Annotated in this window: 63 protein-coding genes (1 of these 63 only partly in view); 42 read left to right on the top strand and 21 right to left on the bottom strand. The window is 64.7% G+C overall.

Features of this window, described 5'->3' with window-relative positions; translation table 11 throughout:
* Positions 1 to 14 precede the first annotated feature (14 nt).
* From KQI12_RS10640 to KQI12_RS10580, 13 genes are all read left to right on the top strand, one after another.
* Positions 15 to 953: a DUF2156 domain-containing protein gene (locus tag KQI12_RS10640; RefSeq protein ID WP_216573218.1), complete on the top strand. Its 939-nt coding sequence runs from the start codon at positions 15 to 17 to the stop codon at positions 951 to 953.
* A 274-nt stretch (positions 954 to 1,227) separates the two neighbouring features.
* Entirely contained in the window at positions 1,228 to 2,184 is a 957-nt protein-coding gene (locus KQI12_RS10635; RefSeq protein ID WP_216573216.1) for an ABC transporter permease, read from the top strand.
* 3 nt (positions 2,185 to 2,187) lie between these two features.
* Positions 2,188 to 3,510 carry an ABC transporter permease gene (locus tag KQI12_RS10630; protein ID WP_216573215.1) on the top strand — a complete coding sequence of 441 codons (1,323 nt, stop codon included), beginning with the start codon at positions 2,188 to 2,190 and terminating at the stop codon, positions 3,508 to 3,510.
* A 15-nt stretch (positions 3,511 to 3,525) separates the two neighbouring features.
* Positions 3,526 to 4,581: an ABC transporter ATP-binding protein gene (locus tag KQI12_RS10625; RefSeq protein WP_253291008.1), complete on the top strand. Its 1,056-nt coding sequence runs from the start codon at positions 3,526 to 3,528 to the stop codon at positions 4,579 to 4,581.
* A complete protein-coding gene (locus KQI12_RS10620; protein WP_216573213.1) occupies positions 4,574 to 5,608 on the top strand; it encodes an ABC transporter ATP-binding protein in 1,035 nt (344 codons plus the stop codon). Before KQI12_RS10625 ends, KQI12_RS10620 begins: the two co-directional genes overlap by 8 nt.
* A 328-nt stretch (positions 5,609 to 5,936) precedes the next feature.
* On the top strand, positions 5,937 to 7,655 hold the full coding sequence (locus KQI12_RS10615) for a peptide ABC transporter substrate-binding protein (protein WP_216573211.1): 1,719 nt from the start codon (positions 5,937 to 5,939) through the stop codon (positions 7,653 to 7,655).
* Between the two features lie 252 nt (positions 7,656 to 7,907).
* The gene (locus KQI12_RS10610; RefSeq protein WP_305849805.1) at positions 7,908 to 8,765 is read left to right on the top strand and encodes a transporter substrate-binding domain-containing protein; all 858 of its coding nucleotides are present in this window, start codon (positions 7,908 to 7,910) and stop codon (positions 8,763 to 8,765) included.
* Positions 8,766 to 8,877: 112 nt separating this feature from the next.
* Complete coding sequence (locus tag KQI12_RS10605; protein ID WP_216573208.1) at positions 8,878 to 9,573, top strand: amino acid ABC transporter permease; 696 nt, start codon at positions 8,878 to 8,880, stop codon at positions 9,571 to 9,573.
* Positions 9,560 to 10,282 carry an amino acid ABC transporter ATP-binding protein gene (locus KQI12_RS10600; protein WP_216573207.1) on the top strand — a complete coding sequence of 241 codons (723 nt, stop codon included), beginning with the start codon at positions 9,560 to 9,562 and terminating at the stop codon, positions 10,280 to 10,282. The genes KQI12_RS10605 and KQI12_RS10600 overlap by 14 nt, the downstream gene beginning before the upstream one ends.
* Positions 10,283 to 10,670: 388 nt before the next feature.
* Positions 10,671 to 12,740, top strand: coding sequence for a single-stranded-DNA-specific exonuclease RecJ (recJ, locus tag KQI12_RS10595; protein ID WP_216573205.1), 2,070 nt, complete (start codon positions 10,671 to 10,673; stop codon positions 12,738 to 12,740).
* A 73-nt stretch (positions 12,741 to 12,813) separates the two neighbouring features.
* Entirely contained in the window at positions 12,814 to 15,066 is a 2,253-nt protein-coding gene (locus tag KQI12_RS10590) for a bifunctional (p)ppGpp synthetase/guanosine-3',5'-bis(diphosphate) 3'-pyrophosphohydrolase (RefSeq protein WP_216573203.1), read from the top strand.
* 83 nt (positions 15,067 to 15,149) lie between these two features.
* Positions 15,150 to 16,361, top strand: a complete 1,212-nt coding sequence (locus KQI12_RS10585) for an ATP-grasp domain-containing protein (protein WP_216573201.1) — start codon at positions 15,150 to 15,152, stop codon at positions 16,359 to 16,361.
* On the top strand, positions 16,358 to 17,089 hold the full coding sequence (locus KQI12_RS10580) for an aspartate/glutamate racemase family protein (RefSeq protein WP_216573199.1): 732 nt from the start codon (positions 16,358 to 16,360) through the stop codon (positions 17,087 to 17,089). The genes KQI12_RS10585 and KQI12_RS10580 overlap by 4 nt, the downstream gene beginning before the upstream one ends.
* Before the next feature lie 61 nt (positions 17,090 to 17,150).
* Here the strand turns inward: KQI12_RS10580 and KQI12_RS10575 are convergent, their stop codons facing one another.
* Positions 17,151 to 17,654, bottom strand: a complete 504-nt coding sequence (locus KQI12_RS10575) for a transcription elongation factor GreA (RefSeq protein ID WP_216573197.1) — start codon at positions 17,652 to 17,654, stop codon at positions 17,151 to 17,153.
* 83 nt (positions 17,655 to 17,737) lie between these two features.
* Positions 17,738 to 17,923 carry a hypothetical protein gene (locus KQI12_RS10570; protein WP_216573195.1) on the bottom strand — a complete coding sequence of 62 codons (186 nt, stop codon included), beginning with the start codon at positions 17,921 to 17,923 and terminating at the stop codon, positions 17,738 to 17,740.
* A gap of 182 nt (positions 17,924 to 18,105) precedes the next feature.
* On the opposite strand from KQI12_RS10570, the gene KQI12_RS10565 reads away from it, so the two are divergent.
* Both KQI12_RS10565 and KQI12_RS10560 read left to right on the top strand, forming a co-directional pair.
* Positions 18,106 to 18,456 (top strand): Asp23/Gls24 family envelope stress response protein, encoded by a 351-nt coding sequence (locus tag KQI12_RS10565; RefSeq protein WP_216573193.1) that lies wholly within the window; start codon positions 18,106 to 18,108, stop codon positions 18,454 to 18,456.
* Between the two features lie 34 nt (positions 18,457 to 18,490).
* A complete protein-coding gene (locus KQI12_RS10560; RefSeq protein WP_216573191.1) occupies positions 18,491 to 20,182 on the top strand; it encodes a DAK2 domain-containing protein in 1,692 nt (563 codons plus the stop codon).
* A 69-nt stretch (positions 20,183 to 20,251) separates the two neighbouring features.
* Here KQI12_RS10560 and KQI12_RS10555 read toward each other — a convergent pair whose 3' ends face one another.
* The 10 genes from KQI12_RS10555 to KQI12_RS10510 form a co-directional block, all read right to left on the bottom strand.
* Positions 20,252 to 21,391: a sodium ion-translocating decarboxylase subunit beta gene (locus KQI12_RS10555; protein ID WP_216573189.1), complete on the bottom strand. Its 1,140-nt coding sequence runs from the start codon at positions 21,389 to 21,391 to the stop codon at positions 20,252 to 20,254.
* Between the two features lie 14 nt (positions 21,392 to 21,405).
* Positions 21,406 to 21,789, bottom strand: coding sequence for an acetyl-CoA carboxylase biotin carboxyl carrier protein subunit (locus tag KQI12_RS10550; protein WP_216573187.1), 384 nt, complete (start codon positions 21,787 to 21,789; stop codon positions 21,406 to 21,408).
* A 22-nt stretch (positions 21,790 to 21,811) separates the two neighbouring features.
* Positions 21,812 to 22,156, bottom strand: coding sequence for an OadG family transporter subunit (locus KQI12_RS10545; RefSeq protein WP_216573185.1), 345 nt, complete (start codon positions 22,154 to 22,156; stop codon positions 21,812 to 21,814).
* Position 22,157: 1 nt separating this feature from the next.
* Positions 22,158 to 23,540 (bottom strand): pyruvate carboxylase subunit B, encoded by a 1,383-nt coding sequence (locus KQI12_RS10540; protein ID WP_216573183.1) that lies wholly within the window; start codon positions 23,538 to 23,540, stop codon positions 22,158 to 22,160.
* Positions 23,541 to 23,577: 37 nt separating this feature from the next.
* Positions 23,578 to 24,210, bottom strand: coding sequence for a L(+)-tartrate dehydratase subunit beta (ttdB, locus tag KQI12_RS10535; protein ID WP_216573181.1), 633 nt, complete (start codon positions 24,208 to 24,210; stop codon positions 23,578 to 23,580).
* Positions 24,210 to 25,109 carry a L(+)-tartrate dehydratase subunit alpha gene (ttdA, locus tag KQI12_RS10530; RefSeq protein WP_216573179.1) on the bottom strand — a complete coding sequence of 300 codons (900 nt, stop codon included), beginning with the start codon at positions 25,107 to 25,109 and terminating at the stop codon, positions 24,210 to 24,212. The genes ttdB and ttdA overlap by 1 nt, the downstream gene beginning before the upstream one ends.
* 314 nt (positions 25,110 to 25,423) lie before the next feature.
* A complete protein-coding gene (locus KQI12_RS10525) occupies positions 25,424 to 26,080 on the bottom strand; it encodes a GntR family transcriptional regulator (protein ID WP_216573177.1) in 657 nt (218 codons plus the stop codon).
* Positions 26,077 to 26,652 carry a GntR family transcriptional regulator gene (locus tag KQI12_RS10520; RefSeq protein ID WP_216573176.1) on the bottom strand — a complete coding sequence of 192 codons (576 nt, stop codon included), beginning with the start codon at positions 26,650 to 26,652 and terminating at the stop codon, positions 26,077 to 26,079. Before KQI12_RS10520 ends, KQI12_RS10525 begins: the two co-directional genes overlap by 4 nt.
* Positions 26,653 to 27,053: 401 nt before the next feature.
* The gene (locus tag KQI12_RS10515; RefSeq protein ID WP_216573174.1) at positions 27,054 to 27,623 is read right to left on the bottom strand and encodes a hypothetical protein; all 570 of its coding nucleotides are present in this window, start codon (positions 27,621 to 27,623) and stop codon (positions 27,054 to 27,056) included.
* A gap of 134 nt (positions 27,624 to 27,757) precedes the next feature.
* Positions 27,758 to 28,528: a helix-turn-helix transcriptional regulator gene (locus KQI12_RS10510; RefSeq protein WP_216573172.1), complete on the bottom strand. Its 771-nt coding sequence runs from the start codon at positions 28,526 to 28,528 to the stop codon at positions 27,758 to 27,760.
* 319 nt (positions 28,529 to 28,847) lie between these two features.
* Here KQI12_RS10510 and KQI12_RS10505 point away from each other — a divergent pair, with 319 nt between their 5' ends.
* The 22 genes from KQI12_RS10505 to KQI12_RS10400 are packed head-to-tail and all read left to right on the top strand — an operon-like array spanning position 28,848 to position 42,863.
* Positions 28,848 to 29,153 (top strand): XRE family transcriptional regulator, encoded by a 306-nt coding sequence (locus tag KQI12_RS10505; RefSeq protein WP_216573170.1) that lies wholly within the window; start codon positions 28,848 to 28,850, stop codon positions 29,151 to 29,153.
* Entirely contained in the window at positions 29,150 to 30,406 is a 1,257-nt protein-coding gene (locus tag KQI12_RS10500; RefSeq protein WP_216573168.1) for a PBSX family phage terminase large subunit, read from the top strand. Before KQI12_RS10505 ends, KQI12_RS10500 begins: the two co-directional genes overlap by 4 nt.
* A gap of 16 nt (positions 30,407 to 30,422) precedes the next feature.
* A complete protein-coding gene (locus KQI12_RS10495) occupies positions 30,423 to 31,589 on the top strand; it encodes a phage portal protein (RefSeq protein WP_216573167.1) in 1,167 nt (388 codons plus the stop codon).
* 12 nt (positions 31,590 to 31,601) lie between these two features.
* Complete coding sequence (locus KQI12_RS10490) at positions 31,602 to 32,537, top strand: hypothetical protein (protein WP_216573165.1); 936 nt, start codon at positions 31,602 to 31,604, stop codon at positions 32,535 to 32,537.
* Between the two features lie 23 nt (positions 32,538 to 32,560).
* Entirely contained in the window at positions 32,561 to 32,902 is a 342-nt protein-coding gene (locus tag KQI12_RS10485; protein WP_216573163.1) for a hypothetical protein, read from the top strand.
* 25 nt (positions 32,903 to 32,927) lie between these two features.
* Positions 32,928 to 33,956 (top strand): phage major capsid protein, encoded by a 1,029-nt coding sequence (locus KQI12_RS10480; RefSeq protein ID WP_216573162.1) that lies wholly within the window; start codon positions 32,928 to 32,930, stop codon positions 33,954 to 33,956.
* Between the two features lie 16 nt (positions 33,957 to 33,972).
* Complete coding sequence (locus KQI12_RS10475) at positions 33,973 to 34,323, top strand: hypothetical protein (protein ID WP_253291006.1); 351 nt, start codon at positions 33,973 to 33,975, stop codon at positions 34,321 to 34,323.
* On the top strand, positions 34,320 to 34,631 hold the full coding sequence (locus tag KQI12_RS10470; RefSeq protein WP_216573160.1) for a hypothetical protein: 312 nt from the start codon (positions 34,320 to 34,322) through the stop codon (positions 34,629 to 34,631). The genes KQI12_RS10475 and KQI12_RS10470 overlap by 4 nt, the downstream gene beginning before the upstream one ends.
* 2 nt (positions 34,632 to 34,633) lie before the next feature.
* Positions 34,634 to 35,140, top strand: coding sequence for a hypothetical protein (locus KQI12_RS10465; RefSeq protein WP_216573158.1), 507 nt, complete (start codon positions 34,634 to 34,636; stop codon positions 35,138 to 35,140).
* Entirely contained in the window at positions 35,137 to 36,174 is a 1,038-nt protein-coding gene (locus KQI12_RS10460; protein ID WP_253291004.1) for a phage tail sheath subtilisin-like domain-containing protein, read from the top strand. The genes KQI12_RS10465 and KQI12_RS10460 overlap by 4 nt, the downstream gene beginning before the upstream one ends.
* Before the next feature lie 16 nt (positions 36,175 to 36,190).
* A complete protein-coding gene (locus KQI12_RS10455; protein WP_216573154.1) occupies positions 36,191 to 36,580 on the top strand; it encodes a hypothetical protein in 390 nt (129 codons plus the stop codon).
* The gene (locus KQI12_RS10450) at positions 36,577 to 36,909 is read left to right on the top strand and encodes a hypothetical protein (protein WP_253291003.1); all 333 of its coding nucleotides are present in this window, start codon (positions 36,577 to 36,579) and stop codon (positions 36,907 to 36,909) included. Before KQI12_RS10455 ends, KQI12_RS10450 begins: the two co-directional genes overlap by 4 nt.
* Complete coding sequence (locus KQI12_RS10445) at positions 36,903 to 37,160, top strand: molybdopterin oxidoreductase (protein ID WP_371818017.1); 258 nt, start codon at positions 36,903 to 36,905, stop codon at positions 37,158 to 37,160. The genes KQI12_RS10450 and KQI12_RS10445 overlap by 7 nt, the downstream gene beginning before the upstream one ends.
* Positions 37,157 to 37,804 carry a hypothetical protein gene (locus KQI12_RS10440; protein ID WP_216573153.1) on the top strand — a complete coding sequence of 216 codons (648 nt, stop codon included), beginning with the start codon at positions 37,157 to 37,159 and terminating at the stop codon, positions 37,802 to 37,804. Before KQI12_RS10445 ends, KQI12_RS10440 begins: the two co-directional genes overlap by 4 nt.
* 38 nt (positions 37,805 to 37,842) lie before the next feature.
* Positions 37,843 to 38,418, top strand: a complete 576-nt coding sequence (locus KQI12_RS10435) for a LysM peptidoglycan-binding domain-containing protein (RefSeq protein WP_216573151.1) — start codon at positions 37,843 to 37,845, stop codon at positions 38,416 to 38,418.
* A complete protein-coding gene (locus tag KQI12_RS10430; protein ID WP_253291001.1) occupies positions 38,415 to 39,362 on the top strand; it encodes a hypothetical protein in 948 nt (315 codons plus the stop codon). Before KQI12_RS10435 ends, KQI12_RS10430 begins: the two co-directional genes overlap by 4 nt.
* 4 nt (positions 39,363 to 39,366) lie before the next feature.
* Positions 39,367 to 39,744: a hypothetical protein gene (locus KQI12_RS10425; protein ID WP_216573149.1), complete on the top strand. Its 378-nt coding sequence runs from the start codon at positions 39,367 to 39,369 to the stop codon at positions 39,742 to 39,744.
* Positions 39,741 to 40,103: a hypothetical protein gene (locus KQI12_RS10420; RefSeq protein ID WP_216573147.1), complete on the top strand. Its 363-nt coding sequence runs from the start codon at positions 39,741 to 39,743 to the stop codon at positions 40,101 to 40,103. Before KQI12_RS10425 ends, KQI12_RS10420 begins: the two co-directional genes overlap by 4 nt.
* Position 40,104: 1 nt before the next feature.
* Positions 40,105 to 41,160: a baseplate J/gp47 family protein gene (locus KQI12_RS10415; protein ID WP_216573145.1), complete on the top strand. Its 1,056-nt coding sequence runs from the start codon at positions 40,105 to 40,107 to the stop codon at positions 41,158 to 41,160.
* A complete protein-coding gene (locus KQI12_RS10410; RefSeq protein WP_216573143.1) occupies positions 41,157 to 41,726 on the top strand; it encodes a DUF2313 domain-containing protein in 570 nt (189 codons plus the stop codon). The genes KQI12_RS10415 and KQI12_RS10410 overlap by 4 nt, the downstream gene beginning before the upstream one ends.
* A gap of 21 nt (positions 41,727 to 41,747) precedes the next feature.
* Positions 41,748 to 42,224, top strand: coding sequence for a hypothetical protein (locus tag KQI12_RS10405; RefSeq protein ID WP_216573141.1), 477 nt, complete (start codon positions 41,748 to 41,750; stop codon positions 42,222 to 42,224).
* A 54-nt stretch (positions 42,225 to 42,278) separates the two neighbouring features.
* Positions 42,279 to 42,863, top strand: a complete 585-nt coding sequence (locus KQI12_RS10400; RefSeq protein ID WP_216573139.1) for a helix-turn-helix domain-containing protein — start codon at positions 42,279 to 42,281, stop codon at positions 42,861 to 42,863.
* Between the two features lie 62 nt (positions 42,864 to 42,925).
* Here the strand turns inward: KQI12_RS10400 and KQI12_RS10395 are convergent, their stop codons facing one another.
* The 3 genes from KQI12_RS10395 to KQI12_RS10385 are packed head-to-tail and all read right to left on the bottom strand — an operon-like array spanning position 42,926 to position 44,554.
* Entirely contained in the window at positions 42,926 to 43,477 is a 552-nt protein-coding gene (locus KQI12_RS10395; RefSeq protein ID WP_216573137.1) for a hypothetical protein, read from the bottom strand.
* A complete protein-coding gene (locus KQI12_RS10390; protein ID WP_216573136.1) occupies positions 43,470 to 44,189 on the bottom strand; it encodes a permease prefix domain 1-containing protein in 720 nt (239 codons plus the stop codon). The genes KQI12_RS10395 and KQI12_RS10390 overlap by 8 nt, the downstream gene beginning before the upstream one ends.
* 14 nt (positions 44,190 to 44,203) lie before the next feature.
* A complete protein-coding gene (locus KQI12_RS10385; RefSeq protein WP_216573134.1) occupies positions 44,204 to 44,554 on the bottom strand; it encodes a PadR family transcriptional regulator in 351 nt (116 codons plus the stop codon).
* 156 nt (positions 44,555 to 44,710) lie between these two features.
* Here KQI12_RS10385 and KQI12_RS10380 point away from each other — a divergent pair, with 156 nt between their 5' ends.
* The 5 genes from KQI12_RS10380 to KQI12_RS10360 all read left to right on the top strand — a co-directional run bounded on the left by KQI12_RS10380 (position 44,711) and on the right by KQI12_RS10360 (position 47,613).
* Positions 44,711 to 45,001 carry a NifU family protein gene (locus tag KQI12_RS10380; RefSeq protein WP_216573132.1) on the top strand — a complete coding sequence of 97 codons (291 nt, stop codon included), beginning with the start codon at positions 44,711 to 44,713 and terminating at the stop codon, positions 44,999 to 45,001.
* A gap of 338 nt (positions 45,002 to 45,339) precedes the next feature.
* Positions 45,340 to 45,903 (top strand): hypothetical protein, encoded by a 564-nt coding sequence (locus KQI12_RS10375; protein WP_216573130.1) that lies wholly within the window; start codon positions 45,340 to 45,342, stop codon positions 45,901 to 45,903.
* Between the two features lie 17 nt (positions 45,904 to 45,920).
* Positions 45,921 to 46,472, top strand: a complete 552-nt coding sequence (locus KQI12_RS10370) for a hypothetical protein (protein ID WP_216573129.1) — start codon at positions 45,921 to 45,923, stop codon at positions 46,470 to 46,472.
* A gap of 17 nt (positions 46,473 to 46,489) precedes the next feature.
* Positions 46,490 to 47,041 (top strand): hypothetical protein, encoded by a 552-nt coding sequence (locus tag KQI12_RS10365; protein ID WP_216573127.1) that lies wholly within the window; start codon positions 46,490 to 46,492, stop codon positions 47,039 to 47,041.
* 17 nt (positions 47,042 to 47,058) lie between these two features.
* A complete protein-coding gene (locus tag KQI12_RS10360) occupies positions 47,059 to 47,613 on the top strand; it encodes a hypothetical protein (protein ID WP_216573125.1) in 555 nt (184 codons plus the stop codon).
* Between the two features lie 59 nt (positions 47,614 to 47,672).
* Here KQI12_RS10360 and KQI12_RS10355 read toward each other — a convergent pair whose 3' ends face one another.
* The 6 genes from KQI12_RS10355 to KQI12_RS10330 all read right to left on the bottom strand — a co-directional run.
* Positions 47,673 to 48,059, bottom strand: a complete 387-nt coding sequence (locus tag KQI12_RS10355; protein ID WP_216573123.1) for a C-GCAxxG-C-C family protein — start codon at positions 48,057 to 48,059, stop codon at positions 47,673 to 47,675.
* A gap of 70 nt (positions 48,060 to 48,129) precedes the next feature.
* The gene (locus tag KQI12_RS10350; RefSeq protein ID WP_216573122.1) at positions 48,130 to 48,588 is read right to left on the bottom strand and encodes a GNAT family N-acetyltransferase; all 459 of its coding nucleotides are present in this window, start codon (positions 48,586 to 48,588) and stop codon (positions 48,130 to 48,132) included.
* Between the two features lie 24 nt (positions 48,589 to 48,612).
* Positions 48,613 to 50,712: an ATP-dependent DNA helicase RecG gene (gene recG / locus KQI12_RS10345; protein ID WP_216573120.1), complete on the bottom strand. Its 2,100-nt coding sequence runs from the start codon at positions 50,710 to 50,712 to the stop codon at positions 48,613 to 48,615.
* 37 nt (positions 50,713 to 50,749) lie between these two features.
* The gene (locus KQI12_RS10340; RefSeq protein ID WP_216573118.1) at positions 50,750 to 51,706 is read right to left on the bottom strand and encodes a D-2-hydroxyacid dehydrogenase; all 957 of its coding nucleotides are present in this window, start codon (positions 51,704 to 51,706) and stop codon (positions 50,750 to 50,752) included.
* Positions 51,707 to 51,755: 49 nt separating this feature from the next.
* Positions 51,756 to 52,709, bottom strand: coding sequence for a D-2-hydroxyacid dehydrogenase (locus KQI12_RS10335; RefSeq protein ID WP_216573117.1), 954 nt, complete (start codon positions 52,707 to 52,709; stop codon positions 51,756 to 51,758).
* A 162-nt stretch (positions 52,710 to 52,871) separates the two neighbouring features.
* Positions 52,872 to 53,827, bottom strand: the end of a protein-coding gene (locus tag KQI12_RS10330) for a pyruvate carboxylase (RefSeq protein WP_216573115.1). It continues 2,479 nt past the right edge of the window; 956 of the gene's 3,435 nt are visible here — the last part of the coding sequence; the start codon falls outside the window, past its right edge; its stop codon occupies positions 52,872 to 52,874.

Here is a 53,827-nt window from a genome sequence, read left to right as displayed (position 1 = left end):
GGGATCTTGATATTATGATCGAATTTCACACGATCGGCTTGCGGGACAAGCCCTGGATGGATGCCGCCCTGACGCGGGGCGAGGACCATCGGGGCTGTGAGTACGGCTTCTCCAGCCTCTATCTGTGGCGGAAGGCCTATCAGCACGAGGTGGGGGAGGCCGACGGCTTCCTGGTGGTCCGCCTCCGGGGACCGCTGGGCCACGCCTATCTGTACCCCACCGGCGGCACGGACCGGACGGTCCTCCTCCGGGACCTGAGCCTGGATGCGGCAGAGCGGGGGGAGCGCTTCCGACTGACCGGCATGGACGCGGATCAGGCCGCGGAGCTGGAGCGGCGCTATCCCGGCCGCTTCGTCATCACCGCGGAGCGGGACAGCTATGACTACCTCTACGATATCGACCGGCTGGCCGATTTGCCCGGCAAGAAGCTCCACAACAAGCGCAACCACATCAGCTACTTCACCAAGACCTGGGAGGACTGGCGCTTCGAGCCCCTGTGCCGGGACAACCTGGACGAGTGCCTGGCTATGGACCGGGACTGGTATCTCCAGAGCCGGGAGCGGGAGGGCGACGAGGAGGCTCAGGACCTGAGCTATGAGAACGGCGCCATCCGGGACGCGGTGGACCACTTCGAGGAGCTGGGCATGGAGGGCGGCCTCATCCGGGTCGAGGGGAAGGTCGTGGCCTTCACCATGGGCGACCCGCTGGGGAAGGACTGCTATGACGTCCATTTCGAGAAGGCCTATGGCGATATGCGGGGGGCCTACCCGATCATCAACCAGGAGTTCGCACGCTATGTCCGGGAGAAGCACCCGGAGGTCCGCTGGCTGAACCGGGAGGACGACATGGGTGTCCCTGGCCTGCGGAAGGCCAAGGAGTCTTACTATCCGGACCTGATGGTGGAGAAATATAGCGCAGTCCTGCCGGAAGCCGGTGAAACTTTAACGAAGTGACACAAAAAAGCAATGAAGTGGCTGGGAATATCTGGTCTTGCGTCTAACAAATGTCTCTTGACTGTGGACATGATCTACGTTAAAATAGACAGACCGCATAATAGCGTTCGGCAAGAAGCGGCCGCGATCACTAAAAAAGAACGAAAAACGAAGCGATGAGAACGGAGGGGCAGACCCACGGAAGCGAATGGTCTGTCCCTCCGTGTCCTGTCTGCGGTCGTTTTCGCCGCGGGCGCTCGGAGAAAAGTACATTGTATTGTAAGGAAGTGAAGGAATGGCAAAGTATATCCTGAAGCGGATCGTCATGGCGATCGTGACGGTCCTGGTCGTATCCTGTGTCACCTTCCTGCTGATGATGTCGGTGCCCGGCAGTCCGTTTGCCTCGGAAAGAGCCCTGACGCCTCAGCAGGAGGCCACACTGAACGCGAAATACGGCCTGGACCAGCCTCTGCCGGTGCAGATGGTGAATTATCTGAACAAAGCCCTCCACGGTGATCTGGGCGAGTCTCTGAAGATGCAGAAGGGCCGCGCCGTCACGGACATCATCAAGGAGATGTTCCCTGTCTCCGCCAAGATCGGCGCTATGGCGCTGGTCTGGGCCGTGGCGGTGGGCATCCTGCTGGGCTGTCTGGCGGCCTATCACCGGGGGAAATGGATCGACAGCCTCCTGCGGGTGGTCTGTACCTTGGGCATCTCCATGCCCAGCTTCGTGGTGGCATCGTTCCTGCTGATCCTCTTCTGTTCGCCCATCGCGCCCCAGCTGCTGAAGAGCGCCCAGCTCACCGCGATCTTCGACGCCGGACTGGGCCTCAAGGCCTACTTCATGCCCTGCTTTGCCCTGGGCCTCTATCCCATGTGCTATACCGCACGGCTGACCCGGTCCTCCATGCTGGACGCGATCGGTCAGGAGTACATCAAGACCGCCCGGGCCAAGGGCCTCAAGAGCGGCAAGATCATCTTCAAGCATGCCCTGCGCAACGCCCTCATCCCCGTCATCACCTATCTGGGGCCTCTGGTGGCCTTCACCCTGTGCGGCGGCTTCGTGGTGGAGAGCGTGTTCTCCATCCCTGGACTGGGCCGCTACCTGGTCCAGTCCATCACCAACCGGGACTACTTCATCATCATGGGCGTGACCATCTTCCTGGCCGCCTTCGTGGTGATCATGAACCTGGTGGTGGACGTGGTCTATAAGCTGGTGGATCCCCGGATCGACATCACGAAAGGAGAGTGACCTATGGCGGACAAGCAGAAAAAGCCGGTCATCGGCTCTCTCCAGCCGGACGTGGACGCCATGCTGGACTGGGACCGCCTGACGCCGGACGACTTCGCCCCCGCGGAGCCGGAGGAGAAGGAGAACTTCATCCAGGCCCGCAGGAGCGTCTCCTACTGGTCCGACGCCTGGCGGCGCCTGCGGAAGAACGGGGTGGCCATGGTGGCCCTGGGCGTGATCGTCCTGCTGGTGCTCTTCGCCTTCGTGGGCCCCATGCTGGTGCCCTACGGCTATGACGAGCGGAACATCGGCGCGGAGAACCTCTTCCCCTACCACTACACGCTGGAGGAGCAGGCCCAGTATCAGGAGGCCGCCAGCGCCGCCGACCCGGAGACCGCCGTGGCCAACGCCCGGGCGGAGGCCGAGGCCAAAGGCGAGACCCTCACCCGCAAGGAGGAGGCCCTCATCCGGGCCAAGGCCAAGAGCGGCGGCGAGTACGCCGGCATGAGCGAGGCGGAGGTCTACGCCGCCCTGGGCATCCACAAGCACGCCTTCGGCTACTCCAACAAGGAGCTCCAGCGGATGGCCGACGGGGAGAAGGTGTTCCCCCATATGTTCGGCACCGACAAGCTGGGCCGCGACATCATGGTCCGCACCATGTACGGCACCCGGGTGTCCATGATCATCGGCCTGGCCGCCGCCTTCATCGTGCTGGTGATCGGCGCTCTGTACGGCTCCATCTCCGGCTACTGCGGCGGCAAGGTGGACGCGGTGATGCAGCGCATCGTGGACGTGATCTACTCCGTGCCTGAGGTGCTGGTCATCCTGCTGATCTCCACCAGTCTCCAACCCCACATCACCCAGTTCATCACCGACCATCAGGGCAACGGCCTGGCTGAGTCCATGCGGACCCTGGGCCCCAATCTGATCGCCATGTTCATCTCCTTCGGTCTGCTGTACTGGGTGAGCATGAGCCGCATCATCCGCGGCCAGATCCTCCAGCTCAAGCAGCAGGAGTATGTCACCGCCGCCCGGGCCCTGGGCGCCTCCGGCGGGCGGATCATCCGCCGGCATCTGCTGCCCAACTGCATCGGCCAGATCGTGGTGACCACCTGCCTCCAGATCCCCTCCGCGATCTTCCTGGAGTCCTTCATGTCCTATCTGGGCGTGGGCGTCTCCGCCCCGCTGACCAGCCTGGGCTCCATGTGCCGCGACGCTCTGAGCGGCTTCACCAGCTATACCTACCGCCTGGTCATCCCGGCGGCCATCATCAGCGTGATGATCCTGGCCTTCAACCTGTTCGGCGACGGCCTGCGCGACGCGCTGGATCCCCGCCTGAAGAAGTAAGGGAGGAGGAACGAAATGGATCGGAATATGACAGGAAAGACCGTCCAGAGCGCGCCCGGGGGCAAGCTGCTGGAGGTGAAGGACCTGCGGGTCTCCTTCTTCACGCCCGCCGGCGAGGTCAAGGCCGTGGGCGGCATCAGCTACGACCTGGACCACGGCGAGGTCATGGGCATCGTGGGCGAGTCCGGCTCCGGCAAGAGCCAGGAGGCCTACTCCATCATGGGCCTGCTCCAGTCCCCCGGAAAGGTGGTGGGCGGCTCCATCACCTTCGAGGGCCGGGACGTGCTCGCCTTCTCCGAGGAGGAGATGACCCAGTTCCGAGGCAGTGAGGTGGCCATGATCTTCCAGAACCCCATGACCTGCCTCAACCCGGTGTACACCGTGGGCGACCAGCTCATCGAGGCCCTGAAGGCCCACGACAAGTCCATCTCCCGGGAGGCCGCCGCCAAGCGGGCCATGGAGATGCTGGAGCTGGTGGGCATCAACAACGTGCGCAAGCGCATGAAGCAGTATCCCCATGAGTTCTCCGGCGGTATGCGCCAGCGGGTGATGATCGCCATGGGCCTCATCTGCCATCCCAAGCTGCTGATCGCCGATGAGCCCACCACCGCTCTGGACGTGACCATCCAGGCCCAGATCCTGGAGCTCATGAAGGATCTGCAGAAAAAGACCCGCATGGGCATCATCTTCATCACCCACAATCTGGGCGTGGTGGCCGAGATCTGCGACAAGGTGTCGGTCATGTACGCGGGGCGGATCGTGGAGCAGGGCCCTGTGGACGATATCTTCTACCGCCCCGGCCACCCCTACACCATGGGCCTCCTGCGCTCCATGCCCCGTGTGGATGCCGAGAGCTACGAGCGGCTCATCCCCATCGAGGGCACGCCGGTGGATATGCTGGATCCCCCGGAGGGCTGTCCCTTCGCCCCCCGGTGCGAGAAGTGCATGAAGATCTGCCTGAAGAGGATGCCGCCCTATGTGGAGCTGGGCGACGGCCACCGGGCTGCCTGCTGGCTCCGGGTGGAGGACCAGATCGGACAGAAGCGAGAGGAGGACGGCATCCATGGCTGAGGACAAGATCCTTCTGGAGGTCAAGGACCTGAAGAAATATTTCCCCGTCAAGGGCGTCAAGGGCCCCGGCGTGCAGGCGGTGGAGGGCGTCTCTCTCTTCATCCGCAAGGGAGAGACCCTGGGCTTGGTGGGCGAGTCCGGCTGCGGCAAGACCACCTTGGGACGCACCATCCTGCGGCTCCACGAGCCCACCTCCGGCAAGATCGTCTATGACGGGACCACCATCTTCGAGGGCGAGGACCCCTGGCAGAGGGACGGGGACGGCCATATGACCAAGCGCCGGGTCCCCAAGCCCAAGAGCGTGGATATGCTCCCCTACCGCCGGAAGATGCAGATCATCTTCCAGGATCCCTCCGCCTCTCTGGATCCCCGCATGACCGTGGGCGAGATCATCGGCGAGGCGCTGGACATCCATAAGCTGTACGGCTCCAAGGCCGAGCGGGCCGACCGCATCCGGGAACTGCTGGCCATGGTGGGCCTGAACACCGAGCACGCCAACCGCTATCCCCACGAGTTCTCCGGCGGACAGCAGCAGCGGGTGGGCATCGCCCGCGCTCTGGCCGTGAAGCCGGAGTTCATCGTCTGCGACGAGCCGATCTCCGCTCTGGACGTGTCCATCCAGTCCCAGGTGGTGAACATGCTGGAGGATATGCAGGAGGAGCTGGGCCTGACCTATCTCTTCATCGCCCACGACCTGTCCGTGGTGCGGCATATCTCCGACCGGATCGGCGTCATGTATCTGGGCTCGCTGGTGGAGCTGGCCGAGAGCTATGAGCTGAACCGGCACCCTCTGCATCCCTATACCAAGACACTGCTCTCCGCCGTGCCGGTCCCCGACCCGGAGGTGAGCCGCCGCCGTCAGCGGATCGTGCTGGAGGGCGACATCCCCTCCCCCATGGATCCCCCCCACGGGTGCCGGTTCCATACCCGCTGTCCCTATGCCACTGAGCTCTGCGGCCGGGAGGCCCCCGCGTTCCGAGAGGTGGAGCCGGGCCATTGGGCGGCGTGCCATCTGCTGAACAAGTGATGGTGGGAACGGACGGCGGCCTCGATGCCCCGTTCTTTTGGATGTAGGACGTCCCCGTGAAATAGACATGGACGCTGTGCACGGATGTGGACCAGAACGGGTCCAAAAGACAGACTGCTTCTACTTATCATCGCATAAAAGGATAAAAGCGCAGAAATCGGTGATTTCTGCGCTTTTTTCTACGGACTGCACTTAACAGGATCGTAATATTCACTTTACAAGTATCCGTCAAAATGGTATGATAGTCCGGCAAGCGTGAACGGCGGCCGCCGTTCTTTTTCCTGCTCCACAGGAAAAATGACAAGATTTACCTAGGAGGCTTTCGTAAATGAAACAGACGACGAGACTTCTGGCGCTGGGCATGACTGCCGCCATGACCGCCGGCCTGCTGGCCGGCTGCGGCGGGAACACCGGCTCCAAGGACCCCGCTCCCGCGGCCAGCGGCAGCGTTTCTGCAGAGGGCCTGGCCCTGAGCGTCAGCGTGGCCAGCGAGCCCGAGACCATGGACCCCGCGCTGAACCGCACCGTGGACGGCGGCATCATGGCCCACCACCTGTTCGAGAACCTGTACAAGTGGGTGGACAGCTCCGACGGCGCCGGCGACGGCGAGGGCGGTCCCACCGCCGTCCTGGGCCTGGGCATGGCCAAGGAGGAGCCCGAGATCACCGAGAACGCCGACGGCACCTACACCTGGACCTTCACCCTGCGGGACGACGCCAAGTGGTCCGACGGTGAGAGCGTCACCGCCAACGACTTCGTGTACGCCTGGCAGCGCCTGGTCTCTCCCGACCTGGCCGCGCCCTACAACTACATCATCGACATGGTGGTCAACGCCGTGGACGTGCGCGAGGGCAATAAGGACGCGTCTGAGCTGGGCGTCTCCGCCCCCGATGAGCATACCTTTGTGGTGGACCTGACCTACAACTGCCCCTACTTCAAGGAGATCTGCGCGTTCCCCTGCACCATGCCCCTCCGGGAGGACGTGGTCAGCGCCAACAGCAACTGGGCGCAGGACCCCGCCTCTTACCTCTGCAACGGCCCCATGAAGCTGGAGTCCTGGACCCACAACGCCGAGATCGTGATGGTCCCCAACGACCAGTACTATGACGCCGGCTCCGTGACCCTCAGCAAGCTGACCTTCAAGCTGATGGACGACACCCGCGCCATGCTGACCGCCTTCAACAACGGCGAGCTGGACTTCATCAACAACGCGCCGGTGGACGAGATGGCCGCCCTTCTGGCCAACGGCACCCTGATCGCCGGCGAGTACCTGGGCACCTACTATGTGGACTTCAACAACGCCAAGGCGCCCTTCGACAACGAGAAGGTCCGCGAGGCCTTCAACCTGGCCATCGACCGCAACTACATCACCGAGCAGGTGACTCAGCTGGGCGAAGTGCCCGCCAGCGGCTGGGTGCCCGACGGCGTGTATGACGCGGCGGGCGCCGACGGCGACGATTTCCGCACCACCGGCGGTGACTACTGGAGCGTGGATCCCGACCAGTATGAGGCCAACTGCGAGAAGGCCCGCCAGCTCCTGGCTGAGGCCGGCTATCCCGACGGCGCCGGCTTCCCCGCGGTGATCTACCTCTACAATACCGATGACAAGCACAGCGCTATCGCGGAGGCCCTCCAGTCCATGTGGAAGGATGTCCTGAACGTGGATGTGACCCTGAACAACCAGGACTGGAACGTGTTCCTGAGCACCCGTACCGACGGCAACTATGACATGGCCCGGGACGGCTGGATCTGCGACTACAACGATCCCGTGTCCTTCATGGATATGTTCATGACCGGCAACGGCAACAACAATGCCCAGTACTCCAACAGTGAGTATGACGCCATGATGACGAAGGTCCTGAACGACTCCGATGCCGAGGACCGCATGGAGCTGATGCATAAGTGCGAGGATCTGCTCCTGAGCCAGGACAGCGCCATCGCGCCCCTGTACTACTACACCCAGCCCTACATGATGGCCGAGGGCCTCAGCGGGATGTACTACACCCCTCTGGGCTTCTTCCTGTTCACCAACGTGACCAAGGGCTAAATGCGGGACCACCGTCCCGACGCGGAAACGGCGGAGCTTCGGCTCCGCCGTTTTTTCATTTGTCTGTCAGAAGGAAACATGCACAAAGGCGGGCGGTTTTGAGCCGGACGGTGGTGCAGATCCATAAATATGCAAATCATGCTTGCATTTTCATGGATAATGGCGTATAGTCAGGATACACACTTGGGCCGGGGACGTGAGAGGAAAGCACGTCAGTCCCGGACATCTTGCAATGGAATGAGGAGATCTATCATGAAGAAGTTCATCGCTCTTGGCATGGCCGCCGCGCTCTCTGTGAGCCTGCTGGCCGGCTGCGGCTCCAGCAGCAGCTCTTCCACCCCCGCCGCCTCCGCGCCCGCCGCCTCCGCCCCTGCGGAGACCACCGCCGCCGGCGCCTGGACCTCCGTAGCCGACCTGGAGGGCAAGAAGATCGCCGTCCAGGAGGGTACCACCGGCAACGACGTGGCCGACACCATCTCCGGCGCCGAGGTCAGCGCCTTCAAGGCCGCCACCCAGTGCGGCATGGAGCTGATGAACGGCCGCGTGGACTGCATCATCATCGACACCAATCCCGCCAAGGCTCTGGTGGCCGCCAACCCGGACAAGCTGGAGCTGCTGGACTTCCCCGCCAGCGAGGAGAGCGAGACCTACGCCATCGCCACCCAGAAGAACGACGCCGGCGCCGCTCTGGCCAAGGAGTTCGACTCCGCCATGGCGACCCTGAAGGAGAACGGCACCTTCGACGCGCTGGTGTCCAAGTACATCTCCAAGGAAGAGGACGTGGAGCTGCCCGAGCTGCCCGCCGTCACCGATCCCAAGGGCACCCTGACCATGGGCACCAACTGCGAGTTCGAGCCCTTCGAGTATCTGGACGAGAACGGCGAGCCCACCGGCTTCGACGTGGACTTCGTGAAGTATCTGTGCGCCGAGCTGGGCTATGAGGTCACCATCGAGAACATGGACTTCGACGCCCTGATCCCCGCCCTGCAGTCCGGCCGCATCGACTTCATCGCCGCCGGCATGACCCGCACCGAGGAGCGCGAGGAGAACGCCAACTTCACGGACGGCTACTATGAGGCGGTCCAGTCCATCATCGTGGCCAAGCAGTAAACATCCCGCATCATCACATCTATAAGGGAAAGCCTGCGCCGTATCAGAACGGCGCAGGCTCTCCTGCGCTTATCACTACATCGACTGGAGAAGAAAAGGAGGCGGTATCCCCATGGATATCCTGAACTGGTTCGCGTCGTTCGGGGACAAGCTCTTCAAGGCGTTCCTGTACGAGGACCGCTGGAAGTTCTATCTGGACGGCCTGGGCGTCACGATCAGCATCACTCTGGGCGCCATCATCATCAGCACTGTGTTCGGCATGGTGCTCTGCCTGATGAAGCTGTCCAAGCGGAAGATCCTGCACGTCCCCGCGGCGGTCTACATCGACATCATCCGGGGCATCCCCATGGTGGTCCAGCTCCTGATCATGTACAACGTGATCCTGCTCCATGTGACGGACAACAAGATGATCGTGGCGATCCTGGCCTTCGGTCTGAACTCCTCGGCCTATATGGCGGAGATCTACCGCTCTGGCATCAACGCCGTGGACAAGGGCCAGACCGAGGCCGGCCGGAGCTTGGGCCTGAACCAGGCCCAGACCATGTGGCACATCATCTTCCCCCAGGCGCTGAAGAACTGCCTGCCCACCTATACCAGCGAATTCATCGTGCTGGTGAAGGAGACCGCCGTGGTGGGCTACATCGCCATGGTGGACCTGACCAAGGTCTACTCTTCCATCCAGAGCAAGACCTATGACGCCGCGGGGCCCCTGTTCATCATCGCGGTGATGTATTTCTGCATCACCAAGGTCCTCGCGATCCTCTTCGCGCACATGGAAAGGAGGCTCCAGAGCAGTGATCGCCGTTGAACATCTCTCCAAATCCTTCGGAGGCAACCAGGTCCTGAAGGACATCGATGAGCACATCTATCCCGGGGAGAAGGTGGTCATCATCGGGCCCTCCGGCTCCGGCAAGTCCACCTTCCTCCGGTGCCTGAACCTGCTGGAGGTCCCCACCTCCGGAAAGGTCATCTTCGAGGGCACCGTGGTCAACGATCCCAAGACCGACATCAACGCCGTGCGCCGCCAGATGGGCATGGTGTTCCAGCACTTCAATCTGTTCAACAATCTGAACATCCGCAAGAACATCACTCTGGCTCCGGTGCAGACCAAGCTCATGAGCCAGGAGGAGGCCGACGAGACCGCCCTCAAGCTCCTGGACCGGGTGGGCCTGAAGGACCGGGCGGAGGCCTATCCCGCCCAGCTCTCCGGCGGTCAGAAGCAGCGCATCGCCATCGTCCGCGCCCTGGCCATGCGGCCCAAGGTCATGCTCTTCGACGAGCCCACCTCCGCGCTGGACCCCGAGATGGTGGGCGAGGTGCTGGACGTGATGAAGGAGCTGGCCGACGAGGGCATGACCATGGTGGTGGTCACCCACGAGATGGGCTTCGCCCGGGAGGTGGGCTCCCGGGTCCTGTTCATGGACGGCGGCAATATCCTGGAGCAGAACGAGCCCCACGAGTTCTTCGCCCATCCCAAGGAGCCCCGCACGATCGAGTTCCTCTCCAAGGTCCTGTAAGCGCAGACCCAGACCGACGCCCGCCCCGCTGTTTCCACAGCGGGGCGGGCGTTTCACGTCTGCGTGGGAGGTACCGAGTGTCTCCGGAGGCCTGAGCGGCACAGGCGGTAGAGAGGGGCGTGGAAGCGACCGGCGCGGTACGTTCCATGATGGGAGCACCTCCTTTTGATATCGATCCGATGGATCACGTTCGCTGGATGGCGGAGACGGATGTCGTCCGCTCCTCGCCGGTGCTATCATGCCCCCGAAACTTGAAACGAACGCAAAGATCTGTCTTAGACCGGAGAACGATCGAACAGACGGCGTCCGGCGGGCATGGGCTTGTATTATGTGTCCAGATCTGGTATAATCAAAGGTGATTTTCTTGCGGAAAAGGGGGGAGGACAGGATGAAATATCAGCAGTGGCGGCGTCCGGCGGACCGGTCGGAGGCTGTGGCCGCGCTGGAGGCCGGGGGCATCCCCGCTCTGCCGGCCCTGGTGCTGGCGGCGAGAGGGATCTCCACGCCCCAGGAGGCCAAGGCGTTCCTCTCCAGCGGCCCGGATCTGCTCCAGGACCCCATGGCCATGGCGGACATGGACCGGGCGGCGGCCCGGATCCGGCAGGCCCTGGAGGCCGGAGAGACCATCGCCGTCTACGGAGACTATGATGTGGACGGCATCACCTCGACCTGTCTCCTCACCAGCTTCCTGCGGGACCGGGGCGGGACGGTGCTCTCCTATATCCCAGACCGGATGGAGGAGGGCTACGGCCTGAGCTGTGCCGCCATCGACCTGCTGAAGGGCCAGGGCGTCTCCCTGATCGTGACGGTGGACTGCGGCATCACCGCCGTAGAGGAGGCCCGGCACGCGGCGGAGATCGGTGTGGACCTGGTGATCACCGACCACCATGAGTGCAAGGAGTCCATCCCCCAGGCCGCGGCGGTGGTGGACCCCCGGCGGCCCGACTGCCCCTATCCCTTCAAGTCTCTGGCCGGCGTGGGCGTGGCTCTGAAGCTGGCTCTGGCCCTGACCGTCCCGGAGGGGCGGCCCGCCGTCCTGAAGAGCTACGCGGACCTGGCCGCCATCGGCACTGTGGCCGATGTGATGCTCCTGACCGGGGAGAACCGGGCCATCGTGACCATGGGCCTGTCCGTCCTGCGGCGGACCCGGCGGCCCGGCCTGGCCGCCCTCCTGCGGGAGGCCGGTCTAGCGGAGAAGCCCGTGACCTCCATGTCCATCGGCTACACTCTGGCCCCCCGGATCAACGCCTCCGGCCGGATGGGGAAGGCCAAGGTGGCGGCGGAGCTCCTGCTGACCGAAGATCCGCTCCGGGCTTCGGAGCTGGCCAAGGAGCTGTGCAGCCTCAACCGGGAGCGGCAGGCCATCGAGGCCGACATCTTCGCCCAGTGTACCGCGCTGGCCGACGCGGTCCCCGCCGGGGAGCGGAGCGCCCTGGTCCTGGCCGGAGAGGGCTGGCATCAGGGCGTGGTGGGCATCGTGGCCTCCCGTCTGGCGGAGCGGTACTCCTGCCCTGCCTTCATGATCTGCCTCCAGGACGGCCGCGGGAAGGGCTCCTGCCGGTCCTTCGGGGGCTTCAACCTCTTCGCGGCGCTGGAACAGTGCGCTGATCTGCTGGAGGGCTTCGGCGGCCATGAGCTGGCCGCCGGCTTCACCATCTCGGAGGGATGCATCGACGCCTTCCGCCAGCGGATGAACGAGCTGGTCCGCCGCCAGACCGGAGGAGCGGAGATGGTGTCGGTGCTGGACATCGACGCTGAGGTCCCAGATCCCGCCGTGCTCACCCAGGAGCAGGTGGGGGCGCTGGATCTGCTGGAGCCCTATGGCTCCGGCAACGAGAAGCCGGTGTTCTCCATGGCGGGCTGTACCATCGGTTCTCTGGCAGAGGTGGGGGGCGGCCGGCATCTGAAGCTCCGCCTCAACGCGGGGAACAAGGTGTTCGACGCGATCTTCTTTGCCGCCACTGCCGCCGCCGCGGGCGTCCGTGCCGGAGACCGGGTGGACGTGGCCTTCTGCCCCCAGATCAACGAGTTCAAGGGCTGGCGCTCCGTCCAGCTCCAGATCACCGACCTGAAGCCCGCCCGTACCAGGGCCCAGAGCGAGCAGGAGCTCTATGAGCGCTTCTCCCGGGGGGAGGAGCTGACCCCGCAGGAGGCGGCCTTCCTCCTGCCCAGCCGGGAGGAGTTCGTGGCCCTGTGGCGCTACCTGAAGGGCCGCTCCGGCGGGAACGACCTGGAGGAGAACGGCCGCAGGATGTCCCGGAACTTGTCCCGGGACACGGGCCGCCACGCCCCCTTGCCCCGGACCATGGTGTGTCTGGAGGTGTTCGACGAGCGGGGGCTCATCTCCCTGGAGCAGAAGCGGGACTGCTTCCACATCGCCTTCCGCCCGGTGGAGGGCAAGGTGGATCTGGAGCAGTCCGCGATCGTGCGCCGGCTCCGGCGGCTCATGGAGCAGTGACCGGACGGCCTGCGGAGACACAGACAGAGAGAGGCGGCCCAAGGGCCGTCCACACGAAAACGAGGTGGATGGGATGGACCCGATCTGGGAGCGCTATGAGGCGCTGAAGGACAAGATAAAAGAATACGATCCCGGCCTGGATGCCAAGCGGCTGGACGATGCCTTCTTCTACGCGGACAACGCCCACAACGGGCAGCTCCGGAAGGACGGCTCGCCCTTCATCACCCATCCTCTGGCAGTGGCGGAGATCGCGGCGGACCTGGAGCTGGACGAGGACTCCATCATCGCCGCTCTCCTCCACGACACCGTGGAGGACACCAGCGCCACCTATGACGAGGTGTCCAAGCGCTTCGGCAAGAGCGTGGCCGACCTGGTGGACGGCGTCACCAAGCTGACCAAGGTGAAGTATGTCTCCAAGGAAGAGGAGCAGATGGAGAACCTGCGCAAGATGCTCATGGCCATGGCCAAGGACATCCGGGTGATCCTGATCAAGATCTGCGACCGGCTCCACAATATGCGCACCATGCAGTACCAGTCGCCCAAGAAACAGCGGGAGAAGGCGCTGGAGACCATGGAGATCTATGCCCCCATCGCCCACCGCCTCGGTATGCAGAGGGTCAAGTGGGAGCTGGAGGACACCTCCCTCCAGTACCTGGATCCGGTGGGCTATGAGGAGATCTCCAAAGAGCTGGCCGCCCGGGCCGCCGCCCATGAGGAGTTCATGGCCACGATCCAGAAGAAGATCGAGGAACGGCTGGCCGAGGAGGGCATCAAGGCCACGGTCTACGGCCGGATCAAGCACGCCTACTCCATCTACCGCAAGATGTACGGCCAGAACAAGACCATGGACGAGATCTTCGACCTGTACGCCTTCCGGGTGATCGTGGACGACATCCCGTCCTGCTACAACGTGCTGGGCTGTATCCACGATATGTTCAAGCCGGTGCTGGGCCGCTTCAAGGACTACATCGGCACCCCGAAGCCCAATATGTACCAGTCCCTCCACACCACCGTCATCGGGCAGGAGGGCCTGCCCTTCGAGGTGCAGATCCGCACCTGGGAGATGCACCACACGGCGGAATACGGCATCGCCGCCCACTGGAAGTACAAGCAGGGCATGGCCAACAAGGACCTGGGCAGCGAGAGCACCTTCGAGTGGGTGCGCAAGCTGCTGGAGGCCCAGCAGACCACCGACGCGGAGGAGTTCCTGCGGTCCATGAAGGTGGACCTCTTCTCCGACGAGGTGTTCGTGTTCACCCCCAACGGCGACATCATCAATCTGCCCTCCGGCTCGACGCCGATCGACTTCGCCTACTCCATCCACTCGGCGGTGGGCAACCATATGACCGGCGCCAAGGTCAACGGCCGCATGGTGCCCTTCGACACCCAGCTCCAGAACGGCCAGATCGTGGAAGTCATCACCTCCAAGACCGCCAAGGGACCCAGCCGGGACTGGATGAAGCTCTGCAAGTCCAACGAGGCCCGGAACAAGATCCGCCAGTGGTTCAAGAAGGAGCGCCGGGAGGAGAACATCGCCACCGGCCGCGCCGCCTTCGAATCGGAGCTCCGCCACTCCGGGCTGAGCCTGTCCGCCATCACAGGGGAGGAGATCCTGCCCCATGTGCTGAAAAAGGTGCGTTTTGGCACGCTGGACGAGCTGTACGCCGCCATCGGCTACGGCGGCATGACCGCCCAGAAGGCCGTGGTCCGCATCAAGGACGAGCTGGCCCGGCTGGACCGGGTCCAGGCCGAGCGGGCCGCCGCCGAAAAGCTGGCCCAGGATCAGCAGAACGAGACCATCATGCCCAACCGGGGCGCGGCCGCGAAGCAGACGCCGGCCCCCGTGCCGGACAAGACGCCCCGCCACTCCTCCAACGGCATCATGGTGGAGGGGCTGGACAACTGTCTGGTGAAGTTCGCCAAGTGCTGTAGTCCCGTGCCCGGCGACCCGGTGGTGGGCTTCATCACCCGGGGCTTCGGCGTGTCGGTCCACCGGGCCGACTGCCCCAACTGCGCCCCCTCCAAGCGCCGGCCGGAGGAGGCCGGGCGGTGGGTCAAGGTCTCCTGGGTGGACAGCGGGCAGACCGCCTATCAGACCGCGCTGGACCTGTCCGCCAAGGATCGGGACGGCCTGACGCTGGACATCGCCATGGCACTCTCCTCCGCCAAGGTGAAGGTGAACGGCCTCAACGTCCACGCGGCCCCCGACGGGTACGCGCTGGCCTCCATCCTGCTGGAGGTCCGGGACCAGGCGGAGCTCACCAGCGTCATCAATAAGCTCAGCCAGCTCCAGGGCGTCTATCAGGTGAAGCGGACCACGGGATGAGCGCCGCTTCGAAGAGATGCCTATCCCTGTCTTTTCCACAAATATCATCCATCCAGAGCGATGGATCTGGAGGTAACTCGATCATGGAAAATCGCTTCGTGCCCCTGCTCCTGGGGGCGGACATCAATGTATACAGCATGGCCCGGGCCTTCCACGAGGCCTACGGCGTCAAGACCGTGGCCTACGGCATGTTCCGGTCCGGCCCCTGCATGGGCAGTGACATCATCGACTATCGGGTGTGCGAGAAGAACGACGAGCCCGAGGTGGTCCTGGCCAACGTGAAGAAGGTAGCGGAGGAGTTCCCCGACCGGAAGGTGATCGTGCTGGGCTGCGGCGACAACTATCTGACCTCGATCGCCTGCAACCTGCCCAACTTCCCGGAGAACGTGATCGCCCCTTATATCGACCTGGCCACCATGGAGGTGCTGATCCACAAGGAGAAGTTCTACGAGCTGTGCGACCAGTACGGCATCGACCACCCCGCCACCTTCGTCTACAAGAAGGGGATGGGACACGATTTCGAGCTGCCCTTCTCCGGCCCCTTCGTGGTCAAGCCCGCCGAGTCCGCCACCTACTGGGACCACCCCTTCGACACCCAGAAGAAGGCCTATATCCTCCAGACCCGGGAAGAGGTGGACAAGACCCTGGACGAGATCTACGAGCATGGCTATGAGGACTCCCTGATCATCCAGGACTTCATCCCCGGCGACGACAGCTATATGCGGGTGGTCACCAACTACTCCGGCGAGGACAAGAAGGTCCGCCTCATGTGCGTGGGCCATGTGCTCCTGGAGGAGCACACCCGCCACGGCATCGGCAACCACGCCGTGATCATCACCGAGTCCGAGCCCGAGCTGTGCGCCAAGCTCCGCCATCTGCTGGAGTCCATCGGCTACACCGGCTTCTCCAACTTCGACGTGAAGTTCGACCAGCGGGACGGGAAGTTCAAGGTCTTTGAGATCAACACCCGCCAGGGCCGGAGCAACTACTATGTGACCGGCGCGGGCTACAACCTGGCCCGTTATCTGGTGGAGGACCGGATCGAACACAAGCCCTGCCCCCTCACCGTCACCGAAAACCGCCATCTGTGGATGGTCATCCCCAAGCAGGTGGCCTTCGACTATATCCCCAAGAAGTACCACGGCGATATGCAGGCCCTGATGGACCAGGGCCAGTGGGTCAACCCCCTGTTCTACAAGGCGGACAAGAATTTGATCCACAAGCTCCGCATCCTCCGGGACCAGCAGCGCTATAAGCAGCGCTACGCCAGCTCGATGGAGAAGGCCAACGGATGAGGAGCGAGCGGCCGAAGCTGGGCATCCTGGGCGGGATGGGCCCCCAGGCGACGCTGGAGCTCTGCCAGCGGATCGTGGACTACACCGCCGCCGACCGGGATCAGGACCATATCCCGACCCTGATCTACAACGACACCTGGGTCCCCGACCGGACGGCCTCCATTTTGGGGACCGAGGAGGAGCGGGAGGCCTGCTGTCAGTCCCTCCTGCGGGGGGCGCGGCTCCTGCGGGACGCGGGCTGTACCGTGCTGGCGGTGCCCTGCAACACCTCCCACTACTTCGCGGACCGGCTCCAGCGGGAGCTGGAGGGCATGGAGCTCCTCCACATGGTCCGGGCCACGGCGGAGGCCATGGCCCGGCGGGGCTGCCGCCGGGTGGGCATCCTGGCCACCGACGGCACCGTCCGCACCGGCGTCTACCAGCGGGAGTGCGAGGCGCTGGGCATGGAGTGCCCCGCCCTGCCCCCGGAGATCCAGGCCCAGGTCATGTCCATCATCTACGACGAGATCAAGCGGGGCCTCCCCGGCACGCTGGAGGAGTTCCTCCCCATCGACCGGGCGGTCCGGCGGGAGCTGGGCTGTGACGGCGCGATCCTGGGCTGTACCGAGCTGTCCGTGTTCCGTACGGAACACGGACTGAGCGGCTACTATCTGGACGCCCTGGACGTACTGGCCCGCCAGTGCGTCACCGCCTGCGGCTATCCTATGCGGGAAGAACGGGTGGACTGAATCCACAGAAGACGGCGGTCCCTCATAGCGAGGGACCGCCGTTTTCTGTGGATGGAGCGGGTCAAAAGGAGCTGAGGGGGACGGAGCCGTCGTCTTTGGCCTTCTCGATCGTCTGGACGATCACGTCGTAGCTGTAGTCATCGTTGACGTGGATGGTGATCCGGTCGCCCACCTTTTTGCCCAGGACCGCCCGTCCCACGGGGGATTCCCGGCTGATGAGGCCGTGGAGGGCGTCCTGCCGCATGGTGGTGACGATCTGATAGGACTCGGTCTCATCGTCCTCCTCCACATAGACCGTCACCTTGTCATAGAGGCCCACCGTATCGGCGGAGGAGCGGTCATCGATCACCACGGCGGTGCGGATCATGTTCTCCAGGAAGCGGATCCGGCTCTCGTTCCGGTTCTTCTCCTGCTTGGCGGCCTTGTACTCGAAGTTCTCGCTCAGGTCGCCGAAGGCCCGGGCCTCCTTCACTGCCTCCAACAGCTTGGGACGGAGACGGATCCGGCGCTCGTCCAGCTCGTCCTTCATCATCTGGATGTCCTTGGGCGTCAATTCATTGTGCATGACGCGGTCCTCCCTTCAAGATCGAAGCATGAAAAGACCGCCCGCGGATGACGGGCGGCCTCAGTATGTGCCGATGGGGCGCGTTATTCCCAGTCCGCGTAGTCGTCGAACTCGGAGTGGCCGCAGCAGCCCTTCTTGGACTCCAGCCGGGCTCCGATGCCGGCGAAAAAGGCGGAGATCTTGTCCCAATAGGCGATGACGCAGCAAACGCTGGCGGCGGTGGCGAGGGCCAGCGCGACGATCTTCAGCACAAAACGGGCGACCTTCATATCCGTGCCTCCTTATAAGCTAGTATAAGTGTAGTTTACACGCTTTCCGGGCAAATTACAATGTCTATCTCAAAGTTTTTCCCTTGTAGTCAGGGCGGAAATAGAATATAATAAAGTGACTATCATATGCCTGCGAAGCGCACCCGGTGCGCCTTATCCCCATACAGAAAGGAAGGTCCTTTATGAAGCTGCAGACTGAAAAGGGCGAGATCCGCATCAGCAGCGAGGTCTTCACCAACATCACCGGCGCGGCCGCCACCAACTGCTACGGCGTGAAGGGCATGGCGATCCGCTCCACCACCGACGGCCTGGTCCATCTCCTGCGGAAGGAGTCCATGTCCAAGGGCGTGAAGGTCATCTATAACGACGATTCCACCGTCTCCATCGAGCTCCACATCATCGTGGACAACGGCGTCAACCTGATGGCCGTGAGCCGCTCCATCATGAGCGAGGTCCGCTATGTGGTCAGCAAGACCACCGGCGTGGCGGTCAAGAACGTGGATGTCTTCATCGACTCCATGGTCATCGGCTGAGCAGCCCATCCATCGACAGAAAGGAACACAGAACATGAGAGATACCATCGACGGGGCGCTGCTGACACGGATGATCGTCCATGCCTCGGCCTCTATCAACAGCCAGAAGCAGAGCATCAACGAGCTCAACGTCTTCCCAGTGCCGGACGGTGACACCGGCACCAATATGAGCCTCACCATCGGCACCGCCGCCGCCGAGCTGAAGAAGAAGTCCCTCCGCACCGTGGGCGAGGTGGCCTCCGCCAACGCCTCTGCCCTCCTGCGGGGCGCCCGGGGCAACTCCGGCGTTATCCTGTCCCTGCTCTTCCGGGGCTTCGGCAAGGCGGTGAAGGACAAGGAGACCATCGACGGCCGGGATCTGGCGATCGCTCTGGACTTCGGCGTGGCCGCCGCCTATAAGGCCGTCATGAAGCCCGCCGAGGGCACCATCCTCACCGTGTCCCGTCTGGCCGCCGCGCGGGCCGCCGCCGCCGCCCGGGAGGATCCCACCCCTGAGACCGTGCTGGAGGCCGCCATCAAAGAGGGCCATGTGGCGCTGGAAAACACGATCGAGCAGAACCCCGTCCTGAAAAAGGCGGGCGTGGTGGACGCCGGCGGCAAGGGCTTCCTGGTGATCCTCCAGGGCATGCTGGACGAACTGCGGGGCGTAGCCATGCCCGAGGACGGCTCCGACGGGGCCGAGCCCAAGGAGAAGGCCGATTTCGCCGCCCTGAGCGAGGATGAGATCACCTTTGCCTTCGACACGGTGTTCATCATCCGAAAGAACGACCCCGATGTGGACCTGGATCCCTACCGGGCCTATCTGAACAGCATCGGAGACAGCCTGGTGATCGGCGAGGACGACGAGGCCTTCAAGGTCCATGTCCACACCAACACCCCCGGCGACGCCCTGAACGAGGGCCAGAAGTACGGCATCCTGGAGCTGGCCAAGATCGAGAACATGCGCACCCAGGCCGAGGATCTGGCGGCCGGCAAGCACGTCCAGAGCACCGACGATCTGGAGGCCGTGGAGGAGGAGCTGGAGAAGGGCGCCGCCGCCCAGCCCGCCGCTCCCGCCGCCCCGGAAAAGAAGTACGGCGTGGTGACGGTCTGCGCCGGCGCCGGCCTCGCCGCCGTGTTCCGCGATCTGGGCGCCGACGGGATCATCTCCGGCGGCCAGACCATGAACCCCTCCACCGATGACATCATGCGGGAGATCGACAAGACTCCCGCCGAGATCGTCTTCGTCCTGCCCAACAACAGCAACATCATCATGGCCGCCCAGCAGTGCGTGCCGCTGGCCGAGGGCAAGAAGGTGGTGGTCCTGCCCACCAAGACAGTGCCCCAGGGCATCTCCGCCCTGCTGGCCATGGATCCCGACGCGGAGGAGGCCGACAACCTCTCCGCCATGGAGGAGGCCATCGGCCGGGTGTCCACCAGCGAGATCACCTATGCGGCCCGGGACTCCGACTTCGACGGCTTCGCCATCAAGCAGGGGGACTATCTGGCTCTGGCCGAACACCAGCTCTTCGGTACCGACCGGGATCTGGACGCCCTGCTGGAGCGGCTGGCCAAGGCCGAGCCTCAGCAGAAGGCCGAGTTCATCAGCATCTTCTACGGCGCGGACGTGTCCGAGGCCGACGCGGAAAAGACGCTGGAGCTCTTCCGGAAGGACTGCCCTCAGGCGGAGGTCAACCTCCTCCCTGGCGGCCAGCCCGTGTACTACTACATGATCTCCGCGGAATGATCCGATGGATGAAAGCGCCGCGGCGGCCCGTATTTCGGGCCGCCGCGGCGCTTTTCGCATCCAAGAGAGTCACAGGATCCCGCCAAAGACCTTGATCATGAAGCCGGCGGCCACGGCGGAGCCGATGACGCCTGCCACATTGGGGCCCATGGCGTGCATGAGCAGGAAGTTGCCGGGGTCGGCCTTCTGGCCCTCCACCTGGGAGACCCGGGCGGCCATGGGCACTGCGGATACGCCGGCGGAGCCGATGAGGGGATTGACCTTCCCGTGGGTGAGGACGCACATGAGCTTGCCCAGCAGGATCCCGCCGGTGGTGGACAGCAGGAAGGCCAGCAGACCCAGCACGATGATCTTGATCGTGTCCCAGGTCAGGAAGGTGTCAGCCACGGCCTTACAGCCCACGGAGAGGCCCAGGAAGATCGTGACGATGTTGCACAGGGCGTTCTGAGCGGTGTCGCTGAGGCGGTCGGTGACGCCACACTCCCGGAGCAGGTTGCCCAGCATGAGCATGCCGATCAGCGGGGCCGTGTCGGGGATCAGGAGGATCACCAGCGTGGCCACGGCGATGGGGAACACGATCTTCTCCGCCTTGGAGACGGTGCGGAGCTGTTCCATCTTGACCTTGCGCTCCTTCTCCGTGGTGAGGAGGCGCATCAGCGGCGGCTGGATCATGGGGATCAGGGCCATGTAGGAGTAGGCCGCGATCGCGATCGGGGGCAGGAGCTCCGGCGCCAGCTTGGAGGCGGTGAGGATCGCGGTAGGGCCGTCCGCGCCGCCGATGACGGCGATGGCGGCGGCCGCCGCCGGGGCGAAGCCAAGGGCCAGCGCCAGCAGGAAGGCGGAGAAGATGCCGAACTGGGCCGCCGCGCCCATGAGCATGGAGGAGGGCCGGGCGATCAGCGGGCCGAAGTCCGTCATGGCGCCGATGCCCAGGAAGATGATGGAGGGGTAGATCGCGTGCTCCACGCCGAAATAGAAGTAGCGGAACAGACCGCCCTCCTCCAGGATGCCGGTGAGGGGGAAGTTGGCCATCAGGATGCCGAAGGCGATCGGCACCAGCAGGAGGGGCTCGAACTTCTTCCCGATGCCCATGTACAGGAGGACGAAGGAGATCAGGATCATGATCAGGCTCCTGGGGTCCTCCAGAAAGGCGGCGAAGCCGGACTCCCCCAGGATGCGGGCCAGCACTTGGGTGAACGAGAATTGCATGACGCTCCCCCCCTTTATGCCAGGGTGGCCAGAAGGGTGCCGGTATCGACCACCGCGCCCTTCGCGGCCGGGACGGCGGTGATGGTGCCGTCCATGGGGGCGCAGATCTCGTTCTCCATCTTCATGGCCTCCAGGATGAAGAGGATGTCGCCGGACTTCACGGCCTGGCCGGGGACACAGCGGACCTCCAGGATCGTGCCGGGCATGGGGCTTTGGATCGGCTTCTCATTCCCGGCAGAGGCGGCGGGGGCCGGAGCGGCCGGAGCGGGAGCCGCGGGCGCGGCAGGGGCGGGCTGGGCGGCCGGCTCCGGGGCGGGACCGGTGTAGACGGCGGTGGCCTTGCCCCGCTCCACGTCCACTTCGAACTGCTTCCCGTTCAGGGTGACGATATATCTCATTGTCGTTTTCCTCCTTGCCGTCTTACAGTGCCCGGATCCGATGGAAGATCAGGGAGTCCAGAGGGATGCCGGTCTCATAGCTGACCACGGCCATGACCATGGCGGCGGTCTTTTCGTCACAGCCGATCAGGGCCACCTGGCCCGTATAGGCCGCGCCCGGATCCGCTTTCTCAGGGACCGGCGCGGGGGCCGGGGCCGGCGTGGGCGCGGCCGGGGTGGCGGGCGTCCTCCGGCCCGCCACGGCGGTGGTGAGCCGGGAGACCACCGGGATCATGAGACAGAGGATGCCCAGCATCAGGAACACGATGACCAGCCCGGACAGGGCCACCAGGACCGCCTCCAGCGGGGTGAGCGACGTGATGCCCATCTCACTCCACCTCCCGGATGGTATAGCTGGCCACCAGGGCCTCCTTCATGGCGCGGTCGGTGAAGAACTGCTCCGCCTGCTGGGGGAAGGCGATGTAGCTCAGCACATCCAGATCGCTCCTGGCGTCGCCGCCCAGCTTGGCCTGGGCCTCCGGGAACTCCGGGGCCAGCCCCTCGGCATAGCGGCCCCGGATCGGGGACTGGTCCCCCAGGACCCGGCGCTGGAGCTTCGGGTCGATGGGGCCGGGAGCGGTGCCGTACTCGCCCCGGATATAGGCCTGGATCTCCTTGCCGATGCTCTTGTAGCGCTCACCCAGGAGGACGTTGACGGTGGCCTGGACGCCCACCATCTGGCTCAGCGGCGTGACCAGCGGGGGATAGCCCAGGTCTTTGCGGACCTTGGGGATCTCGGCCAGGACCTGATCCAACTTGTCGATGGCGTTCTGGGCCTTGAGCTGGGAGACCAGATTGGAGAGCATCCCGCCGGGGACCTGATAGACCAGAGCGTCGGTCTTGGTGGAGAGGACATAGGGGTCGAACACGCCGTTCTCGGCGAATTTTTTCTGCACGGGGACGAAGAAGTCGTCCACCTGCTTGAGTACCGCCGGGTCCACGCCGCAGTCGAAGCCCATCTGGCCGAGGGCGTAGACCATGGAGGCGGTGGAGGGCTGGCTGGTGCCGCCGGAGAAGCAGGAGGTGGCGCAGTCGATGCCCGCCGCCCCGGCCTCGGCGGCCTTCAGATAGGTCATATAGGCCAGGCCGGTGGTGGCGTGGGTGTGGACATAGACGGGCAGATCCACCGCGTCCTTCAGGGCGGAGACCAGATCATAGCACTCCCTGGGGCTCATGATGCCGGCCATGTCCTTGATGCACAGGGACTGGCAGCCCATGGCCTGGATCTCTTTGCCCAGCGCCACATACATGGCCTGGTCGTGGATGGGGCTGAGGGTGTAGCAGACCGTGCCCTGGGCCTCGCCGCCGGCGGAGAGGCAGGCCTCTACGGCGGTGCGGATGTTGCGCAGGTCGTTGAGCGCGTCGAAGATGCGGACGATGTCCACGCCGTTCTCCACCGAGGCCGCCGTGAACCGGCGGACCGTGTCGTCCGAGTAGTGGTGGTAGCCCAGCAGGTTCTGGCCCCGCAGGAGCATCTGGAGCTTGGTATGGGGCATATGGGCGCGGATGGCGCGCAGGCGCTCCCAGGGGTCCTCGTGGAGATAGCGCAGGCAGGCGTCGAAGGTGGCGCCGCCCCAGCACTCCACGGAACGGTAGCCGGCTTTGTCCATGGTCTCCAGGATGTCTTTGAAGTCGGAGGTAGCCATCCGAGTGGCCATCAGGGACTGCTGGGCGTCCCGCAGGACGGTCTCAGTGATCGCGAAGGGGCTCATGAGCCTCAGCTCCTCTCAATAAATGGATGTTTGGGTCCTACTTGATGAAACGGACGTGCTTGCAGATCTCAGCGGCGGCGGCGTCCTTCCGCTCGTTGAAGGCCACCTTGTTCTGTTCGAAGAGGTTGGCGCCGGAGGCGTCGATGGAGACGATCAGGGGACCGAACTCCTTCACCTTACAGCACCAGAGGGTCTCGGGCATGCCCAACTCGTCCCAGTGGTGCTCGGCGATACGCTCTACCTCGGTGGCGGCCACCACGGCACATCCGGCGGGGAACACGCAGTGGACCGCGCCGAACTCCCGGCAGGCCCGCTCGGTGTTGGGGCCCATGCCGCCCTTGCCCACGAGGACGCGGACGCCGGTCTCCCGCACGAACTCGTATTCGAACTTCTCCATGCGCATGCTGGTGGTGGGGCCCACGGAGACCATCTCATAGGCGTCCTCCTGCCCGGGGATGGGGCGGACGATGGGGCCGGCGTGGAAGATGGCCTTGTCCCGCACGTCATAGGGGAGGGGACGGCCCTCCTCCACCACGCGGCGATGGGCCACGTCCCGACAGGCCATCAGATCCCCGTCCAGATATACGATGTCGCCGATCTTGATGTCGGCCAGGTCCTCCGCCGTGACCGGCGTGACCAAAACTTTCTTGCCGTTCCTGAGCTCTACCATTACAGCTGCACCCCCGAATGAGTCGTTACCGTCGCGTTGAGATCCTTGTCGAACACCACATGGCCCCGCCGATGGCTCCAGCAGCCCACATTGACGGCCACGCCGATGGCGGAGGGATGGCGGGCCGTGTTCTCGATGTGGACGCCCATCACCGAGTTCCTGCCGCTCATGCCCTGGGGACCGAGACCGATGGAGTTGATACCGTCCTCCAGGAGCTTCTCCATCTCCGCGGCCCGGGGGTTGGCGTTGTGGGAGCCCAGGGGACGCATGAGGGCCTTCTTGGAGAGGAGGGCCGCGGTCTCCACGCTGGTGGCCACGCCCACGCCCACCAGCAGGGGAGGACAGGCGTTGATGCCGTAGCTGGTCATCTGGTCCATGACGAACTTGGTCACGCCCTCATAGCCCGCGCCGGGCATGAGGACCATGGCCTTGCCGGGGAGAGTACATCCGCCGCCGGCCATATAGGTGTAGATCTCACAGTGGTCATCCTCGGGCACGATGTCCCAGAACACGGTGGGAGTGCCCTTGCCCACGTTGCGCTTGGTGTTGACCTCATCGAAGGTCTCCACGCTGTTGTGGCGGAGAGGAGCGGCGAAGGTGGCGCGGACCACGGCCTCCTTCAGCAGAGCCTCCAGCTCGCCGATCAGGGGGAAATGGACGCCGCACTTGACCCAGAACTGTAGGACGCCGGTGTCCTGACAGCAGGGGCGGTCCAGCTCCGTGGCCAGCTTCTGATTGTGGGCCATGGTGTCATAGATGGCGGCGGCCAGAGGGGAGGTCTCCTGGGCGCGCAGTTCCGCGAGCTTCTGTTCCACATCGTCCGGGAGCTTTTTGCCGACATAGGCGACGAATCGCGCCATCTTGTCAGTCATCTGTTTCACGCCTTGCTTTTTTACCATAAAAATGGCCTCCTGACTATATAGTATATAGTAGAATTGACGGTTTTGGAAGAGGGCGGAAGGATTTTTTGTTTTGATATCAGATAATGTATCCAAAATAAAAGGGAAGAAATCCTTCCGCCCCGCCGGTGCCTCAAATGGAACAGGGTGGGAAAGGGAAATGATATCCTGCTGCTGAGCCAGATATCATATCTTAGATAATGTATCCATTTGACGGGGCAAATATAACACCAGCCAGCCCCGCTGTCAAGCGGCCGATCGCACTTTCGGCGACCTGCCGGAAAACAGAGGGGCATTTTGGCGGTATCGACGGATCAGGGACGGTCTGTCCGGAGATGGGTCAGGACGTTGTCCAGACTGCGGAGGATATGCGCCTCCATCAGATCCCCGGAGCACTGGGCATCCCGGGCCTCCAGAGCCTCCAAGATCTGGGCGTGCTCCGCCATGCTGAGCTTGGCGTAGTGCTCCTGCGTGACCTTGTGGCCCATGGAGAGGCCGTTCCAGAGACCGGAGAGGAGCTCACGGAGCGGATCGTTGTCGGCGGCGGTCCAGATGGCCATGTGGAAGGCCTGGTTCTGGTCGGAGTAGCGCCGGCTGTCAGACTGGGCCAGCGAGGCGGCGGCCTCCTCATAGGCCCGGCGGATCGGGGCCAGATCGGCGTTTTTCCGGCAGACCGCCATGGCGGCGGCCCGCTCCAGCGCGGCCCGGGTCTCGTAGTGGTCCCGGAGACGCTTCTCCGTCATGCCCAGGACCACGGCCCCCCGGTTGGGGCGCAGTTCGATCAGCCCCTCCCGGGAGAGGATCTGGAAAGCCTCCCGGATGGGGGTGGCGGAGACGCCCAGCAGGGCGGCGGTGTCCTTCAGAGTCAGCTCCTGACCGGGGGCGAGCTGATGGCTCAGGATGGCCTCCCGCAGAGCGGCGGCCACCCGGTCCCGGGCGGGGAGCAGATGGATGGGGCTGAGGGCGTTCATAGGGCGAGCTCCTTTCCGATGTAGTCGGCCATGGTATCGTAATAGTCCCGCACCGCTTGCCGCAGAGGGGCCTCCCCACCGCGGAGGGCCTGGACGATGGCCCGGTCCAGCTCCGGGGCCGGACCGGGGGCGGAGGGACAGGCCTCCAGCGCGGTCTCGAACAGGGCGCGGCGCTGTTGGAGGAAGAGCTGACAGAGGGTGGGGTCGTCCAGCGCCTGGGCGAAGGCAGCGTGGAGGGCACTGCCGCCGGCGTCGGCGGGGAGCTCCAGTCCGGACCGGAGGGCCTGGACGACCAGCTCCCCCTCCAGTGCGGCCAGGGCGGAGCAGTGGAGCCGCAGGCGGCGGGTGTCGAGCCCCACCACCCGGATGTGGCGGTTGGGCAGACGGAGGACGAGCCCCTCGGCCTGGAGCTGCTGGAGGGCCTCCCGGACGGGGATGCGGCTGACCCCCAGACGGGCGGCGATCTCCTCTTGCCGAAGCTTTTCCCCATCGGCCAGCCGGCCAGAGACGATCTCGGCCCGGAGGGCGGCGGCGACCTGATCCTTCAGGGGCAAAATGGTGACAGGGCCCATGGTGACCTCCTTGGTGTAAATTCTATATGTGATATTGTATCCAGAATGAAGCGGGAAGTCAAGGGGGTGGGACCTTTTGCGTAAAACAAGAACGGGGGTGTCGTGTATGTGGACTGGAAGAAATCTGGTCCCCCGATAAAGAAATCCCCACCCGGAAGAGACATATCCGGATGGGGGAACGCACGGCTGTCCGACCGATATTTTAGTGCTCGAAAATGATCACCAGGGATATCCGACTCCTGCTTTCGTCCCGGTGCGAACGGTGATGAGACCGTCCAGAGCGTGATCCTCCGTAGAGTTGACATCGATGTAGAAGACGCCGGTGTTTCCGCTATAAAGATGACCCTTCTCTCCACAGAGGCTCTGTAGAGAGAAGGGTCATCGTCGTATTGAGAGAACGATCAGCTGATCTCGCCGGTGCTGTTGCAGTAGAACTCCACGTAAGCGAGTTTGTTGCTGAACAATGCTCCGCCGACCTTCAGTCTGCCGGATACGGTGATCGCATAGGTGCGAGCCGCATCCATCATTTTGCCGGTATAGCCGGTCTGAGTCCAAGTGGCAGTCGAGCTGGTCGATCTGGAGGTGATGGAAGTGATGCTGTCGAAGTGCTGGCGGTGGGTAGAAGAGTTGAGCTGAGTCACAAAAGAACCCGTGATGGAAATGGTGTACTTGAGCCCCTCCGCTTCGACAGAGGCCGTTTTCGTAGTATAGTCTCTGGAATAAGGCTGAGGTCCATCATAAGATCCATCACAGACGATCTTGGAATTTGCGATCTCAGTGATGAAAGCACGGAACTCGTCAGGGGTACGCCAATCCTCATCACTGAACTCATCCATAGGGAGAACGGAGACGTCGATCCCGGTCTCCTTGGAGACTTCCCGGGCGATTTGGATGTACTCAGCGTGATATTCGGCTTTCATTGCATCGCCGATATGTCTAGAAGCGGCAAAAGCGGACAGATCGAGTGCCATACAGCATACCAGCATGAACCAAGTGAGACCGATCTTTATAGCTCTTTTTTTCATTGGGATAAATGCTCCTTTCTTCCTCCAAAGTTTGATTGGCTTTATGACATTCTATCAAGAGAGGACATGACAGCAGGATATTAAAAATAGACGAGCCCTCGGATACGGACGACATCACTGGACCGATTCTGGAACATCAAATAGTAAGGCCTGCTTTCCGGGACCTGGATCGTTTTCTGGAAGCTGGTACCATATACAGTAGTGTGGTAGAACAGACCATCTGGCCCGACCAGCCCGAATTCAAGCTCGGTATCCAGTGGAGCGGATACACACGCGATCGTGACTGTGCCATCGGACTCCAGATAAAACGGTTTGGAATTTTGTTTCAGCCCATCACCGTCAGAAGAGATATCCCAGTCGATCGAATCGATCTCCGGGTAGGTGCCAGTCGGGTCATCGGCAAAATAGATCGTATCACCGATCTCGAGATCGGAGGAGGAAAAGGTATTTCGTTCCATATGTGCAAGCTTCAAAACATCAGAGCGAGAATGGTGCATCCAGAACACGCCGAGCCAAAGGAAAATAGCGGCGATAAGGGCTGGAACGAGGAGACGGCTCAACATATGGCTGCGAGATGCAGTGGAGGGCGGCGTTTGTACATCCTCCTCTTCTATAGAAGGAGAGGATTCTTGAGGATTAGGCGGAGGGACAGCATCTATATTGCCGATGAGCATATCCATCGGAATGCGATACAATTTGCTCAATGCGATCAAGTTATCTACGGTAGGGAAAGAGGAGCCGACCTCCCAGCGGGAGATGGCCTGACGGGTCACACCCAAGGCATCGGCTACATCCAGTTGAGACAGCTCTCGCTCTTTCCGGAGGGCAGTCAATCGATCTTTCAATTCCATCGATATCACCTCTTTAGTGTCTCTGACTATACGGGATATTGATGGAAAAGTAAACCACATTTGGGTTACATGGGGCGCAATCAACGGTTGCACATGGACTTTTTTCCTGTTTTTATGCTTGAAAAAAGAAGAATATTCCAAAATATGGGTTCTGCTGTCCGCAAAGAATGATCGAATGATAAAGGCGAATATTCGATTTGTGGAGGATGCTTGGGGCCGCTGCAAAAAAATTTTTTCTCTTTTTTTCGGAAAGATGTACGTTTTCGTCCTACTTTTCAGGCTTGGGAGACGACGGGTGAAATGAGGTGATGGACGCGAGATGAACAAGCGGGAACGGGATCGGAAGGAGATCCTCGACCAGATCCGGAGCATGGCGAAGAGCCGGCCCAACGACGCCGTGAAGCTGGCCTTTTTGGACCGGGAGCAGGTGGAGGCCATCGACCAGATGGATCTGATGATGCTCTCGGAGCTGAAGCGGAGCGGCAACGGCGGCGTGGAGGTGAAGCTCAACGACCCGCTCCAGACCATGGAGCGCCTGCTGGGCCTGCTGGAGGAAAAACAGGACGAGCGGGGGAAGGCGGCGGAGTTCTTCCGGGCCTATGAGGGGAGCGCGGAGCAGGGATGAGGTTCCGCAGGTTCTCCCCCAAACAGCGGGAGGTGCTGGGCTGGTGGTGCCCCGGGTCCCCCTGGCGGGACCGGGAGGCCATCATCTGCGACGGGGCCGTGCGCAGCGGCAAGACCCTGTGCTGTGGGATCTCCTTCTTCTGCTGGGCCATGCGGAGCTTCGACGGCCAGCAGTTCGGCCTGTGCGGCAAGACCGTGGGCGCTCTGCGGCGGAACCTGATCGGAACCCTGCTGCCCGCCCTGCGGGAGCTGGGCTTCCGGTGTGAGGAGAAGGTGAGCCGGAACGAGATCCGCGTGTGGTTCGGAGGACGGGAGAACCGGTTCGCCCTCTTCGGCGGCAAGGACGAGGGGAGCGCCGCCCTGATCCAGGGCGTGACCCTGGCGGGGGTGCTCCTGGACGAGGTGACGCTGATGCCCCGGTCCTTCGTGGAGCAGGCCCTGGCCCGTTGCTCCGTGGAGGGCAGCCGGATCTGGTTCAACTGCAACCCGGACAGCCCGGAGCACTGGTTCTACCGGGAGTGGATCGGGAAGCGGGAGATGAGACGGGCCCTGTACCTCCACTTCACCATGGAGGACAACCCCTCGCTGGGGCCGGAGATCCTGGAGCGGTATCAGCGGCTGTACAGCGGGACCTTCTACCGGCGGTTCGTGCTGGGGGAATGGGTGGGAGCCCAGGGCGCCGTGTACGACTTCTTCGGCCCGGAGCAGATCGGCTCGCCCCCGGAGGGGGAGATGGAGGAGTGGTGCATCTCCTGCGACTACGGGACCGTGAACCCGGCCTCCTTCGGCCTGTGGGGCCGGAGGGACGGGGCGTGGTACCGGGTGGAGGAGTACTACTACGACTCCCGGCGGGAGGGCAGGCAAAAGACGGACAGCGAATACGCCGCCGATCTGGCCCGGCTGGCCGGGGGACGGGAGATCGCCTGGGTGGTGGTGGACCCCTCGGCGGCCAGCTTCCTGGAGACCCTGCGGCGGGAGGGCTGGCGGGTGGTCAAGGCGGAGAACGAGGTGCTCCGGGGCATCCGGATCACGGCGGAGCTCCTGCGGCGCGGACGGCTGGTGATCGGTCCGTCCTGCCGGGACAGCATCCGGGAGTTCTCCCTGTACTGCTGGGATCCCAAAGCGCCGGGAGACCGGCCGCGCAAGGAGTTCGACCACGCCATGGACGACATCCGCTACTTCGCGGCGCTGATCGAGCGGCGGGAGCGGGAGAGCTGCCTCCGGGGCGGCTATGTGGAGCGGCAGGCGTTTTGAGAGGAGAGGAAGAAAGATGATATGGTCAGAACGGCGCCGGAAGCAGACCGCTCCGGCGCCCCAGATCCAGATCCGGGAGGAGAGCCGCCACCCCTTCGGGGCCATGAGCGGCTATGTGCCCCTGCGGAACGGGGAGATCGCCCTCTACCGGAGCATCCGGGAGGCCATCCCGATCGTGGACGCGGCCATCCTGAAGCTGATCCGGCTGGCGGGCGGCGTGCAGGTGACGGCGGGAGATCCCCGGGCGGAGGCGGGCCTGCAGCGGTTCCTCCGCACGGTGCCAACCGGACGGGGCCAGCGGGGAATCGAGTCCTTTTTGGACGTCTACCTGGACTCCATGCTCACCTGTGGCCGGGCCGTGGGGGAGATGGTGCTGAGCCAGGACCGGCGGGAGGTGGCCGCCGTGTTGTGCAGCAACGCGGCGGACGTGGAGATCCGGGAGGGGGACAGCCCTCTGGAGTTCGCCCTGTGCGTCCGGCGGGCGGGAGAGGTGGTAGAGCTGCCCTATCAGGATCTGCTCCTCTTCACGCCCTTCCAGCCGGAGACCGACAGCCCCTATGGGGTGTCCCTCCTGCGGTCCATGCCCTTCCTGACCGAGATCCTGCTGAAGATCTATCAGGCCATGGGCATGAACTGGGAGAGGATGGGCAACGTGCGCTTCGCCGTGGTGTACAAGCCCGGGAGCGACGGGCTGGAGCGGGCCTGGGCCCAGGAGCGGTCCGAGCAGATCACCCGAGAGTGGTCCGCCGCCATGCAGGCGGGAAAGAACGGCACCGTCCGGGACTTCGTGGCCGTGGGCGACGTGGACATCAAGGTGATCGGAGCGGACAACCAGGTGCTGGACAGCGAGGTGCCCGTGCGGCAGATCCTGGAGCAGCTGGTGGCCCGGACCGGCATCCCGCCCTTCCTGCTGGGCCTGAGCTGGTCCTCCACCGAACGGATGAGCACCCAGCAGGCCGACATGATGACCAGCGAGATCGCCACCATCCGGCGGAGCCTGGAGCCGGTGGTGGAGCGGATCTGTGGCCTCTGGCTGAGGGTCCACGGCTTCGACCCGGAGGTGACGGTGGACTGGGACGAGGTGGATCTGCAGGACCTGGTGGAAGAGGCCAGAGCCGAGCTCTACCGCCAGCAGGCGGAGAAGGTCCGGCAGGAGAACGAGGCCCCGGAACGGGGGCAGTGAAGGAGGAACGAGATGGAGATCTGCAAGGCGGCGGCCGTAGGCGAGCAGGGAACAGTGAGCGAAGAGGACCTGGCCCTGATCCATGCCCAGAGCCGGAAGGAGCTGACGGCGGAGGAGGTATATACCTTCGCGGTGCGGCTGTGCGACAACGAGATCGACCGGGACGGCGAGCGCTTCCCGGCGGAGACGCTGGCGGAGCTGGCCAAGCTCTTCGTGGGCAAGTGCGGCGTGTTCGACCACCGGTGGAGCGCCCGGGAGCAGGTGGCCCGGATCTATAAGACGGAGCTGGTGCGGGAGGAGAACGCGCGCACCGGTGCGGGAGACGGCTACTGCTATCTGAAGGGCTGGGCCTATATGCTCCGCACGGAGCGCACGAAGGACCTGATCCGGGAGATCGAGGGCGGCATCAAGCGGGAGGTGTCCGTGGGCTGTCAGGTGGAACGGGCGGTGTGCTCGGTCTGCGGCGAGGACATCCACGACCGGGAGCGGTGCGTCCATGTGAAGGGCCGCCTGTATGGCGACAAGCGGTGCTGGGCCGACCTGAAGGGGGCCTCGGACGCCTATGAGTGGTCCTTCGTGGCGGTGCCCGCCCAGAGGAAGGCGGGGGTCATCAAGAGCATGGGCGGCGCAGACGGCCTGCGGGCCCTGGCACGGAAGGAGCCCGCCTGCCGGGCGGAGCTGGAGACGCTGGAGCAGGAGGCCGGTCTGGGCCGCCGCTATCTGGCGGCCCTGCGGCAGGAGGTGGTCCGGCTGGGCGCCATGGCGGAGCCCACCCTGCGGAGCGAGACCCTGCGGAAGATCGCGGACGGGCTGGAGGAGCCGGAGCTGACCGCGCTGAAGCGGGCCTATGGACAGCGGGTGGAGGAGCTCTGGCCCGCCGGGACCCAGCTCAGCTACGAGACGGAGCGGGCCGCAGGCGGCGCGGACGACGAGATGTTCCGCATTTGAATCGAGAAAGGAGCGATGTAGAGATGAAACAGGTCTCATTCGAGGGCATCGGACAGGTGCTGGCCACCTTCGAGACGGAGGAGGGCGTCAAGGAGGGCCAGGTGGTGAAGCTCACCGGCGACGGCAGGGTGGGCCCCTGCGCCGCCGGCGACCCCATCGCCGGTGTGGCACTGGTGGTCAAGAACGGCTTCGCCTCCGTGCAGGTGCGGGGCTTCGCCGCTGTGGCGGCCTCCGGTGTGACGGCGGGCTGGGCCAAGCTCTCCGCTGACGGCAAGGGCGGCATGAAGGAGGACAGCACCGCCGGACGGGACTATCTGGCGGCGGACACGGACAGTGCCGCGGGCACCGTGACGGTGCTCCTCTAAGACATACGGGAAAGGAAGGGACAGGATGAGTCAGTACAAGGATCTGAAGCTGGAGAAGGGGATGTACAACGAGGCGGGCCGCTCCTTCACCCAGGTGCTGGAGCGGGAGGACCCCTCCGAGCAGTACAAGGGCACCGCACTGGAGGGGCTGGACGCCTATCAGCGCCAGCTCAAGCGCTTCGACATCAAGGTGAAGGGCGCCGGCAGCGACGTGGTGGAGAAGTTCTTCGCCACCTCCCAGTCGGCGGTGCTCTTCCCCGAATACATCGCCCGCGCGGTGCGGCAGGGCATGGAGGAGAGCGACCTGCTGCCCCACATCACCGCCGCCGTGACCCGCTTCGAGGGCATGGACTACCGCTCGATCACCTCGGTGCCCCAGAAGAAGGACAAGGACCTCCGTCATGTGGCCGAGGGCGCAGCCATCCCCCAGACGGTGGTGCGGACCAAAGAGGACCTGGTGCGCCTGCACAAGCGGGGCCGGATGCTGGTGGCCTCCTACGAGGCCGTGCGCTGCCAGAAGCTGGACCTGTTCTCCGTGACCCTGCGGCAGATCGGCGCCCACATCAACCGGATGCATCTGGAGGATGCGATCGACGTGCTCATGAACGGCGACGGCAACGAGAACGCCGCCCAGGTCCTCTCCGTGGGCACCAGCCCCATCGGCGGAGAGGCGGGGACCCTGACCTATGACGAGCTGGTGGACTTCTGGTCCCAGTTCGACCCCTATGAGATGAACACCCTGCTGGTGTCCGGGGACGTGATGCGCCAGCTCCTGAAGATGAAAGAGTTCCAGGATCCCCTGACCGGCCTGAATTTCCAAGGCACCGGCCGGCTGACCACCCCTCTGGGGGCCAAGCTCCTGCGGACCTCCGCTCTGAGTGCCGGACGCATGATCGGTCTGGACCGGAACTATGCCCTGGAGATGGTCCAGGGCAGCGACGTGATGGTGGAGTACGACAAGCTGATCGACCGACAGCTGGAGCGGGCCGCCATCACCAGCATCAGCGGCTTCGCCAAGCTCTTCCCCGACGCGGCCAAGGTGCTGAAGGTCTAAGGAGAGAGGAGCGGGCATGGAGGACGAGAAGAGCCTGGAGCTGGCCCGCCTGCTGGGCGACGCGGGAGAGGGTGAGATCCCTCTCCTGCGGACCCTGTGCCGGGCGGCAGAGGAGGAGCTGGCGGCCCGGCTGAGAGAGGGGGCGGCCCCGGAGACGTGCGGCACGGCCTTCCCGCTGGCGGCGGCCTGGCTGGCCCTGGCCGGTCTGGAGGGGAGCCGGGGCGGCGTGGAGCGCTTCTCCGCCGGGGACCTGACGATCCAGTGCGCGCAGGGGGACCGGAGCGGCTGGTATCGGGAACAGGCGGAGCGGGTCCTGGGGCGATGGCTCCGGGACGACGGCTTCTCCTTCCGGGGGGTGAGGGGATGACAGGGAACGTGCTGAACGGCATCCTGCGGCGGTATGGACAGACGCTGACCCGGGAGAGCGGCGGGGAGGGACTGGTGTTCCTCCAGCCCATTTTGGAGCGGACGGAGCAGGAGATGCCCTCGCCGCTGGGCCGCCGGCGGACCGACCGCTTTTTGTGCCTGAGCGGGCCGGAGCTGGCGCTCCGGTGCGGCGAACGGGTGGAGAGCCGGGGAGAACGGTACCGGGTGTGCGGCGGACAGCCCATCCAGGTGGGGGCACGGACCTCCCACTGGTGGGCCATCCTGCGGCCGGAGGACGAGGAGGCGTGAGCATGGCGGGACTGGATGACATCCGGGAGCGGATGGCGGACTATCTGAACGGGAACGGCGTCCCGGCCATCACCGCCTGGCCGGAGCGGCCCAGAGCGGCGGCCAGGGGCGCGGTGGCGGCGGTCTCCCTCCGGAGCTGCGAGGGGGAGAGCGGCGGCTTCCGGGACTATCTGGGCGAGCGCTGGAACGAGACGTCCGGCCGGTGGGAGGAGCTCTACGGGAAGCATGTGACCGTGACCTTCGGGCTGGACCTGTGGGCCGGGACGGGAGAGCAGGGGGGCGAGGAACAGATCCGGAGGGCCTTCGACCGCCTGGCCGGAGCCCTCCAAAGCGGCGGGCCGGACGGTCTGCGGATCGAGCGGCTCGCCTGCGGAGAGACGGACTATGACCGGACGGCGGGACGCTGGCGCTGTCCCGTGGAGGCGGTATGCTCCGCCTATCTGTACGCGGCGGCGGAGGAGGGCGGCGCCTTCCTGGACTTTTGGGTGAAAGGAGCGGTGGAACATTGAGCAGAGGGACTGAGCATGAGCGTCCGGGGGTGTACTCCTCCTATGACGCGTCTACGGTGGTCAGCGCTGGGAGGAGCGGCGCGGCCGTGGGCCTGGCGGCCAGATGCGGGACCGGCAAAGCGGACGAGCTCTGCCGGCTGAGCCGGTATGAGGAGGCAGTGAGCACCTTTGGTGAGCAGGAGGGCATCACGAAGCTGGTGAAGCTCCTCTTCCAGAACGGCGCGGCGGAGGTCTGCGCGGTGCCGGTGGCGGAGGAGGGGAGCTATGAGGCGGCCTTCGCCCTGCTGGCGGCCCAGGAGGGGCTGGCGGTGGTAGTGTGCGACAGCACGGACCAGAGCGTCCAGCAGAGCCTGCGCCAGAGCGTGACAGAGGCCTCCGAGGCACGGCGGGAGCGGATCTGTGTCGTCAGCGGCGGCGCGGAGAGCGTGGAGGCCCTGGCCAAGCGGGCCCAGGCGCTGAACTCCGAGCGGGTGGTGCTGGTGGGCCCCGCCGTCTCCGGCGGGGACGGGGCCGAGCTGGCCGCCGCCGTGGCGGGCGCGGTCGCCGGGGAGAGCGATCCGGCGGTGCCCCTGGGCGGCGCGGAGCTGAAAGGTGTGGACAGCCTCACGGCTGCCTATGGCGACAACGAGATCGATACGCTGGTCCGGGCAGGCGTCACTCCGGTGGAGGAGAGCGGAGGTGTGTGCTCCGTGGTGCGGGGCGTCACCACCCGGACCAAGACCGGCGGCGCGTCGGACACCACCTGGAGGGAGCTGACCACCATCCGGGTGGTGGACGATGTGGTCCCAGCGGTGCGGAACGCCCTGCGGGCCAAGTTCCGCCGGGCCAAGAACACGGAGCAGAGCCGGGGCGCGGTCCGTTCGCAGGTGGTGCTGGAGCTGGAGAACAAGCTCCAGAAGGAGATCATCAGCGGATACAGCGGCGTGACCGCACAGGCCGACCAGGAGGACCCCACCGTCTGCGTGGTGGGATTCGCCTTCCAAGTGGCCCACGGCCTGAGTCAGATCTGGATCCAGGCCCACATCACGGTGTGAGAGAGGAGGAAACGAGATGGAGATGAAGCGGTTCCCCACCAGCAGTGACATCTATCTGGAGGTGGACGGCAGGAAGGTGGCGGTGGTGCAGAGCTACTCCGCCCGGAGCACCAAGACCAGCCAGACGGTGGAAGCCTTCGGCGAGGACGAGCCGGTGGCCACCATCCCTGGCCAGCGGACCCATGTGCTGGAGCTGACGAGGCTCTATGCCACCGATGAGGCCATCCGGGACGGCATCGACTTCCATGAACTGGAGGATTTCAGCCTGGTGATCTGCAAGCCGGACCGGAAGATCATCTATTCCGGCTGTCAGTGGAGCGCGATCAGCGAGACCGGCGCTTTGAGCGCCATGGTGGTGGAGAAAGTGACCATCGTGGCGGCCAAGCGCATCGAGACCGCCGCATGAGCCGGGCGGGACAGCTGGAGCTGGAGGGCGGGCGTTCCCTCCGGCTCCTGAGCGCGAAGGAGACGCTGGAGGCCCGCCGGGAGGCGGCGGGCCTGATGGCAGACGAGGCAGAGCGCGCCCTGTGCGCCAACGCCTGCCTGCTGGCCCGGGCATTGGAGCGGGACGGCGCGCCGGAATTCCAGGATGGCACGGCGGTGCTGGCGGCCTTCACGGCCCGGGAGATCGGGGCGCTGGCGGCCCGATGGGCGGACTTCGACCGGGGAGAGGTGGATGCCGCAAAAAAAGCCATCGGCACGGGCCGGACGACCGGCTCCGCTGGCGCGTGCTGAGGACCTTCGGGGCCCTGCCCAACGAGGAGCGGGCCAGGAGCCTGAGCGGGAAGGACCTGCTCTGGTGCGCCCGGCATATGACGCTGGACGAGGAGGAAGAGCTGGACCGGCTCTGTCCCGTCTGCCGGGCGGAGGCGGAGGAGGGACGCTGCCCCGTGTGCGGCGGGCAGGCCGTGCATGGAGACTGTGGTCAGAACGCCGCCTTCGATGAGGAGCGGTTCCGAACACTGAGCCGGGGGGCGAAGGGATGACAGACTATCTGGAGGCTCTGCTGACCGGAGAGCCGGAGGAGGATGTGTGGGAGATCCCACCGGAGACGGCCGTGATGTGGAAAAAGAGGACGTTCCCCGGCCTGGAAGAGGACCGGGAGGAGCCGCCGGACCCGGCGGCAGGGACCGTGTTTCGACCGGCGCGCCGGGAAACGGTGGAGACAGCGGGACAGGAGGGATCTCCGGCCCCGCCCGGCGCGTCAGAGGCGGCGGAAGCCGATGGACATACCGTGGACGAGGGGCTGGAGGCCCCAGATCGGGCCCGGTGGATCGTCCGGGCGGTGGCGGCGGGCCGGGATGTACGCGGAGCGTGGGACGAGGCGGGAGAGACGGCCCGCCGGACGGCGGAGCGGCTCCGGAAAGCAGAGGTCTCAAGAGAGGTATCTGGATCGGAGGAGCCGGTCACGGGACAGTCCCGGACCGCCGCCGGGAGCGCGGCGGAGATCTATCAGGCCCTTCGGGCGGCCCGGGCCGCGGCGGACTATGCCCGGAGAGACCGGGGGACGATGCGCACGTCTGGAATGCCGGACCGGGGACCGGACTATCCGGCGCTGGGGGCGGAGGAGCTGGACCGGACCTTCCAGCGGGACGCCCGCCGGTATGACGGGACCGGACCGGTCTATTGAGAGGCAGAGAGGAGTGGAGAGGCAGGATGTTGAGTCCTATGCGGTATAAGGATTTCACCTGGCCGCACAATCCAAGGTGGTATACGATCGAGTACGAGCGGGTGCTGGCGGTGGACAAGGTGCCCTTCGGGCGCTATCACCTCCAGGACCTGGGCCCCACCCGGCGGGTCATGCGGGGCGAGGGGGAGTTCATCGGGCCGGAGGCCTACCGGCAGTTCCAACAGCTGGCGGCGGTGTTCTACCGGGAGGGACCAGGGCTCCTGATCCACCCGGTGTGGCAGTGCGCAAACGCCTACTTCGCCGAACTCTCTCTGCGGCAGGAGCCCCGGAAGGACTATGTGCGCTATGCCTTCGCCTTCTGGGAGAGCTATGACGGCTATGAGGACAGCCTGCGGACCGAGACGGCGCGGACCGGGACCGGTGGGACCGGAGGAGGCTCCGGTCCCGGCACCGGCCCGGCCGGGAGCGGCACATGGCACACCATCCGGCGGGGCGAGAGCCTGTGGAGCATCGCCCGGAGCTATGGGATGAGCCTGACGGAGCTGATCGGACGCAACCCTCAGATCAAGAACCCCAATCTGATCCTGGCGGGAGAGAAGGTGCGGGTGGGATGATGGAGTGCTGGCTGGAGACCTGGGACGGGAAACGCCTGGCCCTGCCCCGGACGCTGGAGTGGACCTTCCGCTATGGCATGGGGACTCCCTGCGACAGCTTCTCCGTCGGCTGTATCTGGAACGAGGCCGCGGCGGCGGTGCTGGCGGACGCGGTCCGCTTCGCCGCTCAGGAGGGGGGACAGCGGCGCTTCACCGGCGTGGTGGACGAGGCGGAGACGGTCTGGGATGGGAACGGGGCCCGGCTGACCATCCATGGCCGGGGCATGGCTGCCCTCCTGCTGGACAATGAGGCCGAGGGGACCGAGTATCAGACCGCCACGGTGGGAGAGCTCCTGCGGGACCATGCGGAGCCCTATGGCATCCAAACGGTGGGCGGCGCGGGGCTGGCCCCGGTGACGGGCTTCTCCGTGTCCAGCGGCGAGAGCGAATGGGCGGTGCTGTATCGCTTCGCGCGGTACTGCCATGGGGTGGAGCCCTGGTGCGACGAATGGGGCCGCCTGCGGCTGGACGGCTGGCAGGACGGGACCCGGCACATCGTGGACGGGAAGAGCCCGGTGCTGTCCGCGGGCCTCAGCCAGAAGCGGTACGGAGTCCTGTCCCAGGTGGTGGTCCGGGATCGGGCGGGCACGGAGCGGCACCTGGTGTCCAACGGGGCCTTCCTCCAGAGAGGCGGACAGCGGCGGAAGGTGATGGTCCTGCCCCAAAAGACCGGATACGAGGCCATGCGGTACAGCGGGGCCTATCAGATCGCGCGGTCCTCTGAGGAGGAAACGGTGCTGAACCTGCGGCTGGCGCAGACCTGGGCCGCACGGGTGGGAGACTGGGTGGAGCTCCGGCTGGAGCGGCCCAGGCTCCGCGGGAGCTGGCGGGTACGGTCCTGTGAGACGGGCGTGGGCCGCGGAGGGGCCTATACCGCCCTGGAGCTGACGGAGAGAGGAGGATGACAGGATGTGGCTCTCCCAGAGGAAGAGCAAGACGAAGGACAGCGGCCTGACGCCCCAGGTGGGCCGGGTGACGCTGGAGGAGAAGGAGATCGGCGTCTGGGCCGACGGGGAGCGGCGGGAGCTCCCGGTGTTCGGACCCGGAGGCTATCACTGGAGGCCCTGTGTGGATCAGGAGGTGCTGGTGCTCAAGACCGGAGGCGCGGGGGAGGCTCCCTGCGTGGCCGGGGCCCGGTCGGACACGGATCTGGAGCCCGGAGAGGTGTGCATCCGCGCCCGGGGCGGCGCAGCCATCACCCTGCGGGGGAACGGGACCATCTGGCTGGAGGGAAAGGTCATGATCAACGGCGTGCCTCTGGCCGCGGCCGGAGAGACGGAGGGATGATGGAGCTGATCCTGAGAGACGGGGACTATGTATGGGCCGAGGGACAGGGCCTCCGCACGGCGGAGGGGGCGGAGGAGCGATTGGAGCGGGTGCTCTTCCAGCTGACCGCCCGAAGAGGGGCCTTCCCCCTCCTGCCGGACGTGGGCAGTCAGCTCTGGCGGCTCACGGCCAGCCGGTCCTCCCGGCGGGAGGATCTGGCCCGTGGCTATGTGGCCGAGGCCTTGGCCGGGGAGAGAGACCTGGAGGTGGAGCAGGTCTCTCTGACGGAAGAGGACGGACACGGACGCCTGACCGTACGGCTCACATGGAACGGCGAGCCGTTGACGGTGGGGCTGGAGATCGGAGCGGGAGGAGGATGACATGAAGGAGATCGAGGAGATCTATGGCGAGATGCTGGAGGAGTTCCGGGAACGGACCGGGAAGGAGCTCTCCGGCGCGGGAGAGCTGGAGGTGCGGCTCTATGCCGCGGCGGCCCAGATCCACGCCCTCTATGTGCAGGGAGAGTGGACGGCACGGCAGTGCTTCCCTCAGACGGCCCAGGGGGACTATCTGGACCAGCACGCACAGCTCCGGGGGCTGAGCCGGAGAGAGGCGGTCCGGGCGGAGGGCGTCCTCCGCTTTTCCGTGGATGGAACGGCGGTCAGCGACCTGGCCATCCCGGCGGGGACCGTCTGTATGACCGCCGGACAGATCCGGTTCGAGACGATAGAAAAAGCGGCCCTGGAGGCCGGAGCATCCTTCACCGATGTGCGGGCCCGGGCGGTGGAGCCCGGCGCGGCAGGCAACGCGGTGGCCGGAGCCGTCACGGCCATGTCGGTGGCCCCGGTGGGCGTGGCCCGATGCACGAACCCGGATGCCTTCACCGGAGGCGCGGACCGGGAAGGGGACGAGGATCTGCGGGAGCGGGTGCTGGAGACCTTCCGGCGGATGCCAAACGGCGCCAACACCGCCTTCTATGAGCAGGGGGCCATGTCCTTCGAGCGGGTGGCGGCGGCGTCGGTCCTGCCCCGGAGCCGGGGCAGAGGTACCGTGGACGTGGTGGTCTCCACCGCCGCGGGTCTGCCGGACGAGAGCCTGCTGGCAGAGCTGAGGGACTATTTCGAGGCCCGGCGGGAGATCGCGGTGGACGTGGCGGTTCGGGCCCCCTCCGTGCGTGAGGTGGCCGTCAAGGTCCGGGCGGCGCCCGCGGTGGGATACCGCCAGAGCCAGGCGGAGGCAGCGGCCCGGTCCGCTGTGGAGAACTGGTTCGACGGTACCCGGCTGGGGAAGAGCGTCCTCCGGGCGGAGCTGAGCAGACGGGTGTTCGCCTGCCCGGCGGTGGGGAACTGCGCCGTGGAGCTCCCCACCGCCGATGTGGTGCTGGCAGCGGATGAGCTTCCCCGGCTGACGGCGGTGACCGTGGAGGCGATGGCATGAGCTATGGCGCGTATCTGAAAGAGATGCTGGCTCCGCTGGGGGTCTACCGCATGGAGGAGGGGAGCCTCAACGGAGCGGAGCTGGAGGCGCTGGGGACGGCGCTGGACGGCGCGGCGGCCCGGCTGGAGGAACTGGAGCGGGAGATGCTCCTGACCACAGCGGAGGGCTGGGGACTGGAGAAGATCGAGTCCCTGCTGGTCCGCCGCCCAGTGGCCCACACGCCGGAGGCCCGGCGGAGAGCCCTGGCCGCCCTGCTGAGGATCGGCGGGGACAGCTTCACCCTGGAGGCCGTCAACGACGATCTGAAGGGCTGCGGCCTCAACGCCGTGGCCAGTGAGACGGGGACGCCAGGGAAGGTGGAGGTCCGTTTCCCAGACGTGCCGGGCATCCCAGACGGCTATGAGGAGATGCGGGAGATCATCGAGGACATCCTGCCCAGCCATGTGGAGATCGCGTATGTGTTCTGGTACATCACCTGGGCCATGATGGAGGAACGGTTCCAGACCTGGGGGGACATCGAGGGTTTGGACCTGACCTGGGAAGCGCTGGAGAAGCTGGTGCGGTGAAGAGACGAGGAGGAGATCGCGATGAGAGCGGAACAGAGAGGACAGAACCTGATCGTATACGAGCGGGAGGAGCGGGACAAGGTACAGGAAGCCATCGAACGTCTGGCCCGCCTGAGCGCGGCGGAGCTGGAGGACGGGGACGCCTGCGCCGTGAGCGTGCTCTTCGACCGGTGGAAGGCGGGCGCCGCCTATCAGAAGGGACAGAGGATCGCGGACGAGGCGGGCCGGCTCTACCGGGTGGAGCAGGACCATGTCAGCCAGCCGGACTGGCCCGTGGACGGGACGCCCGCCCTCTATACGCCGCTGGGCGTGGACAGCGGCAGACCGGAGGCGGTACCGGAGTGGAGACAGCCCACCGGCGCGCAGGACGCCTATCAGAAGGGAGACCGGGTGCGCTATGAGGGCGCGGTCTATGTGTCTCAGGCGGATGGGAACGTGTGGGCCCCCGGCACCGGAGACCTGTGGCGGTTGGAGGCGGACTCTACGGAGGGTCGATAGACGATCGGGCGGACATGCCTTATACTGAGAGGGAAGAAAGGGAGGGATGAGGCGATGGACAGCAGGAGCATCGGCGCTCTGATCCGGGCGGTACGCCGGGAGAAGGGCATGACCCAGCGGGAGCTGGGAGAGGTCCTCCATGTGAGCGACCGGGCCGTGAGCAAGTGGGAACGGGAACGGGGCTGTCCCGACATCTCCCTGCTCCCGTCCCTCTCCAACGTCCTCGGTGTGGATCTGGAGCGGATGCTGTCCGGCGATCTGGAGCCTGAACGTGAGAAGGGAGACAGTATGAAGTGGATCGAATTTTATGTCTGCCCCGTCTGCGGTAATGCGATCGCCGCCGCGGAGAAGGCGTCGATCGCCTGCTGCGGCCGGAAGCTGACCGCCCTGACGCCCCAGAAGGCGGAGGGCGTCCACACGCTGGCCGTGGAGGAGGTGGAGGACGAGTGGCTCCTGACCACGGAGCACCCCATGGAAAAGGGACACTCCATCGCCTTCGTGGCCTGGGCCACCGGCGAGCGGCTGATCTTGACCCGGACCTACCCGGAGTGGGACCTGCAGGTGCGGATCCCCCGGCGGGGCCATGGGAAGCTCCTGCACTACTGCACGGAGCACGGGCTGTTCTATCAGCTGTTGTGAACGAGGAACGACCGTCCCACCGAAGGCTATCAGGCCCGGCGGGACGGTCGTCGTCATTTCGATCAGGAGGGAGCCGCATCGACACAGGCAAGGACCCGGCCCGATCTGTCGAGCGCGGTGATGTGGGCGTCCAGGAGGGCCTGCTCCGTCTCCAGATACCAGAGACAGTCGGTGAGCGGGCAGGCGCGGATGGAGACCGGCTCCCCAGAGCAGTCCATCCGGAGCGCGGCGGCTGGGACGTCCACATGGACCAGGAGGCCGTGGCCGAACCAGTCCACGTCGATCGGGGCCGCCGTATCCAGGACGACCCAGTCGCAGACCGCACGGTAGGGGGCGTAGGACCGTCCGGTGGGGGCGATGACGGCGAAGAGCTGATAGTCCCCCTCCCGGGCGGCGAACCAGCGAGACCCGGACGTCTGGTACAGAAGGTCGCTGGCATCGCCATCGGCCTGGATGACATAGGAGCGGAAATAGAGGCGGTCCATCGTCTGCCGAAAGGCCTGCTCTGGCGTGAAGGCTGGACGGAGCGTCAGCCAGAAGAAGCCCAGCGGCAGGAGCAGGAGGAGCAGACGGCGGAGGAACCGGGTGCGGTCGGGATAGAGACGTCTAGTCATATTCCACCTCCGGATCCAACTGGAGCAGGAAGGAGAAGGCGACCTCGCCCCAGCGGTAAGAGACCAGAACGGTCTGGGGGCCTCCGGGGGCGGGGAGCCTGAGATGGCCGGGAAAGTCTGGGTCAGCGGTCAGGGGAGTGCCGTCCGCAGTGGACAGAGAGAAGCCGCGGAGATCAAGGGAATGATCATAAGGCGTCCAGGGGTCCAACTCGACTGCTTGGACATCATAGACACACAGGTCGCTGTAAGTCCCGTCGGGTGAGGCGATAGAGGCCTGGAGGTTATGGAGGCGGATCTGGAACAGCGTGTGCTCGATCCGCTGCCAATGCCAGAGCCGGGGCAGGCTGCTGCTACTGCTCTGGAGGTGATGGTATCGCTGGAGCTGTGTGGCCAGCGGGGACCAGAAGAGGGAAACGGAGAACACCAGAGCGGTGAGCGTGAGCAGGGCCAGCGCTCCGCCGGCCGTTCGGGAGAGGATCCCCCAGAGGGGTGGGTGGAGCGCATCCATGGCCCGGCCGATCGCCGCCGGGTCCCCCATGGCCGCGACGGCCCGGCGGCGGGCCTCCTCCGGGGAGAGGGCGGAATCCCGTGCGCAGAGCGCGTCGGCGTGGTCCTCCAGATGAGCCAGAAGCTCATCGGAGATCTGGGACCGGGCGGGGGCCCAGCGAATCTGGGCGCAGACCTGCTGACAGAAGCGGCGGAAGGAGTCCATAGCATCCCCTCCCCTCAGACGGGAGAGGGCGTGGCCTCACCCTCGGCGAGGATGGCATCCACCAGATGGCGGAAAGCACGCCACTCCGCTTTTTTGTCGTCCAGGAGCCGGATGCCCTGCCGGGTGATGTGGTAGTAGCGGCGGGCACGGCCGGATGGGGCGGTCTTCTCATAGGCGGTGACGGCGCCGTCCCGTTCCAGGGCGTGGAGGACAGGGTACAATGTGCCCTCCTTGAGGGAAAAGGTGTGGTCGCTCCGGGCCTCCAGCGCGGCGATCATCTCATAGCCGTACTTGTCGCCGGTGGAGAGCAGGGAGAGGACCAGCAGACCGGTGCTCCCGGGGAGGGGGCTTTTGTCCAGTTTCATAGGGACCTCCTTCCAAACGGATGCCTCATCTATCTAAGGATAAGATACCTCGGAAGCCGAGGTATGTCAAGCGGAGCGGCGAGATCGCTCTTGTCCCGGCGGAGAAAACATGGTATGGTAACAGGGAAAGACCATAGGAATGGAGCGTGACCCGCGATGTTGGAGAAGATCGAAGCGGTATTGAACGAGAAGGTGCGGCCTAAACTGGCCGAGCACGGCGGGGACTTGAAGGTCCTGCGCTATGAGGACGGCGTGGTCCACGTCCAGCTGCTGGGGCAGTGCTCCGGCTGTCCGTCGGCCTACCTGACCACCGAGAGCGTGATCCAGGCCGAGCTGACCGCGGCCCTGCCCGAGATCGAGCAGGTGGTGGTGGACCAGTCCGTCAGCGACGAGCTGTGGGAGCAGGCCAAGTCCATCCTCCGGGGCGACCCCAAGTGGAAGCAGTGAGCGGAGCGTGTTTTGCGCCCGGTCCTATCTTCGGATAGGAGCCGGGCGCGATTTTTTTCGATCTGCGCAATGGATCCGGGGGAGACGCCGGTGGAGCTCCCAGTGGGGTGAGGGATATCCCTAGCGAATATGCCGCCGAAAACAGTTGAACGGACAGCGGGGATATAGTATAATGACACCATAAACAGAGAGATGCGCCTGAAAGGGGGATCGCCTATGGAGCAGCTGCGGAAGAGACGCCGTCGGCTGGTCCTGGGGGTCCTCCTTTTGGCATATCTGGATCGGATGGAGAAGCGTTGATCTTGCGGTCCTGATCTGGTACGATAAGATGGAGTGAAATGAAAAAGTATATAATAAGCGATAAAAAAAGTGCCGTTGTGTTGCTTAGTATCGTGATCCCGCTTGTGATCATAGCACTAGGCCGCTGGATCTACGGCTGGGGCGGCGGAGATATCGATATTCTGGATTTTTCGGCAGAAGGGGTGGAGAGAGTCGAGCTCTATACGGACAATGTGACGATCGCCGCAAACTATGCGACAGAGTTCGATGATGGATTCGGAGTATCCGTCGTGACGGAGCCGGAGGACATCCAGCTGATCATCGACCAGATCGATTCGCTCCAATATGCCGGGAATGATATTCGGGACTATATCGAGCATGGGATAGGTATCGGTGGAACGGTCCACTATGATGCGGACTTCTACTTCAGGGATGGGACAGAGCTTGGAGTGACATTGAGCTCAAATAGCGGCAGTCAGCCGGTCTCTGACCGGATTCTGGGATACAGCCTCGTTCCAGCGGCGAAAAAAGGATTCTTAGGGAAAAACGCCCGAGGCTCTCTGAAATGGATCTACGACCTGTATGAGAAATACCGCCCGATCCCGGAAAAAGAGGCATCCTGACGAGAGGAGGACCGCTCATGGAACGACTGTGGAAGAGACGCCGTTGGCTGGTCCTGGGGATCCTCATTTTGGCATCCGTGCTGGTAGTGGGCTTCTGGGGCTATGGCTGGGCGGGTGGAGACATCGATGTCTTCGACTTCACGGCAGAAAAAGTGGAGCGGGTCGAACTTTATACAAATGATGTCAACTTTACCGCAAATTATATGACCGGACCCGGTATGGGGTCCGGCACATCGACTGTGACGGAGCGGGCGGATATCCAGAGGATGATCGATACGATAAACGCCTTCCAATATGCCGGGAACCAGATCCGGGATATCATCGAGTACGGGGTCGCGTTAGGCGGCGGCATCCGCTATGAGCTGGAGATCAGCTTTACAGATGGGACGAAGCGGCTATTTTTCCTCTCCACATACGACACAGATCCAGCGCGGGATATGATCTTGGGATATGGGTTCTATCAGGAGAAGAAGCTCGGCCTGCTGGGGAAACAGGGGAGAGGCCGTATGGAATGGTTCTACGATCTGTACGAGAAATACCGTCCGATCCCGGAAAAAGAGGCATCCTGACGAGAGGAGGACCGCTCATGGAACGACTGTGGAAGAGACGCCGCTGGCTGATCCTGGGGGTCCTCCTTTTGGCATCCGTGCTGATGGTAGGCCGCTGGTGCTATGGATGGGGCGGCGGGAATATCGACGTTTTCGACTTCGATGCAGAGGACGTGGATCACATCGTACTTTGCAATGGCGACTATGATTTCACAGCGAAATATAAAAATGAGTTTTCAAGTTTGGAACCATCCGTCATAACAGGCCGAAAGGACATCGAGACCATTATCAATGAGATAAATTGCTTTCAATATGCAGGAAATGATCTGCCCAGCCTCCTTCAAGGCAAGATCGGCATGGGCGGCGGGATCCTCCATGAAGTGCAGTTTCATTTCCGTAATGGGGAAGAACGAACATTTTGCCTGTTTACATCAGATGCCGAACCTCGAGGGGATGACGTAGTGATGAGCTACCGATTTTATCGAAAGGGGAGATCGGAACTGATCGGGAAAAATGCTCTGGGTCCTACGGAATGGATCTACGACCTGTACGAGAAATACCGTCCGATCCCGGAAAAAGAGACATCCTGACGAGAGGAGGACCGCTCATGGAACGACTGTGGAAGAGACGCCGCTGGCTGATCCTGGGGGTCCTCCTTTTGGCATCCGTGCTGATGGTAGGCCGCTGGATCTACGGCTGGGGCGGCGGAGATATCGATATTCTGGATTTTTCGGCAGAAGGGGTGGAGAGAGTCGAGTTCTATACGGACAATGTGACGATCGCCGCAAACTATGCGACAGAGTTCGATGATGGATTTGGAGTATCCGTCGTGACGGAGCCGGAGGACATCCAGCTGATCATCGACCAGATCGATTCGCTCCAATATGCCGGGAATGAGATTCGGGACTATATCGAGCATGGGATAGGTATCGGTGGAACGGTCCACTATGATGCGGACTTCTATTTTAGAGATGGGACAAAGCTCAGGGTGATCTTGAGCTCAAATAGCGGCAGTCAGCCGGTCTCTGACCGGATCCTGGGATACAGCCTCGTTCCAGCGGCGAAAAAAGGATTCTTAGGGAAAAACGCCCGAGGCTCTCTGAAATGGTTCTACGATCTGTACGAGAAATACCGCCCGATCCCGGAAAAAGAGGCATCCTAAAACGAACGCCGGAGGCGGCTCAGGACGAGCCGCCTCCGGCGTTTTTGTTCGAGCGGACGTTACTGGTCGGCCAGCAGCTCCTCCAGCAGCTCTACGGCCTCGTAGACCATGCGGTCGCAGTGGGGCTTCTTCTCCTCACCGTTGGCTTTGGCCCGCTGGAGCAGACCGGCACAGTCCAGCACCTGGTTCTTCTCCCGGAAGCGGCGCATGAGGACGCTGGCGGCCTCGGGGCTCTTCTGGGCCATGCCCAGCACCATCAGGGCGCCGGTGACGGCGCCGCAGGTGGAGCCGTGGCGCATCCCGCTGCCGAAGTTGGCCCCCAGGGCGCAGGCCTGCTCTTTCGTCAGGCCGCACACGTCGCTGAAGGGCACCAGCACGGACTGGGCGCAGTTGTAGTGGACATCGGGGTCGTTCCGCAGGGCGCGGGTCTCTTCCATTCGATCCATGTTCTCCATTCTCCTTTTTGTTCGATTTTTGATCTCAGAACGGCCCGTGGGCGCGGGCCGGATCCGGCGGTCAGGCCTGGAGGTCTCCCTCCAGCACCATCTGGCGGTACTCCAGGAAGCGGAAGCCCAGACGCTCATAGAGCCGGACCGCGCCGGCGTTGGCGTCCGTCACCTCCAGGCGGAAGCGGGGATGGTGGGGGTACTGCTCCTTGAGCCAGTGGAACACGGCGGTGCCGTAGCCCTTGCCCCGGCACTGGGGGGCGAAGTACAGCTCCTCGAAAAAGACGCACCGGCCGCCCACCTCGCCGGAGTAGCACTCCGTGACGTAGGCGTAGCCCGCCGGAGCGCCGTCCTCCAACAGGAGCATCCCCCGGAGGAGGGGCTCGGCGGGATCCACCGCGTCCCGGAAGGTGCGCTCCAGGACGGCGGGGTCGGCGTCGTGTTCCACGGCGGGGCTTTTATAGAAGGTCTGGACCATGGGCATCACAGTGTCGTGGTCCTCAGGGGTCATGGCGCGGATCTGGAACATAGGGTGATCTCTCCTGTCTCAGTGTTAGTTGAAGATGCCGGCGTTCTCAGTGAAGAGCCGCTGGATCTGGGTCTTGAGGGCCTGATGCTCGGGACGGCACAGAGCGGGGTCGGCCCGGAGCAGGTCCTGGGCCGCCTCCTGCGCCTCCTTCAGGAGCCGGGTGTCTCCGGCCAGGTCGGCGATCTTGAGCTGGGGCAGGCCATGCTGGCGCTTGCCGAAGAAGTCGCCGGGGCCCCGGAGCTTCAGGTCCTCCTCGGCGATGCGGAAGCCGTCGGAGGTCTGGACCAGGACCTTGAGGCGAGCCCGGGTGTCCGGGTCCCGGCTGCTGGTGATGAGGACGCAGTAGGACTGGTGGCTCCCCCGGCCCACCCGGCCCCGGAGCTGGTGGAGCTGGGAGAGGCCGAAGCGGTCGGCGTTCTCCACGATCATCAGGGCGGCGTTGGGCACGTCCACCCCCACCTCGATCACCGTGGTGGAGACCAGCACGTCCAGCGCGCCGGCGGAGAAGGCAGCCATGACGGACTCCTTCTCTTTGGCCCTCATCCGGCCGTGGACGAAGCCCACCCGCAGGTCGGGGAACACCTGCTCCTCCAGTTTCTTCGCATAGGTGGTGACAGCCTTCAGGTCGGCGAAGCCGGGGGACGGCTCCGTCCCCTCCGGGAGGGGGACGGCCTCCTCCACGGCAGGGCAGACGATGTAGACCTGCCGCCCGAGGCCCACCTGCTTGCGGACGAATCCATACATCCGGGCCCGCTTGTCCTCCCCGACGAGGAAGGTCTCCACCGGCGTGCGGCCGGGGGGGAGCTCGTCGATGACGCTCACGTCCAGATCCCCGTAGATGATGAGGGCCAGGGTCCGGGGGATCGGGGTGGCGGACATGACCAGCACATGGGGGGACAGGCCGTCCGACGTGCCGCCCTTGGCGGCCAGAGCGGCCCGCTGGGCCACGCCGAAGCGGTGCTGTTCGTCCGTGACCACCAGCCCCAGCCGGGCGAGCTCCACCCCGTCGGAGAGGATCGCGTGGGTGCCCACCAGCAGATGGACCGTCCCGGCGGCCAGAGCGGCCCGGACCTTCCGCTTCTCCGCCGCCCGCATAGAGCCGGTCAGGAGGGCCACATGGAGCCCGGCGGGCTCCAAAAGGCCGGAGAGGGTGCGGAAATGCTGTTCCGCCAGGATCTCGGTGGGGGCCATGAGAGCGGACTGCCACCCGGACTTCCACGCCAGATAGCAGCAGGCCGCCGCCACCATGGTCTTGCCGGAGCCCACATCGCCTTGGACCAGCCGGTCCATGGGACGGCCGGAGGCGCAGTCCGCCGCCGCCTCCCGGATGGCCCGCTCCTGGGCCCCGGTCAGGGAGAAGGGGAGGAGAGCCCGGAAGCCCTCCAGACCCTCCGGGGAAAACACCGGCGCTCGTCCTACCGACCGCCGGTCCCGGAGGAAGGCCATGCCGCAGGAGAGGGTGAAGAGCTCCTCGAAGACCAGCCGCCGCCGGGCCAGGTCCAGAGCCTCCTCCGTCTCCGGGAAGTGGATGTTCTGGCAGGCGAAGGGGGCGGCGGCCAGAGCGTGGGCCTGCCGCAGAGCGGGAGGCAGGACCTCGGGGACCTCTTCCACGCACTGCTCCACGCACTGGAGGGCCAGCCCCGCCAGCCGGTTGTTGGAGATCCCGGCGGTGAGGGGATAGATCGGCATGATCCGCCCGGTGAAGCGCGCCCGGCCCTCCGGCTCGAACACCGGATTCGTCATCTGCCGCCGCTGGCCCAGGCCGGTGACGGCGCCGTAAAAGACATAGCTCTCCCCGGGGATCAGGGCGTGCTTCACATAGGTCTGATTGAAAAAGGTCACGTCCATGGAGCCGGAGCCGTCCACGGCCCGGACCTTGGTCAGCTCCAGCCCCTTGCGGACATAGGAGGTCCGGGGCGTGTCGGCCACCATGGCGGGGACGCAGACGCTCTGCCCCTCCGGGGCGGAACGGATCGTGGTCCGGAGCCGCCGGTCCTCATAGTCCCGGGGATAACAGCGGAGCAGGTCCTCCGCCGTCTCCAGTCCCAGCTTGGCCAATCCCCTGGCCCGGGCCGCTCCGATGCCGGGGAAGGCCTCCAGCCGGGTATCCAGATGGATCTCCATGGTCATCACCTCTCTTCGGATCGATGTGGGCGGAGGCTCATTTCATCCGGTTCTTCAGCGGCTCCCCGGCCAGATAGCGGCGGAGCTGGTCCAGGGCGATCTGCGCCAGCCGGCCCCGGGTGGCGGGGAGATGCTCTCCGCCGGCCACATGGGGGGTGATGAGACAGCGCTCCTCCCTCCACAGGGGATGATAGGCGGGCAGGGGCTCCGGGTCGGTCACGTCCAGACCGGCCCCCCACAGATGGCCGCTCCGCAGGACCCGGGCCAGAGCGGCGCAGTCCACCGCCGTGCCCCGTCCGCCGTTCAGCAGGACGGCATCGGCCTTCATCCGGCGGAGGCGGGCCTCGTCTATGAGCCCGTCGGTCTCCGGGGACCGGGGGAGGGTCAGCACCACCACGTCGGCCTGGGGGAGCAGGCCGTCCAGTTGGTCCAGGGCGTACATCTCATCGATGCCCTCGGCGGCTCGGGCGGCATCCCGCCGGAGACCGATCGTATGGGTCCCCAGGGCCTTCATCAGCTTGGCAAAGGAGGAGCCAAGGTCGCCGGTGCCGGCGATCAGGACGGTGGAGCCCGCCGGGGACTTCACCTCGCCGAAGTCGGTCCAGCGGCAGTCGTTTTGGGCATCCCGGTACTGGGGGAGCTTCTTCCACAGGGCGAGGAGCATGGCCAGCAGGTGCTCGGACACGGACGGACCGTAGCCGCCCACGGCAGAGGTGAGCATGGCCCCCTCCGGCAGGACGCCGGGGGCCAGATAGGCATCCACTCCGGCGCTCCAGGTCTGGAGCCATTTCAGATGAGGGGCCCCCGCCAGGTCCGCCACCGGGGGACAGCCCAGGATCACAGTGGCGGCGGCATAGTCGGCCGCCGAGGCGGGGCTGGTCTTTTGCTGCATCCGGGCCACAGGGCGGAAGAGGATCTCGTGTCCGGCGGCGGCCGCCTGGAAGGCGGCCTGCTCTTCCTCGGTGAGACGGAACAGGTTCAGGATGGTCTCCATAAAAATGACTCCTATCGGTATAAATAAGATGCAAAAATACGATTTGAGCTCAATAACCGCGGACCAGGTCTACCACATGGGCCAGCGGTTCCCCGGCGGCATAGCGGTGGAGGTTGTCGGCGCAGAGGGCCCAGATCCGCTCCTCGGTGCCCAGATCGTGGTGGAAGCTGGGCCCGGAGACGTGGGGGGTGATGGTCACGTTGGGCAGGCTCCAGAGGGGGTGATCCGCCGGGAGAGGCTCCGGCTCGGTCACGTCCAGCGCCGCCCCGGACAGGTGCCCGGAGCGGAGGACCTCCACCAGGTCGTCGGTGACGATCAGCTTCCCCCGGCCCACGTTGACCAGCAGGGCGTCGGGCCGCATGAGCCGCAGACGCCGGCCGTCCAGCAGACCGATCGTCTCATCGGTGTTGGGGAGACAGCCGATCACCACCTGGGCCTCCGGGAGCGCCCAGTCCAGCTCGGAGATGGGATAGAGCCGGTCGAAGCCCTCCACAGGACCTGTGACCGTGCGCTTCACGCCAAGGGTCACGGTGTCGAAGGCACGGAGCTTTTTGGCCACCTGCCGGCCCAGGTCCCCGGCCCCCAGGATCAGCACGGTCCGGCCGTCCAGACAGCGCTCCGCCCCGGCGTCCCGCCACAGGCCCTGCTTCTGCTGGTCCCAGTAGCGGGGCAGGTTCCGGTAGTGGGCCAGGATGGCGCCGATCACATACTCGGAGATCGTCCGGCCGTAGGCCCCAGAGCCGTTGGTCAGGACCACCTCCGCCGGAAAGCCGGGATGGCGGGTGTAGAGATCGGTCCCGGCCCAGGTCATCTGGACCCATCTCAGCCGCCTGGCAGCGGAGAGGGCCTCCACCGGGGGCTCGCCGATCACCACCTCCGCGGTGGGGAGCTGGTCCAGATCCTCCGGAGAGCGGAAGGCGAAGCGGTAGGTCCCGGCGAAGTCCCGCTCCAGCCGCTCCCGGATGTGGGGCCGGCAGGGGGCCAGCACCAATGCGTCGATCATAAAGAGGTCCTCCATTCCACACGATATTCTATCCTATCATACCACAGGATCGCCCATCTGGCAAAACAGCGCGGCCCCTGACACCATTTTGGATGTCAGAGGCCGCGCTGGCTTGCTGTCGAAAGGGTTCCTAACGAGGCCCGGGGGCCTGCGGGGGTCTGCTTATTTCAGCTTGATGGTCATGAGGAGCTCGCCAGCCTTGACGGAGGAGCCCTCCTGGATCAGGACCTGATCCACGGTGCCGGCCTTGCGGGCCACCACGCTGGTCTCCATCTTCATGGCCTCGATCACGGCCACCACCTGGTTCTCCTCCACGGTGTCACCGGGCTTGACGCTGACCTTGGACACCATGCCGGGGATGGAAGCGCCGATCTGGCTCTTGTCGGAGGGATCCGCCATGGTCACGTGATGGACGCTGGCCACGGCGTTCTTGTCGGGCACGGCCACCTCGCGGCGCATGCCGTTGAGCTCGAACTGCACGTTGCGGGTGCCGTCGTCGTTCATGTCGCCCAGACCGATGTACTTGATCACCAGAGTCTTGCCGTCCTCGATGTTGATCTTGTTGGTCTCGCCCAGGGCCATGCCGTTGAAGAACACATGGCTGCCCATGCGCATGATGTAGCCGTACTCCTTGCGGTGGCGGCAGAACTCCTCCACCACCTTGGGATACAGGCACCAGGAGATGACGGAGCGGTCGGAGGCCTCAGGATAGAACTTGCAGACCTCCTCCCGGGCCTTCTCGAAGTCGATGGGCTCCAGAAGCTCACCGGGACGGCAGGTGATGGGCTCCTCGCCCTTGAGGACCACCTTCTGCAGATCCTCGGGGAAGCCCCAGGCGGGCTGGCCCATCATGCCCTTGAAGTAGGACACCACGGAATCGGGGAAGGTCAGGGCCTCGCCCCGCTCCACGATGTTGTCGGGAGTCAGATGGTTCTGGACCATGAAGATCGCCAGATCGCCCACCATCTTGGAGGAGGGAGTGACCTTCACGATATCGCCCAGCATCTGGTTGACGGTGACATACATCTCCTTGACGGCCTCGAACTGGCTGCCCAGACCCAGGCTCTCCACCTGGCTCTTCAGGTTAGTGTACTGGCCGCCAGGCATCTCGTAGCGGT

The sequence above is a fragment of the Pseudoflavonifractor sp. MSJ-37 genome (genome assembly GCF_018917965.1).
In the GTDB taxonomy this organism is placed as follows: domain Bacteria; phylum Bacillota; class Clostridia; order Oscillospirales; family Oscillospiraceae; genus Pseudoflavonifractor_A.
This window is presented reverse-complemented; position numbering and strand designations above follow the sequence as displayed.

Coding starts and splice junctions, on each gene's coding strand:
- KQI12_RS10640 (WP_216573218.1), top strand. CDS start 15: ATGATCGAATTTCACACGATCGGCTTGCGGGACAAGCCCTGGATGGAT.
- KQI12_RS10635 (WP_216573216.1), top strand. CDS start 1,228: ATGGCAAAGTATATCCTGAAGCGGATCGTCATGGCGATCGTGACGGTC.
- KQI12_RS10630 (WP_216573215.1), top strand. CDS start 2,188: ATGGCGGACAAGCAGAAAAAGCCGGTCATCGGCTCTCTCCAGCCGGAC.
- KQI12_RS10625 (WP_253291008.1), top strand. CDS start 3,526: ATGGATCGGAATATGACAGGAAAGACCGTCCAGAGCGCGCCCGGGGGC.
- KQI12_RS10620 (WP_216573213.1), top strand. CDS start 4,574: ATGGCTGAGGACAAGATCCTTCTGGAGGTCAAGGACCTGAAGAAATAT.
- KQI12_RS10615 (WP_216573211.1), top strand. CDS start 5,937: ATGAAACAGACGACGAGACTTCTGGCGCTGGGCATGACTGCCGCCATG.
- KQI12_RS10610 (WP_305849805.1), top strand. CDS start 7,908: ATGAAGAAGTTCATCGCTCTTGGCATGGCCGCCGCGCTCTCTGTGAGC.
- KQI12_RS10605 (WP_216573208.1), top strand. CDS start 8,878: ATGGATATCCTGAACTGGTTCGCGTCGTTCGGGGACAAGCTCTTCAAG.
- recJ (WP_216573205.1), top strand. CDS start 10,671: ATGAAATATCAGCAGTGGCGGCGTCCGGCGGACCGGTCGGAGGCTGTG.
- KQI12_RS10590 (WP_216573203.1), top strand. CDS start 12,814: ATGGACCCGATCTGGGAGCGCTATGAGGCGCTGAAGGACAAGATAAAA.
- KQI12_RS10585 (WP_216573201.1), top strand. CDS start 15,150: ATGGAAAATCGCTTCGTGCCCCTGCTCCTGGGGGCGGACATCAATGTA.
- KQI12_RS10580 (WP_216573199.1), top strand. CDS start 16,358: ATGAGGAGCGAGCGGCCGAAGCTGGGCATCCTGGGCGGGATGGGCCCC.
- KQI12_RS10575 (WP_216573197.1), bottom strand. CDS start 17,654: ATGCACAATGAATTGACGCCCAAGGACATCCAGATGATGAAGGACGAG.
- KQI12_RS10570 (WP_216573195.1), bottom strand. CDS start 17,923: ATGAAGGTCGCCCGTTTTGTGCTGAAGATCGTCGCGCTGGCCCTCGCC.
- KQI12_RS10565 (WP_216573193.1), top strand. CDS start 18,106: ATGAAGCTGCAGACTGAAAAGGGCGAGATCCGCATCAGCAGCGAGGTC.
- KQI12_RS10560 (WP_216573191.1), top strand. CDS start 18,491: ATGAGAGATACCATCGACGGGGCGCTGCTGACACGGATGATCGTCCAT.
- KQI12_RS10555 (WP_216573189.1), bottom strand. CDS start 21,391: ATGCAATTCTCGTTCACCCAAGTGCTGGCCCGCATCCTGGGGGAGTCC.
- KQI12_RS10550 (WP_216573187.1), bottom strand. CDS start 21,789: ATGAGATATATCGTCACCCTGAACGGGAAGCAGTTCGAAGTGGACGTG.
- KQI12_RS10545 (WP_216573185.1), bottom strand. CDS start 22,156: ATGGGCATCACGTCGCTCACCCCGCTGGAGGCGGTCCTGGTGGCCCTG.
- KQI12_RS10540 (WP_216573183.1), bottom strand. CDS start 23,540: ATGAGCCCCTTCGCGATCACTGAGACCGTCCTGCGGGACGCCCAGCAG.
- ttdB (WP_216573181.1), bottom strand. CDS start 24,210: ATGGTAGAGCTCAGGAACGGCAAGAAAGTTTTGGTCACGCCGGTCACG.
- ttdA (WP_216573179.1), bottom strand. CDS start 25,109: ATGGTAAAAAAGCAAGGCGTGAAACAGATGACTGACAAGATGGCGCGA.
- KQI12_RS10525 (WP_216573177.1), bottom strand. CDS start 26,080: ATGAACGCCCTCAGCCCCATCCATCTGCTCCCCGCCCGGGACCGGGTG.
- KQI12_RS10520 (WP_216573176.1), bottom strand. CDS start 26,652: ATGGGCCCTGTCACCATTTTGCCCCTGAAGGATCAGGTCGCCGCCGCC.
- KQI12_RS10515 (WP_216573174.1), bottom strand. CDS start 27,623: ATGGCACTCGATCTGTCCGCTTTTGCCGCTTCTAGACATATCGGCGAT.
- KQI12_RS10510 (WP_216573172.1), bottom strand. CDS start 28,528: ATGGAATTGAAAGATCGATTGACTGCCCTCCGGAAAGAGCGAGAGCTG.
- KQI12_RS10505 (WP_216573170.1), top strand. CDS start 28,848: ATGAACAAGCGGGAACGGGATCGGAAGGAGATCCTCGACCAGATCCGG.
- KQI12_RS10500 (WP_216573168.1), top strand. CDS start 29,150: ATGAGGTTCCGCAGGTTCTCCCCCAAACAGCGGGAGGTGCTGGGCTGG.
- KQI12_RS10495 (WP_216573167.1), top strand. CDS start 30,423: ATGATATGGTCAGAACGGCGCCGGAAGCAGACCGCTCCGGCGCCCCAG.
- KQI12_RS10490 (WP_216573165.1), top strand. CDS start 31,602: ATGGAGATCTGCAAGGCGGCGGCCGTAGGCGAGCAGGGAACAGTGAGC.
- KQI12_RS10485 (WP_216573163.1), top strand. CDS start 32,561: ATGAAACAGGTCTCATTCGAGGGCATCGGACAGGTGCTGGCCACCTTC.
- KQI12_RS10480 (WP_216573162.1), top strand. CDS start 32,928: ATGAGTCAGTACAAGGATCTGAAGCTGGAGAAGGGGATGTACAACGAG.
- KQI12_RS10475 (WP_253291006.1), top strand. CDS start 33,973: ATGGAGGACGAGAAGAGCCTGGAGCTGGCCCGCCTGCTGGGCGACGCG.
- KQI12_RS10470 (WP_216573160.1), top strand. CDS start 34,320: ATGACAGGGAACGTGCTGAACGGCATCCTGCGGCGGTATGGACAGACG.
- KQI12_RS10465 (WP_216573158.1), top strand. CDS start 34,634: ATGGCGGGACTGGATGACATCCGGGAGCGGATGGCGGACTATCTGAAC.
- KQI12_RS10455 (WP_216573154.1), top strand. CDS start 36,191: ATGGAGATGAAGCGGTTCCCCACCAGCAGTGACATCTATCTGGAGGTG.
- KQI12_RS10450 (WP_253291003.1), top strand. CDS start 36,577: ATGAGCCGGGCGGGACAGCTGGAGCTGGAGGGCGGGCGTTCCCTCCGG.
- KQI12_RS10440 (WP_216573153.1), top strand. CDS start 37,157: ATGACAGACTATCTGGAGGCTCTGCTGACCGGAGAGCCGGAGGAGGAT.
- KQI12_RS10435 (WP_216573151.1), top strand. CDS start 37,843: ATGCGGTATAAGGATTTCACCTGGCCGCACAATCCAAGGTGGTATACG.
- KQI12_RS10430 (WP_253291001.1), top strand. CDS start 38,415: ATGATGGAGTGCTGGCTGGAGACCTGGGACGGGAAACGCCTGGCCCTG.
- KQI12_RS10425 (WP_216573149.1), top strand. CDS start 39,367: ATGTGGCTCTCCCAGAGGAAGAGCAAGACGAAGGACAGCGGCCTGACG.
- KQI12_RS10420 (WP_216573147.1), top strand. CDS start 39,741: ATGATGGAGCTGATCCTGAGAGACGGGGACTATGTATGGGCCGAGGGA.
- KQI12_RS10415 (WP_216573145.1), top strand. CDS start 40,105: ATGAAGGAGATCGAGGAGATCTATGGCGAGATGCTGGAGGAGTTCCGG.
- KQI12_RS10410 (WP_216573143.1), top strand. CDS start 41,157: ATGAGCTATGGCGCGTATCTGAAAGAGATGCTGGCTCCGCTGGGGGTC.
- KQI12_RS10405 (WP_216573141.1), top strand. CDS start 41,748: ATGAGAGCGGAACAGAGAGGACAGAACCTGATCGTATACGAGCGGGAG.
- KQI12_RS10400 (WP_216573139.1), top strand. CDS start 42,279: ATGGACAGCAGGAGCATCGGCGCTCTGATCCGGGCGGTACGCCGGGAG.
- KQI12_RS10395 (WP_216573137.1), bottom strand. CDS start 43,477: ATGACTAGACGTCTCTATCCCGACCGCACCCGGTTCCTCCGCCGTCTG.
- KQI12_RS10390 (WP_216573136.1), bottom strand. CDS start 44,189: ATGGACTCCTTCCGCCGCTTCTGTCAGCAGGTCTGCGCCCAGATTCGC.
- KQI12_RS10385 (WP_216573134.1), bottom strand. CDS start 44,554: ATGAAACTGGACAAAAGCCCCCTCCCCGGGAGCACCGGTCTGCTGGTC.
- KQI12_RS10380 (WP_216573132.1), top strand. CDS start 44,711: ATGTTGGAGAAGATCGAAGCGGTATTGAACGAGAAGGTGCGGCCTAAA.
- KQI12_RS10375 (WP_216573130.1), top strand. CDS start 45,340: ATGAAAAAGTATATAATAAGCGATAAAAAAAGTGCCGTTGTGTTGCTT.
- KQI12_RS10370 (WP_216573129.1), top strand. CDS start 45,921: ATGGAACGACTGTGGAAGAGACGCCGTTGGCTGGTCCTGGGGATCCTC.
- KQI12_RS10365 (WP_216573127.1), top strand. CDS start 46,490: ATGGAACGACTGTGGAAGAGACGCCGCTGGCTGATCCTGGGGGTCCTC.
- KQI12_RS10360 (WP_216573125.1), top strand. CDS start 47,059: ATGGAACGACTGTGGAAGAGACGCCGCTGGCTGATCCTGGGGGTCCTC.
- KQI12_RS10355 (WP_216573123.1), bottom strand. CDS start 48,059: ATGGATCGAATGGAAGAGACCCGCGCCCTGCGGAACGACCCCGATGTC.
- KQI12_RS10350 (WP_216573122.1), bottom strand. CDS start 48,588: ATGTTCCAGATCCGCGCCATGACCCCTGAGGACCACGACACTGTGATG.
- recG (WP_216573120.1), bottom strand. CDS start 50,712: ATGGAGATCCATCTGGATACCCGGCTGGAGGCCTTCCCCGGCATCGGA.
- KQI12_RS10340 (WP_216573118.1), bottom strand. CDS start 51,706: ATGGAGACCATCCTGAACCTGTTCCGTCTCACCGAGGAAGAGCAGGCC.
- KQI12_RS10335 (WP_216573117.1), bottom strand. CDS start 52,709: ATGATCGACGCATTGGTGCTGGCCCCCTGCCGGCCCCACATCCGGGAG.